At 62.1% G+C, this 56,062-nt stretch carries 55 protein-coding genes, 1 rRNA gene and 1 riboswitch (1 of these 57 cut by a window edge); of the genes, 39 read left to right on the top strand and 17 right to left on the bottom strand.

What is annotated here, in order from left to right; translation table 11 throughout:
• Both E1B25_RS19965 and cobJ read left to right on the top strand, forming a co-directional pair.
• On the top strand, positions 1-493 hold the 3' portion of the coding sequence (locus E1B25_RS19965) for a precorrin-2 C(20)-methyltransferase (protein ID WP_132831347.1). The gene continues 239 nt to the left of window position 1, outside the view; the window shows 493 of its 732 coding nt (coding positions 240-732); its start codon lies off the left edge, out of view; it ends in the stop codon at positions 491-493.
• On the top strand, positions 490-1,242 hold the full coding sequence (gene cobJ, locus E1B25_RS19960) for a precorrin-3B C(17)-methyltransferase (protein WP_132831346.1): 753 nt from the start codon (positions 490-492) through the stop codon (positions 1,240-1,242). Before E1B25_RS19965 ends, cobJ begins: the two co-directional genes overlap by 4 nt.
• Here cobJ and E1B25_RS19955 read toward each other — a convergent pair.
• Positions 1,215-1,970 carry a cobalt-precorrin-6A reductase gene (locus E1B25_RS19955; RefSeq protein WP_132831345.1) on the bottom strand — a complete coding sequence of 252 codons (756 nt, stop codon included), beginning with the start codon at positions 1,968-1,970 and terminating at the stop codon, positions 1,215-1,217. The two genes, cobJ and E1B25_RS19955, sit on opposite strands and share 28 nt — an antisense overlap.
• Here E1B25_RS19955 and cbiE point away from each other — a divergent pair.
• The 7 genes from cbiE (at position 1,969) to cobF (ending at position 8,056) form a co-directional block, all read left to right on the top strand.
• A complete protein-coding gene (gene cbiE, locus E1B25_RS19950) occupies positions 1,969-3,168 on the top strand; it encodes a precorrin-6y C5,15-methyltransferase (decarboxylating) subunit CbiE (protein ID WP_132831344.1) in 1,200 nt (399 codons plus the stop codon). The genes E1B25_RS19955 and cbiE overlap by 2 nt on opposite strands.
• On the top strand, positions 3,165-3,545 hold the full coding sequence (locus tag E1B25_RS19945) for a cobalamin biosynthesis protein (RefSeq protein WP_132831343.1): 381 nt from the start codon (positions 3,165-3,167) through the stop codon (positions 3,543-3,545). Before cbiE ends, E1B25_RS19945 begins: the two co-directional genes overlap by 4 nt.
• Entirely contained in the window at positions 3,542-4,348 is an 807-nt protein-coding gene (gene cobM / locus E1B25_RS19940) for a precorrin-4 C(11)-methyltransferase (RefSeq protein ID WP_132831342.1), read from the top strand. The genes E1B25_RS19945 and cobM overlap by 4 nt, the downstream gene beginning before the upstream one ends.
• Positions 4,345-5,664, top strand: coding sequence for a cobyrinic acid a,c-diamide synthase CobB (locus E1B25_RS19935; protein WP_132831341.1), 1,320 nt, complete (start codon positions 4,345-4,347; stop codon positions 5,662-5,664). Before cobM ends, E1B25_RS19935 begins: the two co-directional genes overlap by 4 nt.
• Entirely contained in the window at positions 5,661-6,380 is a 720-nt protein-coding gene (cobA, locus tag E1B25_RS19930; protein ID WP_132831340.1) for a uroporphyrinogen-III C-methyltransferase, read from the top strand. Before E1B25_RS19935 ends, cobA begins: the two co-directional genes overlap by 4 nt.
• Before the next feature lie 180 nt (positions 6,381-6,560).
• Positions 6,561-7,235, top strand: coding sequence for an energy-coupling factor ABC transporter permease (locus tag E1B25_RS19925; RefSeq protein ID WP_132831339.1), 675 nt, complete (start codon positions 6,561-6,563; stop codon positions 7,233-7,235).
• 68 nt (positions 7,236-7,303) lie between these two features.
• Complete coding sequence (gene cobF / locus E1B25_RS19920) at positions 7,304-8,056, top strand: precorrin-6A synthase (deacetylating) (RefSeq protein ID WP_132831338.1); 753 nt, start codon at positions 7,304-7,306, stop codon at positions 8,054-8,056.
• Positions 8,057-8,122: 66 nt separating this feature from the next.
• On the opposite strand, the gene E1B25_RS19915 is transcribed toward cobF, so the two are convergent.
• Both E1B25_RS19915 and E1B25_RS19910 read right to left on the bottom strand, forming a co-directional pair.
• Positions 8,123-8,557 (bottom strand): 6,7-dimethyl-8-ribityllumazine synthase, encoded by a 435-nt coding sequence (locus tag E1B25_RS19915; protein ID WP_132831337.1) that lies wholly within the window; start codon positions 8,555-8,557, stop codon positions 8,123-8,125.
• A 73-nt stretch (positions 8,558-8,630) separates the two neighbouring features.
• A riboswitch (FMN riboswitch) is annotated at positions 8,631-8,775 on the bottom strand.
• Positions 8,776-8,945: 170 nt separating this feature from the next.
• Positions 8,946-9,866 (bottom strand): LysR family transcriptional regulator, encoded by a 921-nt coding sequence (locus tag E1B25_RS19910; RefSeq protein WP_132831336.1) that lies wholly within the window; start codon positions 9,864-9,866, stop codon positions 8,946-8,948.
• A gap of 100 nt (positions 9,867-9,966) precedes the next feature.
• Here E1B25_RS19910 and ilvD point away from each other — a divergent pair, with 100 nt between their 5' ends.
• From ilvD to E1B25_RS19855, 11 genes are all read left to right on the top strand, one after another.
• Entirely contained in the window at positions 9,967-11,826 is a 1,860-nt protein-coding gene (gene ilvD / locus E1B25_RS19905; protein WP_132831335.1) for a dihydroxy-acid dehydratase, read from the top strand.
• A 290-nt stretch (positions 11,827-12,116) separates the two neighbouring features.
• Positions 12,117-12,875 carry a histidine utilization transcriptional repressor HutC gene (locus E1B25_RS19900; RefSeq protein WP_132831334.1) on the top strand — a complete coding sequence of 253 codons (759 nt, stop codon included), beginning with the start codon at positions 12,117-12,119 and terminating at the stop codon, positions 12,873-12,875.
• Positions 12,876-12,998: 123 nt separating this feature from the next.
• Complete coding sequence (locus E1B25_RS19895) at positions 12,999-13,775, top strand: SDR family NAD(P)-dependent oxidoreductase (RefSeq protein WP_132831333.1); 777 nt, start codon at positions 12,999-13,001, stop codon at positions 13,773-13,775.
• A 110-nt stretch (positions 13,776-13,885) separates the two neighbouring features.
• Positions 13,886-15,019 carry an ABC transporter ATP-binding protein gene (locus tag E1B25_RS19890; protein ID WP_132831332.1) on the top strand — a complete coding sequence of 378 codons (1,134 nt, stop codon included), beginning with the start codon at positions 13,886-13,888 and terminating at the stop codon, positions 15,017-15,019.
• Between the two features lie 164 nt (positions 15,020-15,183).
• The gene (locus tag E1B25_RS19885; RefSeq protein WP_132831331.1) at positions 15,184-16,281 is read left to right on the top strand and encodes an ABC transporter substrate-binding protein; all 1,098 of its coding nucleotides are present in this window, start codon (positions 15,184-15,186) and stop codon (positions 16,279-16,281) included.
• 104 nt (positions 16,282-16,385) lie between these two features.
• Positions 16,386-17,339, top strand: coding sequence for an ABC transporter permease (locus E1B25_RS19880; RefSeq protein WP_132831330.1), 954 nt, complete (start codon positions 16,386-16,388; stop codon positions 17,337-17,339).
• Positions 17,336-18,133, top strand: a complete 798-nt coding sequence (locus E1B25_RS19875) for an ABC transporter permease (RefSeq protein WP_132831329.1) — start codon at positions 17,336-17,338, stop codon at positions 18,131-18,133. The genes E1B25_RS19880 and E1B25_RS19875 overlap by 4 nt, the downstream gene beginning before the upstream one ends.
• A gap of 68 nt (positions 18,134-18,201) precedes the next feature.
• Complete coding sequence (gene hisD, locus E1B25_RS19870; RefSeq protein WP_132831328.1) at positions 18,202-19,527, top strand: histidinol dehydrogenase; 1,326 nt, start codon at positions 18,202-18,204, stop codon at positions 19,525-19,527.
• 3 nt (positions 19,528-19,530) lie between these two features.
• Complete coding sequence (locus tag E1B25_RS19865) at positions 19,531-20,526, top strand: zinc-dependent alcohol dehydrogenase (protein ID WP_132831327.1); 996 nt, start codon at positions 19,531-19,533, stop codon at positions 20,524-20,526.
• A gap of 1 nt (position 20,527) precedes the next feature.
• Entirely contained in the window at positions 20,528-21,820 is a 1,293-nt protein-coding gene (locus E1B25_RS19860) for a hypothetical protein (protein WP_132831326.1), read from the top strand.
• Positions 21,821-21,852: 32 nt separating this feature from the next.
• Positions 21,853-23,019 (top strand): alpha-hydroxy acid oxidase, encoded by a 1,167-nt coding sequence (locus tag E1B25_RS19855; protein WP_132831325.1) that lies wholly within the window; start codon positions 21,853-21,855, stop codon positions 23,017-23,019.
• A gap of 194 nt (positions 23,020-23,213) precedes the next feature.
• On the opposite strand, the gene E1B25_RS19850 is transcribed toward E1B25_RS19855, so the two are convergent.
• From E1B25_RS19850 to E1B25_RS19840, 3 genes are all read right to left on the bottom strand, one after another.
• Positions 23,214-24,524 (bottom strand): TRAP transporter large permease, encoded by a 1,311-nt coding sequence (locus E1B25_RS19850; protein WP_132831324.1) that lies wholly within the window; start codon positions 24,522-24,524, stop codon positions 23,214-23,216.
• Positions 24,517-25,068 carry a TRAP transporter small permease gene (locus E1B25_RS19845; protein WP_245510790.1) on the bottom strand — a complete coding sequence of 184 codons (552 nt, stop codon included), beginning with the start codon at positions 25,066-25,068 and terminating at the stop codon, positions 24,517-24,519. Before E1B25_RS19845 ends, E1B25_RS19850 begins: the two co-directional genes overlap by 8 nt.
• A gap of 73 nt (positions 25,069-25,141) precedes the next feature.
• Positions 25,142-26,302 (bottom strand): C4-dicarboxylate TRAP transporter substrate-binding protein, encoded by a 1,161-nt coding sequence (locus E1B25_RS19840; protein WP_245510789.1) that lies wholly within the window; start codon positions 26,300-26,302, stop codon positions 25,142-25,144.
• Between the two features lie 313 nt (positions 26,303-26,615).
• On the opposite strand from E1B25_RS19840, the gene E1B25_RS19835 reads away from it, so the two are divergent.
• The 9 genes from E1B25_RS19835 (at position 26,616) to E1B25_RS19795 (ending at position 35,489) form a co-directional block, all read left to right on the top strand.
• A complete protein-coding gene (locus E1B25_RS19835) occupies positions 26,616-27,248 on the top strand; it encodes a TetR/AcrR family transcriptional regulator (protein ID WP_132831323.1) in 633 nt (210 codons plus the stop codon).
• A 427-nt stretch (positions 27,249-27,675) separates the two neighbouring features.
• Positions 27,676-29,304, top strand: coding sequence for an ABC transporter substrate-binding protein (locus E1B25_RS19830; protein ID WP_132831322.1), 1,629 nt, complete (start codon positions 27,676-27,678; stop codon positions 29,302-29,304).
• A gap of 65 nt (positions 29,305-29,369) precedes the next feature.
• Positions 29,370-30,362 carry an ABC transporter ATP-binding protein gene (locus E1B25_RS19825; protein WP_132831321.1) on the top strand — a complete coding sequence of 331 codons (993 nt, stop codon included), beginning with the start codon at positions 29,370-29,372 and terminating at the stop codon, positions 30,360-30,362.
• The gene (locus tag E1B25_RS19820; protein ID WP_132831320.1) at positions 30,359-31,339 is read left to right on the top strand and encodes an ABC transporter ATP-binding protein; all 981 of its coding nucleotides are present in this window, start codon (positions 30,359-30,361) and stop codon (positions 31,337-31,339) included. The genes E1B25_RS19825 and E1B25_RS19820 overlap by 4 nt, the downstream gene beginning before the upstream one ends.
• Before the next feature lie 31 nt (positions 31,340-31,370).
• The gene (locus tag E1B25_RS19815) at positions 31,371-32,300 is read left to right on the top strand and encodes an ABC transporter permease (protein ID WP_132831319.1); all 930 of its coding nucleotides are present in this window, start codon (positions 31,371-31,373) and stop codon (positions 32,298-32,300) included.
• 10 nt (positions 32,301-32,310) lie between these two features.
• Entirely contained in the window at positions 32,311-33,177 is an 867-nt protein-coding gene (locus E1B25_RS19810; protein WP_132831318.1) for an ABC transporter permease, read from the top strand.
• A 16-nt stretch (positions 33,178-33,193) separates the two neighbouring features.
• Positions 33,194-33,952, top strand: a complete 759-nt coding sequence (locus E1B25_RS19805) for a glycerophosphodiester phosphodiesterase family protein (protein WP_132831317.1) — start codon at positions 33,194-33,196, stop codon at positions 33,950-33,952.
• Positions 33,949-34,650 (top strand): HAD family hydrolase, encoded by a 702-nt coding sequence (locus E1B25_RS19800; RefSeq protein WP_132831316.1) that lies wholly within the window; start codon positions 33,949-33,951, stop codon positions 34,648-34,650. Before E1B25_RS19805 ends, E1B25_RS19800 begins: the two co-directional genes overlap by 4 nt.
• 14 nt (positions 34,651-34,664) lie before the next feature.
• On the top strand, positions 34,665-35,489 hold the full coding sequence (locus E1B25_RS19795; RefSeq protein WP_132831315.1) for a sugar phosphate isomerase/epimerase family protein: 825 nt from the start codon (positions 34,665-34,667) through the stop codon (positions 35,487-35,489).
• Between the two features lie 146 nt (positions 35,490-35,635).
• Here the strand turns inward: E1B25_RS19795 and E1B25_RS19790 are convergent, their stop codons facing one another.
• From E1B25_RS19790 to E1B25_RS19760, 7 genes are all read right to left on the bottom strand, one after another.
• Complete coding sequence (locus E1B25_RS19790) at positions 35,636-36,436, bottom strand: ABC transporter permease (protein ID WP_132831314.1); 801 nt, start codon at positions 36,434-36,436, stop codon at positions 35,636-35,638.
• Positions 36,433-37,287: an ABC transporter permease gene (locus E1B25_RS19785; RefSeq protein ID WP_165937700.1), complete on the bottom strand. Its 855-nt coding sequence runs from the start codon at positions 37,285-37,287 to the stop codon at positions 36,433-36,435. The genes E1B25_RS19790 and E1B25_RS19785 overlap by 4 nt, the downstream gene beginning before the upstream one ends.
• On the bottom strand, positions 37,284-38,321 hold the full coding sequence (locus E1B25_RS19780) for an ABC transporter ATP-binding protein (RefSeq protein ID WP_132831313.1): 1,038 nt from the start codon (positions 38,319-38,321) through the stop codon (positions 37,284-37,286). The genes E1B25_RS19785 and E1B25_RS19780 overlap by 4 nt, the downstream gene beginning before the upstream one ends.
• 69 nt (positions 38,322-38,390) lie before the next feature.
• Positions 38,391-39,455 carry an ABC transporter substrate-binding protein gene (locus E1B25_RS19775; protein WP_132831312.1) on the bottom strand — a complete coding sequence of 355 codons (1,065 nt, stop codon included), beginning with the start codon at positions 39,453-39,455 and terminating at the stop codon, positions 38,391-38,393.
• Between the two features lie 30 nt (positions 39,456-39,485).
• Complete coding sequence (speB, locus tag E1B25_RS19770) at positions 39,486-40,442, bottom strand: agmatinase (protein WP_132831311.1); 957 nt, start codon at positions 40,440-40,442, stop codon at positions 39,486-39,488.
• 117 nt (positions 40,443-40,559) lie between these two features.
• Positions 40,560-41,462 carry a LysR family transcriptional regulator gene (locus tag E1B25_RS19765; protein ID WP_132831310.1) on the bottom strand — a complete coding sequence of 301 codons (903 nt, stop codon included), beginning with the start codon at positions 41,460-41,462 and terminating at the stop codon, positions 40,560-40,562.
• Positions 41,462-42,262 carry a nitrilase-related carbon-nitrogen hydrolase gene (locus E1B25_RS19760; RefSeq protein WP_132831309.1) on the bottom strand — a complete coding sequence of 267 codons (801 nt, stop codon included), beginning with the start codon at positions 42,260-42,262 and terminating at the stop codon, positions 41,462-41,464. Before E1B25_RS19760 ends, E1B25_RS19765 begins: the two co-directional genes overlap by 1 nt.
• Positions 42,263-42,943: 681 nt before the next feature.
• Here E1B25_RS19760 and E1B25_RS19755 point away from each other — a divergent pair.
• From E1B25_RS19755 to E1B25_RS19710, 10 genes are all read left to right on the top strand, one after another.
• A complete protein-coding gene (locus E1B25_RS19755) occupies positions 42,944-43,777 on the top strand; it encodes a transporter substrate-binding domain-containing protein (protein ID WP_132831308.1) in 834 nt (277 codons plus the stop codon).
• Positions 43,778-43,894: 117 nt separating this feature from the next.
• Positions 43,895-44,635, top strand: coding sequence for an amino acid ABC transporter ATP-binding protein (locus tag E1B25_RS19750; protein ID WP_132831307.1), 741 nt, complete (start codon positions 43,895-43,897; stop codon positions 44,633-44,635).
• Entirely contained in the window at positions 44,632-45,291 is a 660-nt protein-coding gene (locus E1B25_RS19745) for an amino acid ABC transporter permease (protein ID WP_132831306.1), read from the top strand. The genes E1B25_RS19750 and E1B25_RS19745 overlap by 4 nt, the downstream gene beginning before the upstream one ends.
• Before the next feature lie 10 nt (positions 45,292-45,301).
• The gene (locus tag E1B25_RS19740; RefSeq protein ID WP_132831305.1) at positions 45,302-45,970 is read left to right on the top strand and encodes an amino acid ABC transporter permease; all 669 of its coding nucleotides are present in this window, start codon (positions 45,302-45,304) and stop codon (positions 45,968-45,970) included.
• Positions 45,971-45,995: 25 nt separating this feature from the next.
• Positions 45,996-46,922, top strand: a complete 927-nt coding sequence (locus tag E1B25_RS19735; protein ID WP_132831304.1) for an N-carbamoyl-D-amino-acid hydrolase — start codon at positions 45,996-45,998, stop codon at positions 46,920-46,922.
• Positions 46,923-46,992: 70 nt separating this feature from the next.
• Entirely contained in the window at positions 46,993-48,447 is a 1,455-nt protein-coding gene (hydA, locus tag E1B25_RS19730) for a dihydropyrimidinase (protein ID WP_132831303.1), read from the top strand.
• Positions 48,447-49,100: an aspartate/glutamate racemase family protein gene (locus E1B25_RS19725; protein WP_132831302.1), complete on the top strand. Its 654-nt coding sequence runs from the start codon at positions 48,447-48,449 to the stop codon at positions 49,098-49,100. Before hydA ends, E1B25_RS19725 begins: the two co-directional genes overlap by 1 nt.
• A complete protein-coding gene (locus tag E1B25_RS19720) occupies positions 49,097-50,074 on the top strand; it encodes a LysR family transcriptional regulator (protein ID WP_132831301.1) in 978 nt (325 codons plus the stop codon). The genes E1B25_RS19725 and E1B25_RS19720 overlap by 4 nt, the downstream gene beginning before the upstream one ends.
• A gap of 180 nt (positions 50,075-50,254) precedes the next feature.
• On the top strand, positions 50,255-51,181 hold the full coding sequence (locus tag E1B25_RS19715) for a dihydrodipicolinate synthase family protein (RefSeq protein WP_132831300.1): 927 nt from the start codon (positions 50,255-50,257) through the stop codon (positions 51,179-51,181).
• Positions 51,181-51,942: an SDR family oxidoreductase gene (locus tag E1B25_RS19710; protein ID WP_132831299.1), complete on the top strand. Its 762-nt coding sequence runs from the start codon at positions 51,181-51,183 to the stop codon at positions 51,940-51,942. The genes E1B25_RS19715 and E1B25_RS19710 overlap by 1 nt, the downstream gene beginning before the upstream one ends.
• 150 nt (positions 51,943-52,092) lie before the next feature.
• On the opposite strand, the gene E1B25_RS19705 is transcribed toward E1B25_RS19710, so the two are convergent.
• The 4 genes from E1B25_RS19705 to rrf form a co-directional block, all read right to left on the bottom strand.
• Positions 52,093-53,160 (bottom strand): TRAP transporter substrate-binding protein, encoded by a 1,068-nt coding sequence (locus E1B25_RS19705; protein WP_132831298.1) that lies wholly within the window; start codon positions 53,158-53,160, stop codon positions 52,093-52,095.
• Between the two features lie 27 nt (positions 53,161-53,187).
• Positions 53,188-54,744 (bottom strand): TRAP transporter large permease, encoded by a 1,557-nt coding sequence (locus E1B25_RS19700; protein WP_132831297.1) that lies wholly within the window; start codon positions 54,742-54,744, stop codon positions 53,188-53,190.
• Positions 54,741-55,235, bottom strand: a complete 495-nt coding sequence (locus E1B25_RS19695; RefSeq protein ID WP_132831296.1) for a TRAP transporter small permease subunit — start codon at positions 55,233-55,235, stop codon at positions 54,741-54,743. The genes E1B25_RS19700 and E1B25_RS19695 overlap by 4 nt, the downstream gene beginning before the upstream one ends.
• Before the next feature lie 502 nt (positions 55,236-55,737).
• Positions 55,738-55,852: ribosomal RNA gene (gene rrf / locus E1B25_RS19690) — 5S ribosomal RNA — on the bottom strand.
• Positions 55,853-56,062: the final 210 nt, after the last annotated feature.

Below are 56,062 nucleotides of genomic sequence, written 5' to 3'. Positions count from 1 at the left end.
GACCCTGTCCGCCTTTTACGACCAAAGCACAAAGCGCCTGCGCGCGCTGTCGGATGCGGGCGAAGAAGTCGTCGTCGTCTCCGAAGGCGACCCGTTTTTCTATGGCTCCTTTATGCATCTCTATACCCGGCTGCGGGATGTCTGCCCGGTACAGGTGGTGCCCGCGATCACCGGCATGGCTGCGGCCTGGACCGCGACCGGCACCCCGATCACCTGGGGCGACGACGTGTTGTCCACCGTGATGGGCACGCTGCCGGAAGACGATCTGAGCGAGCATATGCGTCGCTCCGATGCGCTGGTCGTCATGAAGATCGGACGCAACATCGACAAGGTGCGGCGCGCCCTGCGCGCCGCCGGGCGCTATGACGCCGCATGGCTGGTGGAATTCGCCTCGATGCCCGGACAGACGGTGCAAAAACTGTCCGAGATCGAGGGCAAACCCACGCCCTATTTCTCGATCATCATCGTCCACGGACAGGGAAGACGGCCATGAGCGGCAGTATCGTCATCGCGGGCCTTGGCCCCGGCTCCGAGACACAGGTGACGCCCGAGGTGACGGCGGCGCTGGCGCAGGCGACCGACGTGGTGGGCTATATCCCCTATGTTGCACGGGTGGCGCCGCGCCGGGGGCTGACCCTGCACCCGTCCGACAACCGGGTCGAGTTGGACCGCTCGCGCCTCGCGCTGGAGATGGCCGCCGAGGGGCGCCGCGTCGTCGTCGTCTCGTCCGGCGATCCGGGCGTCTTTGCCATGGCCTCCGCCGTGTTCGAGGCGGTCGAGGCGGGGCCACTGACCTGGCGCGCGTTTGATATCCGGGTGCTGCCGGGCATCACCGCGATGCTGGCCGCTGCCGCGCGGGCAGGCGCGCCCCTTGGCCATGATTTCTGTGCCATAAACCTGAGCGACAACCTCAAACCCTGGTCCCTGATCGAAAAGCGTCTGCGTCTCGCCGCCGAGGCCGACTTTGCCATGGCCTTTTACAATCCCCGCTCGAAATCGCGGCCCGAAGGCTTTGCCAAGACGCTGGAGATCCTGAAAACGATCTGCGCCGATGCCCGCCCGGTGATCTTTGCCCGCGCGGTCAGCACGCCGGAGGAAGAAATCCGAGTGGTTTGCCTGCCCGATTGTACAGTCGAGATGGCGGACATGCGCACCATGGTGATCGTCGGATCCTCCACCACGCGGATCATCGCCCGAGATGGCACACCGATCGTCTATACTCCAAGGTCGGTCCCCGCATGAGACAGCCAGCGCATCACCTCCTGCACGCAATGGGTCTCACGGCGCGCCGGGAGGACGGGCCGGTCGATCATGAGAACCGGCAGGCCCAGCTGTCGCGCCGCCGCGATCTTGGCCTGCGCGCCGGTGCCGCCCGCGTTCTTGGACACCACAAGTTCGATCCGATGGTCGCGCAAAAGGCCCAGATCGCCCGCAACCGTAAACGGGCCACGATCCACGATGACATGCTGATCCGGAAAGACGGGCGGCCCCTCGGGCACATCGACCAGACGCAGCAGGTAAAAATGCTGCGAGTTCACCGCGAAGTCAGCCAGATGCATACGGCCCACGGCCAGAAAGACACGGGTCGCGAGCCGATCCAGCACCGCCACCGCACCGGCGATGTCCGGCACGTGCTGCCAGCGGTCACCGGGCTGCGCCAACCAAGGCGCACGAGTCAACGCCAACAGCGACACACCGGTCTCGGCACAGGCTTCAACGGCATGGGTGCTCATCTGGGCGGCAAAGGGATGTGTCGCGTCAACCACATGGCTCACGGCGTTGTCGCGCAAATAGGCCACCAGCCCGGCCACGCCGCCAAAGCCACCAACCCGAAGGGGAAGCGCCTGCGCGGCGGGCGTCTTGACGCGCCCCGCCATGGACACGGTGCCGTTTATACCCGCCTCGGCCATGCAGCGGGCCAAAGCGGTGGCCTCGGTCGTGCCGCCAAGGATCAGGGGGGTCGGCGTCATGTCTGAGGCTCCGTGGCTGACGATCATCGGTCTGGGCGAAGATGGCCCTGAAGGGCTGTGCGCCGCAAGCCGATCCGCGCTTGAAGCGGCGGAAATCATCATCGGGCCCGCGCGGCACCTGTCGTTGATTGCGCCAAACTCGGCGCAGCGCATCACCTGGCCGGTGCCATTTGCCGAGGGGATCGAACAAGTGCTGACCCTGCGCGGGCGGCGTGTGGTGGTGCTGACCTCGGGCGATCCGTTCTGGTTCGGCGCGGGCACGCTGCTGGCGCGGGCGTTGCAACCGGGAGAGTGGCGCGCCTTCCCCGGGCGGTCGACCTTTTCGCTGGCGGCAGCGCGCATGGGCTGGCCGCTGGAGACCACCGGCTGTTTCGGGCTACATGCCGCGCCGCTGTCGCGGCTACGCCCGCAGCTTGCACCAAAGGTACGGCTGATCGTGTTACTGCGCGACGGCGGGGCAGTAGCGCAGCTGGCAAGCTATCTGGTGGAACAGGGCTTTGCCCGCTCCGTGATGACGGTGTTGGAGGCGCTTGCCGGCCCGCGTGAACGGATGACCAAGATGCGCGCCGACGCCGTTCCCGACATGGTCTTCGCACATCCTGTCTGTGTGGCGTTGGAGGTGGCGGGGGATGGCGCGGTCCTTACGCGGTCCTCGGGTCGGGACGACGATTGGTTCGAGACGGACGGACAAATCACCAAGCTGCCCGTGCGCGCGTTGACCCTGTCGGCACTGGCGCCGCGACCGTTCGAGCACCTATGGGACATCGGCGGCGGGTCAGGCTCGATCGGGATCGAGTGGTTGCTGTCAGACCCAAGCCTGAGCGCCACCGTGATCGAGCCGCGCGCCGACCGGGTCGGTCGCATCACCGCCAACGCCGCGCGGCTGGGGGTGGACCGACTCAAGGTGGTGCAAGGTAAGGCCCCAACCGCGTTGGAGGAGCTGAGCCCGCCAGATGTCGTCTTTATCGGCGGCGGTCTTTCAGCCGGGATGTTGGACTGGCTCACGGCAAGGTTGCCTGCCGGAACGCGGATCGTCGCAAACGCCGTCACGTTGGAAAGCGAGGCGCTGCTGGTGCAGACCCACGCGCGATTGGGCGGTGCGCTGATGCGGGTCGAGATCGCCTCGGTCGCCCCCATCGGGCCAAAGCGCGGCTGGAAGTCTGCCTACCCAATCACCCAGTGGAGCGGCACACTATGATCGTCGCAGGGTTCGGATTTTCCACGCGGGCAACCGCTGCCAGCCTGCGCGATGCCTTGGCGCAGGCGCAGGGCAACGCCCGTCCCGACGCTTGCCTCGGTGCGCTGGCCACGGCGCAGGACAAGGCCGAGAGCGACACCTTTCGCTCCCTTGCAAAGGCGTTGGACCTGCCCATCCGGGCCGTCCCTGCCGAAGTGTTGCGGGCGCAGACCCCCCTCACCCGGTCTGAACGCGCGCTTGCCGCGCGCGGCACCGGCAGCGTGGCCGAGGCCGCCGCGCTCGCCGCCGCCGGACCCGGCGCGCGGCTATTGGGCGGACGCATTCATTCAACCGATCGCATGGCAAGCTGCGCGCTTGCCCAAGGAGACACCCCATGACCGTTCATTTCATCGGCGCCGGTCCCGGCGCGCCCGACCTGCTGACCCTGCGGGGCCGCGATCTGATCGCGTCCTGTCCCGTATGCCTTTATGCCGGATCGCTGGTCCCCGAGGAGATACTGGCGCATTGCCCGCAAGGGGCGAAAATTGTCAACACCGCGCCGCTGCATATCGAACAGATCATGGATGAGATCCGCGCGGCCGATACCGCTGGCCATGACGTGGCGCGCCTGCACAGCGGCGATCTGTCGGTCTGGTCAGCCATGGGCGAACAGCTGCGCCGCCTCAAATCCGAGGGGATCGCGGTCACTGTCACGCCGGGGGTGCCGGCCTTTGCCGCCGCCGCCGCCGCGCTGGGGGCGGAATTGACGCTGCCCGGATTGGCGCAATCGGTGGTGCTGACACGCACACCGGGTCGGGCCTCGTCCATGCCCGAGGGAGAAACGTTGACAAATTTCGCCGCCACGGGGGCAACGCTGGCGATTCACCTGTCGATCCAGAACATCGCCGGGGTGGTGGGCGACCTGACCCCCGCCTATGGCGCCAACTGCCCGGTGGCCGTGATCTATCGCGCAAGCTGGCCCGACCAGCAAATCATCCGGGGCACGCTGGCCGATATCGAAACCCGCATGGGCGGAGCGGGCATCACCCGCACCGCACTGATCCTTGTCGGGCCAGCGCTGGCGGGAGACGGATTTGACGAAAGCTGTCTGTACTCCGTCGATTACGACCGCCGCTATCGCCCGCAAAGCGCCGACAGCCCGTGGACCGACTGGACACCCGAGAGCGAGGTTCAGCCATGACGTCAGCGCCCGGGTTGCTGATCTCGGCCCCCGCGTCGGGGACCGGCAAGACCACAGTCATGCTGGGCCTATTGCGGGCGCTGGCCGAGGACGGGTTGAACGTGCAGCCGTTCAAATCCGGGCCCGACTATATTGACCCGGCCTTTCACCGGGCCGCCTGCGGGCGCAACAGTTTCAATCTGGATGGGTGGGCGATGGGGCGCGGCCTGTGGCAAGCCATCGCGGCAAAGGCGGCGGGCGCGGATATCTGTCTGGCAGAAGGCTCCATGGGTCTGTTCGACGGGGTCGCAACGCGCGGACAGCAGGGCTTTGGCAGCAGCGCCGAGACGGCGCAGGCGATGGGCTGGCCGGTGGTTCTGGTGCTGGACGTAGGCGGACAGGCGCAATCCGCCGCCGCCACGGCGCTGGGGTTTCGCAGCTATACGCCCGACCTGCCCTTTGCTGGCGTGATCCTGAATCGCGTCGCCTCGCCCCGGCATGAACGGCTGATCCGACTGGGGATGGAGCGTGCCGGTCTGCCGGTGCTGGGGGTGCTGCCCCGGCGCGGAGATCTTGCCCTGCCAGAGCGTCACCTGGGCCTGATCCAGGCGGTCGAGCATCCTGACCTTGACGCCGCCGTTGCGGGCTATGCCACCTTTCTGCGCGACAACGTCGATCTGTCCGCCCTCAAGGCGGCGGCGCGGGGCAACGCGCTGCCCTCACGTCCCCCCGCGCTGCCAAAACCCCCGGCGCACCGGATCGCCCTCGCGCGGGATGCGGCATTTTCCTTTACCTATCCGCACCTGTTGGAGGGCTGGCGGGCGGCGGGTGCCGAGATCCTGCCGTTTTCTCCTTTGGCCGATCAGGCGCCAGACCCCACCGCCGACCTTGTCTGGCTGCCCGGCGGCTATCCCGAGCTTCACGCCGGAGTGTTGGCGGCGGCTGAGACCTTTCGCACCGGCCTGCGCCAGCACGCCAAGGCAAAGCCGGTCCACGGCGAATGCGGCGGCTATATGGCCCTCGGCGAAGCGCTGATCGACAAGGAGGGCATCCGCCACCGGATGGCGGGGCTGCTGGGCCTTGTCACCAGCTATGAAAAGCGCAAGTTCCACCTTGGCTATCGCCGCGCGGTGCTGAAAGCGCCAATGCCGGGGCACGAGAGCGGCAGCGCCCTGCGCGGGCATGAGTTCCACTATTCCAGCATTCTGGAACAACCCGACGCGCCGCTCGCCGCGGTGGCGGATGCCGATGGCAATCCGGTCCCTGAAACCGGGTCGCGGCGCGGCAAGGTGAGCGGCACCTTCTTTCATTTCATCTCTGAGGAGGACCCCGCATGAGCAGTTTCGTCAGCTTTGTCAGTTCCGGTCCGGGCGATCCCGAACTGTTGACGCTCAAGGCGGTTGATCGCCTGAAACGCGCCGATGCGGTGCTTTATGACGACCTGTCTTCGGGTCCGATCCTTGAGTACGCACGGCCCGGCGCGGATCTTGTCAGCGTCGGCAAGCGGGCCGGGCGCGCCTCCCCTCGGCAGGACCACGTAAGCCATCTACTGGTGGACTACGCGCGGCTGGACCAACGGGTCGTGCGGCTGAAATCCGGCGATAGCGGTCTGTTTGGGCGGCTTGAGGAAGAGATCACCGCGCTTAAAGCGGCGGGCATTGGTTACGAGATCATTCCCGGTGTGCCCTCGGCCTGTGCGGCAGCAGCAGCGGCCGGGATCCCGCTGACGCGCCGGCTGGCCGCGCGGCGCGTACAATTCGCGACTGGGCACGATGTCACCGGCGCACTGCCCGAGGACGTGAATCTGACGGCGCTGGCCGATCCCACCGCCGCGACCGCAATCTTCATGGGCAAGCGCACCTTTCCCAAGCTTGCGCAGAGACTGATGGAGCACGGCCTGCCGGCGGACACGCCCGCAATTCTGGCCGAATCTGTCAGCCGACCGGACCAGTCACTCGCGCGCCATACCGTCGCAAGTCTGGCCGACCTTCTGTCGGGCGAAACCGGGGATAAGGCCGGGCTGATCCTGTTCGGGGCGCTGGCCGATGCCTGATGCCCCCAACACACCTCTTGATGAAGAGGTCTGAGAGACCACACCATGCATGGTGTCACGAGGCCGCAGAGAACCGGGCGAGAGCCCCGAGCGCCAAATGACCGCCATGCGACCCCGTTTTACTGCCCGTCCGGGCACAACCGCAGCCAGCAAGGCCGCATCACCAAGAAAGGACATGTCATGCATATCGAACCGGGTGTCGTCGACGGCGCCAAGATGGCGCTTGCCGCCGCCACCGCAGCGGGGGCCGCAGCCTATACCGCCAAAGAAGCCTTTGGAGATATCTCCAGAACCAACGTCGCGACCTTTGCCGCGCGCACAGCTCTGGCCGCTGTCGGTACCTTCGTCTTTTTCGAGCTTCTGCCGCATTTTCCCGTCGGGGTGTCCGAGGTCCACTTCATCCTTGGCTCGACACTGTTCCTTCTGCTCGGGGCCGCGCCCACGGCGATCGGGCTCGCGCTCGGTCTGCTGGTGCAGGGGCTGTTCTTTGCGCCGACCGACCTGCCGATGTATTTCGTCAACGTCACCACGCTGCTGGTTCCGCTGTTTGGCATCGCGGCGCTGGCGCGACGCGTCGTCCCCCAAGCGACAGCCTATGTCGATCTGCGCTATGGCGATGTGCTGAAACTTTCCGGGGCTTTTCAGGCCGGGGTTGTCGGCTGGGTCGCCTTCTGGGTGTTCTATGGTCAGGGCGTCACGGCGGCCTCGGTGCAGTCGGTGCTGACCTTTGGCGGCGCCTACATGCTCGTGGTTCTGATCGAGCCGCTGGCCGATCTTGCCGTGCTCGCCGCCGCAAAATCGCTTCGTGACACCGGGCTTGGCCGTATCTTCACGCCGCGCCTCTACGCGGCCTGATCCGGCCATCGACCGCAGGCCCGGAATTCCGCAAGGGACTCCGGGCCACTTTTCCAAGGAGAGCAAATATGCTCAAGGATCTGTGGCTCGTCGGGATCGGCACCGGCAGCCCCGCTCATATGACGCTTGAGGGAATGCAGGCGCTGCGCGATGCGTCGGTCATCCTGCTTCCTCTCAAGGGCGACGACAAAGAGGCGCTGGCGGCGCTGCGATACGGGATCATCAATGCCACGGGCACCCAAGCCAAAATCGTGACCTTTGACTATCCGCTGCGCGATCCCTCCCTGCCCTATGGGCCGCGCGTTACGACCTGGCACGACGAGATCGCCCGCCGCTGGAGCGCCGCGCTAGCGACGGTCGAAGTGGCCGGGCCAGTGGCGCTTTTGGTCTGGGGAGATCCGTCACTTTATGACAGCACGCTGCGCATCGCAGAGCGGCTTGACCCGCGCCCGACGATCCATGTCGTGCCGGGGATCACCGCGATTCAGGCGCTGACCGCAGCCCACGCGATTCCGCTCAACACGGTGAACGGGCCGGTCAAGATTACCACCGGCCGTCAGCTGCGCGATCATGGCTGGCCCGAAGGCGAAGAGACGCTGGTGGTCCTGCTCGACGGTGCATGCAGCTTTCGCGCGCTCGACCCCGCAGGGCTGAAGATCTGGTGGGGGGCCTATCTTGGCAGTGCCGAGCAGATCCTCTGCGCCGGCAAGCTCGCAGAGGTCGCCGATGAGATCACTGCCCGCCGCGGCGAGGCGCGGGCACAGCACGGCTGGATCATGGATACCTATCTTCTCCGCCGCGACCATCAACTGGGCGATTGACTGTTATGAACCCGTTGTCGTCATAGGATGTTCGTAACGGCGACCCTCAAAGCCGCCGTTACAGGTTTAAGCCGCGATCGTTTCCAACATGGCTTTGACCCGCAAGGCCGCTTCACCGGCTTCCCGCCCTTTCAAAATGAAATGTTCACGATAGATGTTCACATGATGCTCAGTTTCCTGAAAATTGTGCGGCGTCAGCGAGATCGAAAGAATGGGGATATCCGCGTCCAAACCCGCCTGCATCAAACCATTCACAACGGATTGAGCAACAAAATCGTGCCTGTAAATCCCTCCATCCACGACAAGTGCAGCGGCTGCTACCGCATGATACCTTCCGCTCCGGGCCAGCCTGCGTGCAAGCAACGGCATCTCAAAAGCCCCCGGGATATCGAATACGTCTATCTGATCGGGTGGGATTATTTGTTGAAAACCTACCAATGCCTGATCGACAATTTCAGAATGCCAGTTCGCTTTGATAAAGGCGTATCGGGTGGGTGTCATAATGATCTCCTTGCTAGCGACACTTCACCCAAGGCGATCACGCACCTGCAGCACCGCAAGATGCGAGCTACATGCACAATCTCTTTCATCCGGACTTTAACCGTCGGCTCAGGACTCAAACCTGATCTGCTTGACCCTTCCCTAAGAAGGCGCTCGCGGGCTTGCAGCTGAAACTGCTTACCGCCGGTGGGGAATTTCGCCCCGCCCTGAGAATAGTGAGAAAATTACAGACATTTTTGGGACTCACAAGAAGAGATTGAAACGTCATTTTGTCCGCATAGCCGACATCCACGAGACGACGCCCCCGCGCACAACGGCGGTCGGATCAGGGGCCAAGCGCTTTGATCTCGCCGGTGTATGTCTCCGGGATAGCGGACCGGTAAGCCGTTCAGGCCTTGGGGGCGCGTTCGATCACGGTCTCGACCATATCAAGGAAGTTCCCCAGCGTCGGCGTCTTGTCGTCACGACGCCAGATGATGCCAGTTTCCAGTTGCGGAACCTCCCCCGCCAATTCCAGATACCGCACGCCAGAGCGCGCCAGATGGCGCAACGAGGCCGGGACCAGCGCGACCCCCATGCCCGCCGAAACCAAACTGATGATCGTCTGCATCTGGATGGCGGTCTGCACGATATGCGCCGTGCCGCCACAGGCCGCGTAATACCCGATGACCAAATCATAAAACAAAGGTGCGGCCTGTCTTGGGAACACGACAAGCGGAGACGAAAGCACAGCATCTGCGGGCAGCCGGCCCGCGACCGTCCTCAGGCGCCCTTCGGTGATCCAGTTTTCGGGGACGGCAGCTATGAGGGGTTCAGAGACCAACCTGCGATAGGCGAAGATCCCGGGCAACTGTACGTCACCAGACGGAATGACGATCCCGACCTGCCCGTTACCCTCGGTAAGCGCGGCGATCTGCATGTCGCTGGTGGCCTCTGTCAGGGCGAGATCGACATCGGGATAAAGCTGCCGGAAGCCATGCACCAGCCGCGGCAAGATGCTGTAATCGGCCGTGCTGACGAAGGAGAGCTCAAGCCGCCCGGCGCGCCCTTTGCGGATCCGCTCCGCTATATCGGACAGACCCGTAACGCCGTCGAGCGCGCTGCGGACATGTGGCAACCACTCCGCACCGAAGGGCGTCAGGGACACGCTGCGCCTGGTCCGCACAAACAGAGGCGCGCCCAGCTCGCGTTCCAATGCGCGGATGGATTGGCTCAGCGGCGGTTGCGTCATCCCCAGCCGCGCCGCAGCCCGTCCGAAATGCAGCGTCTCGGCCACGGCGACGAAATGCCTGAGGTTTCGCACATCCATCATTCATATCCTGAGCGACCCAATCGGGGCACAATAATATATTTCACTCGCAATCACGAGATGGATATGGTGCGCTGATCAAATTCACAGGGAGGGCTCGATGCCCCATTATCGTTCGCGAACCAGTACCCACGGCCGCAACATGGCGGGGGCCCGCGGTCTCTGGCGTGCCACCGGCATGAAGGATGGCGATTTCGGCAAGCCGATCATTGCAATCGTCAACTCCTTCACCCAGTTCGTGCCAGGGCACGTGCACCTGAAGGACTTGGGCCAGATGGTCGCGCGCGAGGTCGAAAAGGCCGGCGGCGTCGCCAAGGAATTCAACACCATAGCGGTCGACGACGGCATCGCCATGGGCCATGACGGCATGCTGTACTCGCTGCCCTCGCGTGAGATCATCGCCGACAGTGTGGAATACATGGTCAATGCGCATTGCGCCGACGCCATGGTCTGCATCTCCAACTGCGACAAGATCACACCCGGCATGTTGATGGCAGCCATGCGGCTGAACATCCCCTGCGTCTTTGTCTCTGGCGGGCCGATGGAGGCCGGCAAAGTCGTCTGGGACGGCAAGGAAACCTCGCTCGACCTCGTTGACGCCATGGTCGCGGCAGCCGACGACAGCTATTCCGACGCACGGGTCGAGGCGATCGAACAGGCCGCCTGCCCCACTTGCGGCTCTTGCTCGGGCATGTTCACCGCGAACTCGATGAACTGCCTGACCGAGGCGATGGGCCTGTCGCTTCCGGGCAACGGCTCGACGCTGGCCACCCACGCCGACCGCCAGCGCCTGTTCATCGAGGCCGGGCATCTTATCGTCGATCTGGCAAAGCGCTATTACGAGCAGAATGACGCATCGGTGCTGCCGCGCTCCATCGCGACGGTTCCGGCGTTCGAGAATGCCATGACGCTGGATATCGCGATGGGCGGTTCAACCAACACCGTGCTGCACCTGCTGGCCGCCGCGCATGAGGGCGAGGTCGATTTCGACATGTCCCGCATCGACCGGCTGTCACGCAATGTCCCTATCCTGTGCAAGGTCGCGCCAGCCAAGAACGACGTGCATATGGAGGATGTCCACCGCGCCGGCGGTATCATGGCGATCCTGGGCCAGCTTGACCGCGCCGGGTTGCTGGATACCTCGGTTGGATCGGTTCATGCCGAAAGCCTCGGCCATGCGCTCGAGCGCTGGGATGTGTCGCGCACCAACTCGGAAACCGTGCATGAGTTTTTCCGCGCTGCCCCGGGCGGCGTGCGGACCGAGACCGCCTTTTCACAGTCACGCCGCTATGACACGCTGGATCTGGACCGGGCGAATGGTGTGATCCGCGATACCGAGCATGCCTTCTCCAAGGACGGCGGTCTGGCGGTGCTTTATGGCAATCTGGCCGAAGACGGCTGCATCGTGAAGACCGCAGGTGTGGACGAGTCCATCCTCACCTTCTCCGGCCCCGCGCGCATCTTCGAATCCCAGGACAGCGCGGTGAACGCGATCCTGACCGGCAAGGTCCACAAGGGCGATATCGTGCTGATCCGCTATGAGGGTCCACGCGGCGGCCCCGGCATGCAGGAAATGCTCTACCCGACCTCCTACCTGAAGTCGAAAGGCCTTGGCAAAGACTGCGCGCTGGTCACCGACGGCCGCTTCTCTGGCGGCTCTTCGGGGCTGTCGATCGGCCACGTCTCGCCCGAGGCAGCCGAGGGCGGCACCATCGGTCTGGTTGAGGAAGGCGATCTGATCGAGATCGACATTCCGGCCCGCAAGATCCACTTGGCGGTGGAGGATGCAGTGCTGGCCGACCGCCGCGCAGCGCGCGATGCAAAGGGCTGGCAGCCGGACGAGAAACGCAAGCGCAAGGTTTCGAGCGCATTGCAAGCCTATGCCGCGCTGACCACCTCGGCCGCGCGCGGGGCCGTGCGCGATGTGAGCCAACTCCAGTCGCCGAAGTCGAAGGGCTGATCGCCGACCGGCTCTGACACAAGGCATTTTGCCCCCACCCGCGGCAGCACAACCCTGCCGCGGGCCCATCGACAGCCGGACCTGAGGCCCGCAACAGCCCAGTTTACGCCTGCGCGCCACATTCCTGCGCACTCCTGATACCAAACCTATCGCTCTATTGCTCGCCGCTTCGACCCGGATCTGTTCGGCGGTCCGGAGAAGTACGGCCACCGAAAGCCGCTTTCAGCGATTTACATTTTGAGTATACATATTGGCGACAGCAGACTTGTTTCAGCGAGGAAAAAGCCCGAATGGCGCGCACGGCGGGACCAGAAACCCATCATACGAGAATCCTCGAAGAATTCCGGCAGAAAATCGTCGACCGGATCTGGGGTCCGGGGTTCCAGCTGGACAAGGAAACCGATCTTGCGACGCAGTATGGCGTGTCGCGGATGACGATGAACAAGGTGCTGACCCAGCTCGCGCAGGAAGGATTTGTCGTGCGGCGCAAGCGCAGCGGCACTTTCGTATCCAAGGCCCGCACCCAAGCGGCGGTCATGCCAATCAACAATCTGGCGGACGAAGTCGAGGCCCTTGGCAAGACCTATCGCTGGCAGCTTTTCGCCGCCGAGATCCGTGTGCCACAGGCCGCTGAACTGCGCCTTCTCGGGGTGGAGTCCCCGCCCATCCCGGACGAAGTCATCGTGCTGGGCGGGATGCATTACGCCGACGACGAGCCGTTCTGTCTGGAAACCCGCGCCATCAACGTGGACGTGGTCCCCAATGCGCGCGATGTCGATTTCGCCACCCAAGTGCCCGGCCACTGGCTGTTGCAAAGCATGCCGTGGTCAACCGCGCGCAATGCCATCCGCGCGGTCAATGTCGCCGGGAGCGAGGCGCGCAACCTTGATCTGCCGGTCGGGGCCGCCTGCCTTGAGATCCTGCGCAAAACCGTGATGGGCAGCGACTGGGTGACCTATGCGCGGCTGCTCTACCCCGGCGAGGCCTTCCAGCTCACCGCCGAGTTCAAGACAAAAGTCACGCCCAAGGCGCTTGCCCCGCAGTCGTGAACCTGTCGAGGCCCCGCGCTTACCGGCGATAAATTCGGGGCGGTCGCGACAAACTCCATTGACTCAATGCCACCCCAGAGTCACATCCATGTCTATACATGGAACGCAGAAATGAGGTGCCAGATGTCCAACGCAGATCAAAAGCGGGGCAAGGTTACCTTCGACTTTCGCGGATGTCGTGTCCTTGTGACCGGCGCAAGTCGCGGGATCGGGGCGCATCTCGCGCGCGGCTTTGCGCATGCCGGGGCCGATCTGATTTTGACGGCGCGCGATGCAGTCGCGTTGGAGCCGTTGGCGCAGGAAGCGCGCGCACAGGGTGTCACGGTGGACTGCCTGTCGCTGGACCAGCGCGACGTGAACGCCGTGCGCGCCGGGCTCTCAGACATCGGACGGATTGATGTACTGGTGAACAACGCGGGCGTCGAAGACGTCCGCCCCTCACTGGAGGTCGACGAGGCGCTCTGGGACAAGATCCTGGACACCAACCTGAAGGGCGCATTTTTCGTGGCGCAAGCTGCGGCGGCACAGATGCGCACACAGGGCGGCGGCGCGATCATCAATCTGGCCTCGCTCACCTCTTTCGTGGGGGTGCCGACCGCGACGCCCTATGGCGCGTCCAAATCTGGTATCCTCGGGATCACCCGCGCGCTGGCGGCGGAATGGGCCGACCTGGGAGTGCGGGTCAACGCCATCGCACCGGGCTATTTCCGCACCGAGATGACAAATGTGTTTTACGAAGACGAAGCCTGGGTCGAAACGATGCTAGAGCGCATCCCCATGGGCCGACTCGGCAATCTCGACGACCTTGTGGGTGCGGTGCTTTTCCTCGCCTCTGACGCCTCGGCCTATGTGACGGGGCAATGCCTTACGATTGATGGCGGGATTTTGGCTAAAATTTAGGCGCGGCTCCGAACCCGTTCCGATTTTCGCAGAGACCAAAGCATTAAGTATATACAAATTAGACGTCGGTGATCAGACGGTGACGGCACCAGCGTCGAGGCGAGGACAAGATGAACACGGGACACCCCAAGACCCCGACGGACAAGCCGGCAGCCGGCTCCAATGTCGCTGTATGCGCCAGCAACGTCACCATGGATTTTTCCGGGTTCAAGGCCGTCAATAACGCCAGCTTCGAGCTTGAGGCCGGCAAGTTTCTCACGATTCTCGGGCCATCCGGGTCGGGAAAGACCACACTTTTGCAGATGATCGCGGGCTTTCTGACGCCCACCAGCGGCGAAATCACGATCAACGGAAAATCCGTGGATGCCGCACCGCCGCACCGTCGCTCGATCGGGATGGTATTCCAGAAGCTCGCGCTTTTCCCCCATATGACTGCGGCGCAGAACGTGGCCTTTCCGCTCAAGATGCGTCGCTTCAACCCGAAAACGATCCCCAATCGCGTCGCGCAGTTCCTCGATCTGGTCAAGCTTGGCGACTATGGCGCACGGCGCGTCAACGAGCTGTCGGGCGGGCAGCAACAGCGCGTGGCCATCGCCCGGGCGCTGGTGTTCGAGCCAGAGCTGCTGCTCCTCGACGAACCGCTGGCGGCGCTTGATGTCAAATTGCGCGAAGAAATGCAGCTGGAGTTCCGCCGCATCCAGCACGAGCTGGGCGTGACCACGATCAACGTGACGCACGATCAACGTGAAGCGCTCGTGGTTTCGGACGACATCATCGTGATGGACAGCGGCAAGATTCAGCAGCAGGCAAGACCGGTCGAAATGTACCGCGCACCTGACAATCCCTTCGTCGCGGGCTTTCTGGGCATGTCGTCTTTCCTGCGCGGCACGGCCTGCGCCGGCGGGCTGGTCGTCGAAGGCCAACGGGTCGCGGGAACGGCCTCTGCCGCGATTGCGGACGGCGCGCCAGTCTGCGGAGCGATCCGCGCGGAGCAGATTCGCATTGCCGCCTCGGAAGCACAACTGGGCGACTGCGACACGCGGCTGTCGGGCGTGGTGCGTGACGCGATTTTCGAGGGGGAGCGACAACTTTACGTCGTTGCGCTCAACACGGCTGGCGAGGCGGAAATCCGGGTCTACCACCACGATCCGCTGACTTTTGGCCTGTTCGAGATCGGCGCGCCCGTGGTGCTGGGCTGGAACACCTCCGATATGAAGATTTTTGCCGACGGGGGAGCCGAGTAGCGCTTATCCCTTGCGCACATGTATATACCTGACGGCACACGAGAGTTACGATCCAGTTGCGAGGTCCGCAGACCAGCGGCGGCGCAACACCCAGGCAGGAAAGCAATTTTCCTGCCGCATGGCTGGCAGGCGAAGACCTGCGCACAACCACAGGAGAGAAAGACATGAGAAACCGGATGACACGTCGCTCTGTTCTTCGCGGGGGTCTTGCGACCAGCGCGGCGGCACTGCTGAGCGGCCTTCCCGCAGGCAAGCTGCTTGCGCAAGAACCCGAAAAACCAACGGAAATCATCGTGCGCGCCTGGGGCGGCGACTGGGTGCAGGCGCTCAAGGCCGGGGTCTCTGACCGCTTCACCGAAATGACCGGCATTGCCGTGCGTCACGACCTGACCGAGGATAATGAGATCCAGCCCAAGGTCTGGGCCGCGGTCGCGCAGAACCGGATCCCGCCGATCCATGTGAATTGGGACACTACCACCAACGCCACCAAATCGGCGCTGCGCGGCGTTACCGTGGACCTGTCCGATCTGCCGAACCTTGCCAACACCACCGATCTGGCCAAGCCGGTCGGCGTCGACGGCTACCCGATTGTGAACACCTATGGCTATGTCTATGTGCTGGCCTACCGTCCCGAAGCCTTCCCCGATGGCGCACCGAAATCCTGGCGCGATCTGCTCGATCCGCGCCTCAAGGGGCGCATCGCGCTGTATAACGACGGGATCGGCTTCCACTTCCCGGCACAGGTCGCCGGCGGCGGTTCGCTGGACGACATTCCCGACAACATGGATGCCTGCTGGGAATTCGTCAAAGAGATCAAGGCGCAACAACCGCTTCTGGGCGAAGATCCCGATTTCACCACCTGGTTCCAGAATGGTGAGATCGACGCGGCCTGCACCATTTCGACCAACGCGCTGGCGGCCAAGAAGAACGGCATCGATATCGCCTGGACCGTTCCCGAAGAGGGCTGCAAGTTCGACACCGACGGGCTGTGGATTCCCAAGGGTCTGCCCGAGAACGAGCTGTACTGGGCCAAGCAGTATATCAACCTCGCCCTGACGCAGGAAAGCCAGCAGATCTGGCTCGACGGTCTGGGTCTGCCCGGTGTGGTCCCTGGTCTGACGCCCCCCGCAGGACTAGCGGGCGACCCGTCCTACCCGACCAAACCCGCCGATTTCGAGCACCTGATCCGCATCTCGAACGCGGTGCAGGTCCAGAACGAAAGCGACTGGTTCTCCAAGTTCAAGGAAATCATGCAGGGCTGATCCCGGCTCAAGGGGGGCTACACCGGCCCGGTGCGGCCCCCGACATTGCCCTTGTACCCAAGACTGCCACCCCAAGACTGCCCGCGTGACCAGATAGGCCCCAGATGACCCGGACCCCCGATCAAGATTCGTTTCGCTATCCGCTTGTCTGGCGGCTCCTTGACGGGCTCAACACCGCCGCTGACGTGCTTTGGCCGCGCAAGATGGCGCGTTTCACCGGCTGGCTCCTGCTCGCACCCGCGTTGTTGCTGGTGGGCATTCTGGTGATCAGTCTGGTGCAGATCGCCGAAAGCTCGCTGCATGTCCTCGACCGATCAACCTTCATGCCCGGCGAGGACTATACGCTCGCCAATTACGCCACCATTGCCGACAGCGCGACCTACGCGCGGGTGCTTTGGCGCTCGCTTCTGGGCGCGGCTCTCACGGTGGTGTTCACGCTGCTGCTGGCGCTGCCCTATTCCTATGTGATGGTGCGCACGACAAGCGCGCTGACCCGCAAGGCGCTGTTGATCGTGCTGTTCCTGCCGTTCTTCATCGGGCAGGTGGTGCGCGCCTATGGCATCCTGATCGTGATGGGCAGATCGGGAGCGGTGAACGACATTCTTGGGCTGGTGGGCATTGAACCCCTGCGGCTGTTGTTCAATTTTCCCGCCGTGGTCTTTGGCCTCGTGCAATACATGCTGCCCTTTGCCGTGCTGATGCTGGCCCCCGCGCTGACCGCGATCCCGCGTGAGATCGAGGCCGCCGCCAATTCGCTGGGCGCCAACTGGATCAGAACCTTTCGCCACATCGTCATCCCGATGGCCAAACCCGGCCTTGTCGGGGCTGGGCTGGTTGTGGGGACCCTGTCACTGACCGATTTCGCCATGCCTGCCATGCTGGGCGGAGGGTCGCAGGATTTCATCGCCAATGCGATCTATGACCAGTTCTTTCGCACCGCCGATCAGGGCCTCGGCTCGGCGCTCGCCCTCATCCTTGTGGCGCTCGGCAGTGTGATCGTGGGGGTTATCATCGCCTTTTTCGGCGCCGGAACGCTTGGAATGGGAGGCAAGAAATGACCAGCCGCTCGCAACGCATCGTTTTCTGGTCGCTGGTGTGGTTCAGCATCATCGTGCTGTCGCTGCCCACGGTCATCGTGCTGGGGGCCTCGGTCACCGCAGGCAATATCATCACCTTTCCGCCGCAGGGCTTCTCGCTCAAATGGTACGAGCAGATCGCCATGGCGCGTGACCTGCGTCAGGCCTTCGGCCGCTCGATCCATGTCTCGCTGATCTGCCTTGCGGTTTCGGTGCCGGTGGGCACGCTTGCGGGCATCGCGCTGACACGCTTCCGCCTGCGGTTCTCAAGCCTGATCCAGGTCTATCTGCTGCTGCCCTTCACCATTCCGTTGATCGGCTCGGGCATCGGCATGATGCTGCTGTTCGGCAGCTGGGGAATCCTTGGGTCTGTCTGGCCGCTGGGTGTCGCGCTCGCCGTGATCAACCTGCCCTTCATCATCTGGTCAGTTTCCTCCTCGGCGGCGGCGCTCGACGGGGATCTGGAGCTGGCGGCGGCAAGCTGTGGTGCGGGCCGCATCGAGGCCTTCCTGCATGTCACGCTGCCCGGAGTCATGCCCGGTGTGATCACCGGTGGCCTTTTAATGTTCGTTCTGGCCATGAGCGAGTTTCTTGTCAGCCTGTTGCTCACCGACGCGCGTACCGTGACGCTGCCGGTGCAGATCTACAATAATATCCGCTCAATCATCACGCCCGATCTGGCGGCCGTCTCCAGTGTTTTCGTGGTGCTGGCCCTGCTTGCGGTCTGGCTTCTGGACCGGCTCGTCGGACTGGAAATCTTTCTCAAATCCAAATGACTTGGGCGGTCGCAGGGCTTGGCCGCGACCCCAATTCGAAACAGACCCCCGCACGAAAAGGAACCGCTATGTCTGCCCCCAATTTCAAACGCCTCAAATCCCTCTCGCGTGAGGAGCGCAAGGCGCTGACCAATCGCTCCGAGGCCGATCTGTCCTTTTTCCTCGAAAAAGTCGCGCCGATCCTTGAGGCGGTGCGCACCGAGGGTGACGAGGCGCTGGTGCGGTTCGGGCGCACGCTCGACAAGGCAGAGGGGCTGACGAAAGCGGGATTGAAGGTCACTCAAGCCGAATTCGACACGGCCTTTGCGCTGGTTGATGATGCGGTGATCGAGGCGATCCGGTTCGGCATCGCCAACATCCGCAGCTTTCACGAGGAGCAGGCTCCCGAACCGATGTGGATGAAGGAGGTCCGCCCCGGGGCCTTTGCCGGGGATCGCTTTTTGCCGATCAACTCGGTCGCGCTTTATGTGCCGCGCGGCAAGGGGTCGTTTCCTTCCGTGACCATGATGACGTCCGTCCCCGGTGTGGTCGCCAAGGTGCCGAATCTCGCGATCATGACCCCTCCCGGTCCTGACGGGACAGTCGATGCCGCCACGCTGGTGGCCGCGCGCATCGCCGGTGTGGAGACCGTCTATAAGGTCGGCGGCGCGCAGGCTGTGGCCGCGGCCGCCTTTGGCACCGAAACCATCCGCAAAGCGCAGAAAATCGTCGGCCCCGGCAGCCCTTGGGTGGTGGCCGCCAAGCGGCTTCTGGCCGGCGTGATCGATCCCGGCCTGCCCGCCGGTCCTTCTGAGGGCATGATCCTTGCCGATGATACCGTGTCCGGTCGCCTTGCCGCGATGGACTTGCTAATCGAGGCCGAGCACGGCCCTGACAGTTCGGCCTGGCTGGTAACGCCAAGCGAGCGGGTCGCACAGGAAGCGATCGACACCCTGCCCGAGCTGTGGAGCCGGATGACGCCGCAACGCGTGGAATTCTCGCAAGCGGTGCTGTCTGGCGCATCGGGCGGCATTCTGGTGGCCGATTCGATGGAAGACGCCTGCGCCTTCGTCAACGAATACGCCCCCGAACATCTGGAAATCATGTCGACAAAGCCGTTCGACTATCTGGGCGACATCACCGAAGCCGCCGAGATCCTGCTGGGCACGCATACGCCGGTGTCGATCGGCAACTTCGCGCTTGGGCCGAACGCGGTTCTGCCGACCTCTAAAGGGGCGCAGACCTATGGGCCGCTATCGGTGTCGGACTTCGTGCGCCGCAGTTCGATCGGCTATGTGACCGAAAAAGGCTATCCCGAAATGGCGCGCAACGCCAAGATCCTTGCCGATTACGAAGGCTTTTCGTCCCATGCCAATGCGGTCAGCGACCTGCGCCTCGATTTCCTGAAGGATTGAGACATGCGCGCTGTTCGCCTTCATGCCGCCAAGGATCTCCGTGTCGAGACCATCGACCCGCCTGCCGCGCCAGCACCCGGTGAGGTCACGCTGGAGGTCACGGCGGCGGGTATTTGTGGCTCTGACCTGCACAACTATGCCACCGGCGCGTGGATCACCCGCGCGCCCTCGGTCGCCGGTCACGAGTTCACCGGCATCATTACGGCGACCGGGCACAGCGTTTCGCATGTGGCGGTGGGCGATCGTGTCATCGTCGACAGCCGCCATACCTGCGGCACCTGCGCGCCTTGCCGCGCGGGGCGGTCGCAGGTTTGTGACAATCTCGGGTTTCTGGGCGAGGTGATCGACGGCGGTTTTGCCACTGCCGTGACCCTACCCGCGCGCAACGTGATGCGGGCCGCACCGGGGGTGCCGGATCGCCATCTTGCCATGGCCGAACCGATCTCGGTCGCGTTGCATGCACTGCGTCGGCTTGATGCGCCGGCGCACAGTGCAGTGCTTGTCACCGGCTGCGGCCCGATCGGCGGGCTGGTGGCGCTGCTTGCCAGCCGCGCGGGCCATAAGGCGAGTGTCGTGGATCGCAATGCGACCCGTGCATCCCTTGTGGCCAAAACCATCTCCGGCACGGTCGTCACGCTTGAAGAGGCCGCCGCGCGCGGCTTTCGCCATGCCATCGACACCACGGGCAACAGCACCGTGATCGCAGCGCTGGTCGAGGCCATCGAGGGCTGCGGCAGGCTGGCGCTGGTGGGCATCGGACGCGCGATGCCCGTGATTGATCCGGTCAAGCTGGTTGAACGCGAAATCACCCTGCTGGGCTGCCATGCCTTCGGCAACGAACTGGCCGAGGTCAACACGCTTTTGCCCGCTCTTGGTTCCGCGCTCGACGCCTTCATCACCGAAGAAATTCCACTTGAGGCGGTGCCAGATGCCTATACCCGTCACCTGGCGGGTCAGGTCAACGGGCTGAAAACCATCATCCGATGCAAGGAAGACTGACGTGGCCGCTCAATTATCCCGCACCGCGGAAATCCGTGCCGTTGCGACCCAAGACCCGGCCCGCGCCGAAGCCATGTTGGAAAGCTTTATCGCCGGTCTGTTTGACATCCCGGTCACCGGGCTCAAGATCAATTATGATCAATATTCCCTCAATTCGCTCAATGGGTTTTTCCGCTCGGGGGACAACCGCTTCTTCTTCAAGTTCCATCAGGAAGAGGGCGAAGAGCAGATGCGCGGCGAATATTACCGCGCCGACATCCTTGCGCGTGCCGGTCTGCCGGTGGATCAGCCGGTGCATATGTCGACCCTGCCCGGTGAGCAGCTGCTGATTTATACCCGCCGCGCTGATCCGCGATTTTCCGATGTGCTGCTGGAGTTGGACCAAAGCAATGATGCGGAGGCCATCGCGCGCGCCTGCGTGGCCGAAGCGGACCTCGACGCCCATATCCTGTCCTGCGCCAAGGACAGTCTGGTGCCGATCACTCCGGCGCAATCGGCGGCCGAACCGATCCACCGGCTGTTTCACGAGCGGATGATCGACCAACCCGACGGACGCTATCCCGGGGGCCGGTTGGCACGGTTCTATGTGGGGCGTGACTTCCTGTTTCCCGGCGAGTTGCGGCTTGGCTGGGACGAGATCGCCACCGCGCGGCCCGTGATTGGCGGCATTGAACATATGCGCAGCCTTAGCGAAATGTTTGATCTGGCCCATAGCCGCTATGCCCCCGAGGCACTGGCCGATGCGGGCGGGATCGTGGCGCACGGCGACGCGCATAACGCCAATGTCTGGTACGAGCGCGCGCCGAAGCGCGACCATCTGGCGTTCTTCGACCCGGCCTTTGCGGGCGATAAGGTGCCCGCGCTGCTGGCAGAGGTCAAATCGACCTTCCACAACATATTCGCCCATCCCTTCTGGCTTTATAACCCCGAGATCGCGGTGCAGCGCTACCATGCGCAGGTGCGGCTTGAGGCGGGGCGGTTGTTCATCGACACCGATTGGGCCTTGTCCACCGTACGCCGTGCCCTGCTGGAAACCAAGGCTCGGAGGTTCTGGAAACCCTGGCTTGCCCATCTGGCAGACCGCGAGCTGTTGCCGACGGATTGGGAAGAGGTCCTCCGCATTGGCCTGTTTCTGTCGCCGATGCTGGTGATGAACCTCAACGCGGGCGAAGCGGGCAATCGGCACAACCCGACCTCTTCGGCGATCGGTCTGGCGGTGGCGCTCGCGGCAGGATCGGCCCCGGTCCAAGGACAGGACATGTTCACCGAGTTTTTCGACCAGATCCGGCCCTGAGAGACCGCAGCCTGACGCAGCAGGAGATACCCATGACCCCCTTTGTCAACGTCGATGATTTCCAACAGGCCGCGCGGCGCCACCTGCCGCGCATCTTTGCCGACTACATCGACGGCGGCGCGTTTTCCGAGACGACGATGCGCCGCAATCGGGCTGACTTTGAACGCTATGCCATCCGCCAGCTGGTGCTTGCGCCACTTGACCAGACAGCCGATCTGTCCGTGTCCACGCTGGGGCGCAGATCTGCGCTGCCCTTCGGACCCGGGCCGGTCGGATTTCTGGGGCTTTATCGGCGCGATGGCGATATCCGCGTGGCAAGGGCCGCGGCGAAGGCGGATATTCCCTTTGTGCTTTCAACCTTTTCGATCAACGGGCTGGAAACGATCCGCAAAGACTGCGGTCGCACGCCTGACTTCCAACTGTATCTCGACCGTGATCCGCAGGTAAATGAAAGCCATCTGGCAGCCTGTCGTGAACAGGGGGTCGAGCGGATTTTCCTGACCGTGGATACCGCGATCACCTCTGTGCGCGAACGCGATGTCCGCAACGGATTTCGCGCCACCGACCGGATGACGCCGCAACTTCTGTGGCAATTTGCCAAACGCCCCATATGGTCTCTCGACCTGCTGCGCGGCGGGTTTCCCGATGTCGAGCTGGTCAAGGGACGGCCAGAGTTCGGCAAGGGCGCGCTCGCACAGGCCTCGAAACTGTCGGCGCGGCTGGAGAAAAACCTGACGTGGGAGACCGTTGCCGAGTTGCGTCGGCAATGGGAGGGAAAGTTGATCCTGAAGGGCATCTCGGACCCTACCGACGCGGAACGCGCCGCACGCGCAGGCGTGGACGGGATCGTGCTGTCGAACCATGGCGGGCGCCAGCTTGACCATGCTACCTCGACCTTTGCACGGCTGCGCGATGTGCGCGCGGCGCTCGGGCCGGATCTGGCGCTTTATATCGACAGCGGGTTTCGGCGTGGCACGGATGTGGTCAAGGCGCTCGCGCTTGGTGCGGATTTCATCCTGATGGGCCGCCCCTTTGCCTGGGCCGTGGCTGCAGATGGCGAGCGCGGGGTCACACAACTTGTAGACCTCTTGCGCGAGGAGATCGCGATCACGCTCAATCTTGCAGGCCTGTCTTCGGTGGCGGAGCTGAAAAAGGCTGGCGCGTCGACCTTGATCGATCTGTCAGACAAAGACGCGTGAGGAATCAGGCCGGAGCCCGAATGCAGTTTGACCGCGAAACACTGACGGCGTTCGGGCGGGACGCGGTGATGGAGTGGACTGGGAACAACAAGCGCCCGAACATGAGAAATGGGCGGGGTGCCCCCCCGCCCAGAACCTGAAAACACCCGCGTAACTTCGACGACCAAGACCCAGCAAAAATGGGGGGAGTATCGTTACATCCCATAAAGGTTGGGCAGGAACAGCACGATTTCGGGGAAGGCGATCAACAGGGCTATGATCAGAAGGTCGACAACGACAAACCAGAAAACCCCCCTGAATATCGTCGTCAGGGATGCCATATTGCCGACCACACCTTTGATGACGAAGACGTTCATCCCCATCGGCGGCGTGATCATCCCAATCTCCAGCAGCTTGACCAGCACGACGCCAAACCACAGCAGGCTGTAGCCGGTCTCGTCCACAAGCGGCAGAACGATCGGCAAGGTCAGCAACATCGCCCCAACCGGTTCCAGCATCATCCCCAGCAGCAGGTAGACCAGCACAACCCCAACCATTATCAGAACCGGCGACATCCCAAAGGCCAAGATCGAAGACGACAACGCATCTCCGATTCCCGACAGCGCAAGGAAGCGGGTCAACAGGCTGGCGCCAACGGCGATGATCAACAGAGAAGCGGTGGTGGTCAATGTTTCCACAATGGCCATACGCAGCGCCCGGAAACTTAACGTGCCATACAAGGCCGCCACGAGCGCCGACAACATCGCGCCAATCGCGCCGGCTTCGGTCGGTGTGAAAGCCCCCCCGAACAGCCCGGCGAAAACCCCGATCACGATCAACAGCACGGGCCATGTCTGACCCAGCGCGCGGATCTTTTCGCTGCGGGTCGCCTTGATATCAACCGGCGGTGCCAATTCGGGGTTCAGTTTGACCCGAACGAGGATCAGCAGAATATAGGCAATCAGGGTCATCAGCCCGACCACAAGACCGCCCAGAAACAGCTGGCTAACGGATTGGCGCGAAATGATGCCATAGAGGATCATCAAGATCGAAGGAGGAATAAGGGCACCGATGGTCCCTGCCGCAGCAACCGTTCCAGTGGCCAGTTCAGCACTGTAGCGGTGGCGCATCATCTCGGGCACGGCGATTTTTCCCATGGCCGCGGAACAGGCAACCGACGAACCGGTTACTGCAGCAAAGCCCGCGCACCCGAACACCGATGCAATGGCCAATCCACCCGGCAACCCCGACAACCACACCTGCGCCGCGCTAAACAGGCCCTGTGTCAGCCGTGTGTGGTAGCAGATGAATCCCATCAGCAAGAACGCAGGGATCGAGCTAAGCACCCAGCTGTTGGCAAAGTTATAGGGGACGATCCCCAACGACCCCCAGGCAATGTTCCAATTGAACATCGACCACAGGCCCCCGAAAGAGACAGCGATCAAAGACACACCGATGGGGATCCGCATCAAGATAAGGAAAAACAGCGCGCCAATAAACAGCCCGGCGATTTGTAGTTCAGACATTAGGCGTATCTTTCGGCAAATAGGGGTCTTCGATGTTCAGGCTGTTCAATCCGCTGTCTTTACCCGTCGCCAGGGCGACGAACTTCAAAGCCGATACCACAGACATCAGGCCAAACCCGACGGGCAGGACAAAGTAGGTGGGCCAGGTGATGACCTTGCCGCCCGCTTCGATCGAATAGGCACCGGTTGCGTATTTTGCCAACGCCTCCTGTCCGGTTCGAACGGCGACCGCCGCTGTGACGACAGCTGTGATCAAAGTCGCGCAGATCAACAGCAGCTTTTGCACACGGCCTGGAAACCGCTCGACCAAAAGCTCGACCGCGATATGGCTGTTCTTTTCTTCCACCAGCCCCAGCGGGAGAAAGGCAATTGCGACCATATAGAATGCCGAGACATAGAGAATTGTGGCGTTCAGCGGTTGTTCAAACAGAAACCGCATCACCACATCCAATGAGACATGGGCGACCAGAAACAGCACTAGGACTCCGGCAACGCCTGAAGCACCGGCATTGACCCATGAGATCGTCTTGCCAATATGTTTCAAAGGAAACCCTCCCTTTCCATCATCCAGAAGGAAAGGGGCGCCCAGACAGGCTGGCGCGCCCCCTCGTGGAGATTTACTGCGCGTAAGTGGCAGGGTCGATTTTTGAGATGACCTGATCCCAGTACAGAGCTTGCAATTGCTCTTTGGAGTCAACACCTTCGACCAGCCCGTACCATTTTTCAAGCAGGGGCGGGAAATCGGCCGCAATCTCTTCGGCGCGCGCGACGCCATAGGTATCCCTGAACAAGGCGGCAACGGTTTTGAGATCCTGTTTCACGAACGCCTGCACCGCTGCGGTCAGCTCTGGTTCGGGGTCGTGGATCTTGATCCCTTTGTCCTTTGAATTCTGGATGGCGACGGCATCATCAGTGTAGAAGTTCCAAGTGGTGCTGGCTGTCATTTGGCTACCGCCCCACAACAAAGCCTCGCGAGAGTCAACGCTCATGGCCTTCCACCGGTCTGCATTGACATTGGCCGCGGCCACGCCGGCAAAGGCCCCGCCCGGCACGCCCAGCGTGATATCGGTGACCACTTCGTGCAGGTTGTAATTGGTCAACTCAGGCGCGCTGAGCATGGCGCAATCCAAAATCCCCTGATCCAGGGCCTCGTACACTTCGTTCGTCGGTAAGCGCACACCTTGCGCCCCGAAATGTTCTGCAAACCGGACGAAACCTGCCCCGCCAGCCCGCAGACGTTTGCCTTTCAGATCTTCTACCGTGGTTGCCTTCACGTCCTTGCACAACAGGTTGTAAAGCGGCGTTACGCCACCGCCGGTATACACCTGGTTCTGCGCTTTGAATTCAGCCAGACATTCAGGACATTTGTTGAATGTGTATTCCAGCATGGCGCCGGTAAACGCCAAGGGTTCTTTGCCTGTGGGGGTCTGCGCCAGGCTGATCAGCAGGTTCATCTCGTGCAGGTACAGGTTGGTGCTGTACTCCGCCGCGTAGTAAGGGGTCAGGACAAAGCCGACATCCGCCAAACCGTCGCGCACACCCGGGCTTGTTTCGGGCAGGCTTAGCAGCGACATCGCAAAACCTTTAACCGAGATCTCTCCATTTGAGCGGTCTTTGACTGCAGCCGCATAATCGTCGACCGCAAGGCCAATGGCCGAGGTGCTCGGATAACCGTAAGCAAAATTGAGGTTCTCAGCAGCAGCCACTGGCAGCGCGACCAGTGCGGTCAACCCCGCGATGGCGGCAACCATTGTTGTCGTGGCTTTGAAATTTGTCATGTGTGCTCCTCCCGAGCGCGTGAAGTGTAGCGGTGATCTGGCGGCGGTACTGTCTTTCTTATCCCTGAAAGTCAGCCGCGGGGTTCCTCCAACCGCGCACCGATTTCATGTTGCACCGTGTAATGTTGGCAGAACAACATACTCAGTAGTATGTTCGCATACTCAACGCTGGCGTGACAGTGTCAAGTTGCTTCAAATAGGATTTCAAGAACTGACGCTACGGCAAGGCCTGCGAGGTTTAGAACCGAGATGTCCGTGGATAGAGCAAGTCTTGCGATATGAAGATCTGAACTGAGAGGGGGGGAAAGACGCGATGGCCTCAAGCGAGCGAAAACCATACAAGCGCAAAGCGGACAGTCGACAGGAGATCATACAGGCGGCGGCCATCTGCTTCATGCGACATGGGCTGGAAAAGGCAACTATGGAGGATGTGGCGCGTGAGCTGAACGCAACCAAAGGCCGCGTCTACCACCATTTCCGATCCAAGAACGAAATCTATTTCGCCGTCTACCGCCAGGCCATGCAGTTCTGTTTCGATGCCGTGCAGCCCATTTTGGCACAAGCCCTGCCCGCAGACGAATCATTGCTGCGCATGGCGACAGCCCATGGTCATGTGATGATGGACACGCTGCCGTATCAGCGCAGTATCCGTCTTGGCGTGGATGTCTACTTGCGCGGATCCACCACCGAAGCCGAACGCGAGGTGCTCACGGAACTGATTGCCCGGCGCAATGAATACGAGGGGCTCTATCGCGCGGTGATGCGACAAGGAAACGCTGACGGTACGCTGTCAGTGCCCGACGAGGCCCTTGCTGGGCGTGCCTTAATGGGAGCGTTGAACAGTTTGGTTGACTGGTACCGGGTCCGCCCGGACCAAGACCAGGTCGAGCGGTCCAGAATAGCCCAAGTGCTCGCACGGACCGTCATAAATGGGCTGCGCGCCTAAATCAGCACACACGAAATGAATAGCCCCAAGATTTTGTAACCGCTTTGCTGGGCATTTCGGAACTTGGCTCCAGACTTATTGAATTAGAGCCAGAACAAGACGGGTGCAGCGCGTGCAATCGCAGATAGGAAAACCTTGGGGCAACGACCCTGTCGCGATGCGAGCTCCGATGCCCTCAAACTTTGGGCACGCCATGCCACGGGGCTGACAGCCTGATGGCTGGAGGTCACCCAAAGGTTTGGCTGCGCGTCAAAACTCAGACGCGTAGCCAGTTGCCCTCCGCTCTGCCTTGGTAACAAAACCGTTTGAAAACGGCCACAAATGGTTCAACCAACCGTCGCCCAGCCGTCATACTCCGAGCAGATACCCCAGCTGAAACCGGCGTTGTCGATCTCCAGACGCCGACATGTTCAAAGGGAATTTGCCAATGCTCATCCAACGTCGCCATGCTCTTGGCCTGATCGGGGCCGCTGCCGGTTCGATGGCCTTGCCGGGGCGCGGGTTTGCCGCGACACAACGCCGTTCGATCACGGTGGCCGTGCAGAAAATCACCAACAACAACACGCTCGACGTCTGGAATGAACAGTCCAACGTCGGCGAGCGCGTGTTCTTCCCGAACCTGTGGGAGGGTCTGATCAACCGCGATTGGATGGGCGATCAGGGTGGGGTGCCGGGCCTGGCGACCGAATGGACCCGTCTGGATGACAAGACCATCGAGTTGAAGCTGCGCCAGGGCGTCAAATTCCACAACGGCGACGAGATGACAGCGGATGACGTTGTCTTCTCCTTCTCTGACGAACGCGTGTTTGCCGGCACCCAGCCCGATGGCGGCAAGACGCTCTATCCGGAGAACTTCAAGCCCAAGACCGACAAGGAATTGCCCGCCGGTGTGCCCGGCGTCGGGCGTCGCCTGTGGCCCGCGCTGCGCGGTGTCGAAGCGGTGGACAAGTACACTGTACGGTTCCACAACGCCTCACCCGATGTGACGCTGGAAGGCCGGATGATCGCCTTTGGCTCACAAATCGCCAGCCGCCGCGCCTGGGACGAAGCCACGAACTATGCCGAATGGGCCAACGCGCCGGTGACGACGGGGGCCTACAAGGTTCTGGAGTATCGCCCCGACGTCTCGCTGACGCTGGTGGCACATGATGACTATTGGGGCGGACGCCCGCCGCTGGCCGAAATCCGCTTCCTTGAAGTGCCCGAAGTCGCCAGCCGCGTGAACGGGTTGTTGTCGGGCGAGTACGATTTCGCCTGTGACCTGCCGCCCGATCAGCTGGATGCCGTGCGCAAGGTCGCCGGGCTGGAGGTTCAGGGCTCCACCATTCTCAACCACCGAATTCAGGTGTTCGACAAGACGCATCCGGTGCTTGCCGATCCGCTGATCCGCCGCGCGATGACCCATTCGATTGACCGCCAGTTGATCGTTGATGCGCTGTGGGATGGTCAGACCCGCGTGCCCGCCGGGCTGCAATGGGAATTCTATGATGACATGTTCATCAAGGGGTGGACCGCCCCGCAATTCGATCTGACCCTGGCACGCGATCTGGTGAAACAGTCGGGCTACAAGGGCGATGCGATCCCCTTCCGGGTGCTGAACAACTACTACATCAACCAAGTCTCCAACGCGCAGATCATGGTCGAGATGTGGAAACAGGCCGGGTTGAACGTTGAACTTCAGATGGTCGAAAACTGGGGTCAGGTCCTGTCCGACGAAACCCAACGCGGCGTACGGGACTGGTCGAATTCGGCCACCTTCAACGATCCGGTCTCCTCGATCGTCGCCCAGCATGGCCCCAACGGTTTGCAGCAGCAGCGCGGCGAATGGACCAATGCGGAAATGAACGACCTGTCGAACTTCATGCAGAAGTCGGTGGACCGCCCCGCCCGCAAAAAGGCCTTTGCCCGGATGCTGGAAATCACCGAACGCGAGGATCCCGCCTTTCAGGTTTTGCACCAGAACTGTGTGTTCACCGGCATGAAATCCGAGCTGAACTGGAAAGCCGCCCCGGCCTTTGCGATGGATTTCCGCGCCCAGAACTGGCGCGCCTCCTGAGCATGGTCCGCCCCCGGTTGCGCGGCGGTGATCCGCTGCGCAACCCGACTGGCTGAGAGGCTGATATGACCTTTGTTTCCATCCGAGATCTGAAAGTTGCCTTTGACGGGGTCCATGTCCTGCACGGCATTGATCTGACTGTGGCCCGCGGCGAGGCCGTTGGGCTGGTCGGCGAATCCGGCTGCGGCAAATCCGTCACCTGGCTGGCCGCCCTTGGTCTGTTGCCGGGAAAGGCGACCGTGTCGGGCTCCGTCACGGTTGAGGGCCAGCAATTGATCGGGGCGGCCCGCGCCTCGGTCGAAGCCGTGCGAGGCGGCCGGATTGCGATGATCTTTCAGGACCCGTCGTCGTCCCTGAACCCGGTGCGCACGGTCGGGCGCCAGATCTGCGAAAGCCTCGCGCTGCATCGCGGTCTTGATGGGCGCGCGAGACGGGCCGAGGCCGTTCGTCTTTTGGATATGGTTGGCATCCCCGATGCGGCCCGACGGGTCGATCTGTATCCCCACGAATTTTCCGGCGGCCAATGCCAGCGCGTGATGATCGCCATGGCCCTTGCGGGAGAGCCCGATCTGCTGATCGCGGATGAACCGACCACCGCGCTGGACGCGACGATTCAGGCGCAAATCCTTGACCTTTTATCGACCCTGCGCCGCGAAACCGGCATGGCCATGGTGTTCATCAGCCATGATCTGGGCGCGGTTGGCGCCATCTGCGAGCGCGTCAATGTGATGTATGCCGGACGGATCGTCGAAAGTGGGGATATCGCGCCCATGTTCGAGCGCCCGCGTCACCCCTATACACAGGGTCTGTTCGACGCGATCCCCCGGTTGGATGGAACACGCAATCGCCTGATCCCGATCACCGGGACGGTGCCGGACCCGCGCCGGATGCCTGACGGCTGTGCCTTTGCGCCGCGCTGCACCAAGGCCTCCGCGTTTTGCACCGACACCCGGCCCGATCTGAAACCGCAAACGGACGGCCGCGATCTGGCCTGCTTCCATCCGGTGGCACATCAGCAAACGGTCGCCGGCGAAGAACGCCGGAGGATCCCGGCATGAGCGCGCTTTTACAGGCCCGCGATCTGGTCCGCTGCTATGAGGGCCCAAAAAGCCTGTTCGGCAAATCGCCGGCGGTGCGGGCCGTCGATGGAGTCAATCTGACCCTGCGCCCCGGCGAAACACTCGGAATCGTGGGGGAAAGCGGATCGGGCAAATCCACGCTCGGTCGGATGCTATTGGGGATAGATCCGCCAACCTCCGGCACGGTGGCCTTTGATGGCGAGGCGATGCCGCCCTTGCAAAGCCCGCGTTGGCGTGCGCTGCGGGCCCAGATGCAACTGGTCTATCAGGATCCGCTGGCGGCGCTGGACCGGCGGCTGACCATTGCCGATCAAATCGGCGAACCACTGGAAATTCATCGCCTTGCCAAAGGGGCCGAACGCAGCGAGCGCGTGCGCGATCTGATGGCGCAGGTCGGGTTGCGGCAGGATCAGGGCGATCGCTATCCGCATGAGCTTTCGGGCGGACAGCGGCAGCGGGTGGTGATCGCCCGCGCCTTGGCCACCTCGCCCCGATTGCTGGTCTGCGACGAGCCAGTCTCGGCGCTGGATGTCTCGATTCAGGCGCAGGTGGTGAACCTGCTGCGCGATCTTCAGGAAAGCCACGGGATCGCCATGGTGTTCATCAGCCACGATCTGAAAGTGGTGCGCAACATCTGCGACCACGTCGCGGTGATGTATCTGGGACGGATTGTCGAGGAAGCCAGCTCGGATGAGATCTTCGCGCACCCCTTGCACCCCTATACCCGCGCACTGGTGTCATCGGTACCGATCCCGGGCAAACCGCTGACAGGCCGCATCCTGTTGAAGGGAGAACCGCCCAACCCAGCGCAGCGCCCTGCGGGATGTGCGTTTCATCCCCGCTGCGGTTCCGCCAAGCCCGCTTGCCACGTAGCGGCGCCGCCGCTTGAACCCGTCGCGTTGGCGCGCAGAGCCGCCTGCCACCTGCTGGTATCGCCTCAGGACCACGCAGCATGACGCGTCCCTGCTTCGCTGAAAAGGCCACGACATGCTGACTTATATGCTGACGCGGGTGTTTCGCGCCGCGCTGACGATCCTTCTGGTGATGACCTTTGCCTTTGTCGTGCTGCGCCTTTCGGGGGACCCGGCGGCGATCATGCTGGGCCCGGATGCGCCAACCGACAGTGTCGATGCGTTCCGTGCCGAATGGGGGCTGGATGACCCGATCTGGAAACAGTATTTCGCCTATCTTAAATCCATCGCACAGCTTGATTTCGGCATCTCGATGCGCGACCGCTCCTCGGCGATCATGCTGGTTCTCGAACGGCTGCCTGCGACACTGGCGCTGACTGTTCCGACGCTGTTGATCCAGCTTGGCATCGGCATTCCCGCCGGGGTCTATGCCGCGTTGCACCGTCAATCGGTGGCGGATCGCGGGGTGATCATGCTGTCGATCTTCGGCTTTACGATTCCTTCGTTTGTGATGGGCCTGCTGCTGGTGCTGGTCTTTGCGGTGACGCTGGGATGGCTGCCATCGGGTGGGCAGGATAGCTGGCGCCACGCGATCCTGCCGATCCTGACCATGTCGGTCGGCGGCATCGGCATTCTGGCACGGTTTTCCCGCTCCGCCATGATCGAGGTGATGGGCCAACCCTATATCCGCACCGCCATGGCCAAAGGTCTGAGCTGGCGCGACGTGGTGTGGAAACACGCGCTGCCCAACGCGTCAGTGCCGATTGTCACCATCGTCGGCTTCATGGTCGGATCGCTGATCGCCGGTGCCGTGGTCGTGGAAAGCATCTTTTCGTGGCCCGGCATCGGACGGTTGCTGATCGTTTCGGTTTCAAACCGGGATCTGGCGGTGGTGCAATGCCTGCTGCTGGTCATCGCCTCGTCCATGGTAATCGCGAACCTCTGTGTCGATTTCGCCTATGGCCTGCTGGACCCGCGCCTTCGCGCCAAAACCACCGCGCATTGAGGACCCCACAATGACCTATCAAGCAATCAATACCGCCCCGGCGCCGTCGCTGATCCGCCGCTTCAGGTTCAAGGCACCCTTGCTGGTCACCCTCGGGCTGGCATGGCTTGCCCTGATGGCGCTGACGGCGATCTGTGCCGATCTTGTTCGCCCGTATGAGGTCACGCAGATGGACCTCTCGGCGCGGCTGGCGGCCCCGCTGACCCCGGGGCATCTGCTGGGCACCGACGATTTGGGGCGCGATGTTTTGTCCCGCCTGATCCAATCCATTCGGGTGTCGCTGGTGATCGCCTTTGGCGCGACGATCCTGTCGGCTGTCTTTGGAACCCTGCTGGGGTTTCTGGCGGCGCAGTTTCGCGGCACGCTCGAACATCTGATCCTCGTTCTGGCCGATTTTCAGGCGGCTTTGCCCTTCCTGATCCTGTCGCTGGCCGTGCTGGCCTTTTTCGGATCCTCCATGATGTTGCTGATCGGTCTGATGGGGTTCTACGGCTGGGAACGTTATGCCCGCATTTCCCGTGGCCTTGCCATTTCGGCGGGGGCACAGGGCTATGCCGCCGCCGTCGTGCAACTGGGGGCCACGCCCGTGCGCGTCTATCTGCGCCACATCCTGCCCAATGTCGCCTCGACCCTGATCGTGTCGATGACGCTGACATTCCCGGAAATCATCCTGATGGAAAGCGGGCTGTCGTTCCTTGGGCTGGGGGTTCAGCCGCCGCAAAGTTCGCTGGGCAACATGGTGGGATTTGGCCGGGAATACCTGACCCGTGCGCCGTGGATCATGCTGGCCCCGTCTTTCATCATCATGATGACAACGCTGTCCATCTCGCTGGTCGGGGACTGGCTGCGCGACAAACTTGACCCGACCATCCGCTAGGCAAGGATCCTTTGCAATGACCACCATCATGGCCCATCGCGGCGCCCGCAACCTCTGGGCCGAGAATTCGCTTCAAGGGTTCCGCAACGTACTCGACCTTGGCGTCGAGGCTGTCGAATTCGACATGCACCTTGGCGCGGGGGGCGAGGTTCTGGTCATCCATGACGCCACGCTTGAGCGGACCACGACCGGCAACGGGCCGGTGCGGCTGCTGAGCGAAACCACGCGCCATGATCTGCGTCTAATCGGCCCAGAGGGAGAGATCGACGAGGGCGTGCCACTGTTGTCCGAAGTTCTTGAGATCCTCGCCCCCGTAACCGGTTTGCGGCTGTTGCCCGAGTTCAAGGGCGACGAGAATAACCACTATGATCCGGCCCTGATCCCGGCGGCAATCGACATCTTTCGCGCCTACGGGCTTGAATCACGCACCACCCTGCACAGCTTCGAGGCCGATGTGCTTTCTGCCATCGCGCAGACAGCCCCGGAGTTCGACCGTATGATATCGGTCAATCAGGACTGGGCCGATAGGCAGGGCGGGATCGAGGCGTTCTTGACCCGGCACCGTGATCTGGTCAGCTGTTTCGGCGTTCATCACGATCTGTTCGCGGCTGAATTCGAGCAGATCACGGCAATGGTACCGTTGGACCGGCTTGGGGTCTGGACCCTGAACGATCCCGATCTGATCGCCCATTGGCTGGATCGGGGCCCCGGCTATCTGACGACAGACGACCCCCAGCTGGCGCAATCGATTCAAACGCAGCGGGCCGTGGTATGACGCGGTTCGATCTGGTCATTTTTGATTGCGACGGTGTGCTGATCGACAGCGAACCGCTCGGCGCGCGCGCGCTGGCCGAGGCGGTGTCGGCCACGGGCCATCCGATGACAGCGAAACAGGCGGAACAGCATTTTTCCGGCTCCGGCCAAGATCAGATCCGAGCGATTTTGACCGGGATGGGGCTGAATGCGGACCGGGTTCTGACAGACGCTGGCCGCCGCCTTTCTGACCTGTTCACGGAGGAGGTGCCGCTGATTCCGGGCATTGAACAGCTGTTGAGCGATCTCGACGCCCGCATCTGCGTGGCCTCGAACAGCGGCGTAAACAGGCTGGCCGAAAGTCTGGGCCGCACCCCGTTATCCGCACTATTCGGCGGCCATATCTATAGCGCCGAACACGTCTCCAACAGCAAACCCGCGCCCGATCTGGCGCTGCATTGTCTCGCCCGGATGGGGACCACGGCGGATCGCGCGATCTTTGTGGATGACAACATCCATGGCATCGGATGCGCCCGCGCCGCTGGGGTCCTTCCCATCGGATTTGTCGGCCCATCGGAAGCCCGCCCCGAGCACGGCGCGACCCTGCGCGCCGCCGGGGCAGCACACGTTGTCACCGGCACCGATGATCTGCGCGCGCTGCTTTGCGCGTTGATGAGGCCAGCCCCTGCCCCCGTCGCACAATCTCTTCAAACCTCCTAACCAAGGACCATATAATGAGCTCCCTTCCCCTTCTAGGCGTCGCCATTCCCACGGCGACGCTTGAAACCCTTCAAGACTTTGTCCTCGCTGAAAACCGTGATCTGGAAATTCAGGATTTTGTCGATGGCGACCTGCTGAACGGCGACTGGAAATCCGTAGCCGACCGTACCCGCAACCTGTTGACCGGCTATACCGGTCGTCTGGGGATCCACGGGCCATTCTGGGGGCTGAGCATTGCCAACCCGGATGCCGACATGCGGGCGCTGAACCGGCAAAAGCATCTGCAAGGGATCGAGGTCTGCGACTATCTCGGCGCAACCCAGATGGTGATCCACAGCCCCTATACGACCTGGAGCTACAACAACCTTGATAACGCGCCCGAGCGCAAGGAATACACCCGTCTGCTGGAAAACTGCCACGATACGATGGATGCGGTGGTGAAGCGGGCCGAAGACTGTGGCGTCACCATGGTGATCGAGAACATCGAGGACATTGACCCCGATATCCGATGCGCCTTGGCCGACAGCTTCAACTCTCCGGCGATGGCGGTATCAATCGACACGGGGCATGCCCATTACGCCCATGGCACCAACGGTGCCGCGCCGGTCGATTACTATGTGCGGCGCGCTGGCGACCGCTTGCAACATGTCCACCTGCAGGACGCCGAAGGCTTTGCCGACCGCCATTGGGCAATCGGCGAAGGCACCATCCGCTGGGCCGCCGTTTTCCGCGCTTTGGCCGAGATCGAGAGCAATCCGCGCTTGATCCTTGAGCTGCGCGACAAGGCCGGCATCTTGCCTTCCGTCGCCTATCTTGAGGCACTGGGGCTGGCGCGCTGAACAGCGGCGTGAACTGTGGTTCGGCACATGGTGCTGAAATGGTGAAAGAATAATCTATCTGGGGGCACCGTCGGCAGCGATGGTGCCCCCATTGATCCGCCACATCGTCGACTGCGCAAAGCGCGGCTTTCATATGGGCTGGCACATCAGTCGCGGGTGATCCTTTCCGCGCCCAGTAGGCGCGGCAGATTGCCAAACCGGCCGATCAGCCCAAAGATCAACGCCGACAAACCAGCAAAGATCACGGAAACCACCGCCAGGATCGGCGTATAGCCATAGCGCAGCGCATTGAAGATCTTGATCGGCAAGGTTTCGACCGTGAAGCCCGCCACCATATAAGCGATGATGTATTCATTGAGGCTCAGCACAAAGGCAAAGGCATAGCCCGAGACCATGTAGGGGATCAGAAGCGGCAGGATCACAGTGCGAAACACCACCCACCGCCCACCGCCCATGACCCGCGCCGCCTCGATCAGCAATGGATCGATGCCCTTGAGGCCAAGAGAAATCGTGACCAGCGGCAAGGTGACCAGAAACACCCCGTGCGAAATGATGGTGGCATAGATCTGGCCATAACCGCCGAGCGTCATCCAGAAGATCATGAACCCAAGCGCAGAAATCACCGGCGGCAAGGCAAAAGGCGCAAGCCCCATGCCGGTCAACGCCTTGGCCGCAACCCCGCGCCGTTGCCAGACATAGAGCGCCAACGGCAGCGCGATGACCACGGACAGCGCCGCAGCACAGGCCGCGATCACCAAGGAATTGCGCAGCGGCACAAGCCACTCGCTTTGTCGAAACAACTCGCCATACCAGCGCGACGACGGCTCCACCGGTGGAAAGCGCAGCGTTTGCGGCCCGTTGAGAGACACGGCCGCCACCACCACGAGCGGTGCCAGCAAGAGCGCAAGAATGATCAGAACATAGGTGGTTTTAAGGGTCCGGGTCATGCCGCCCCCCTTTCACGACCAGCCAGCGAGGCCAGCCCCACAAGCGCCAGAGCCACGAGCATGAGAAACACCGACATGGCCGCCGCAAATGGCAAGTTGGATTGATAGATCGCCTGATCGGTAATGTGCACCGACAGCGTCCAATGCTCGGACCGGCCCAGAAGCTGGGGCAAAAGATACGACCCCAGCGTGAAGACAAACACGAGGATAAAGGCCCCCACGATGGCCCCGCGCAGGTTCGGGATGATCACCCCGAAAAAGGCGCGCGGCCCGGATGCGCCCATGACACGGGCGGCTTCAATAAGCTCGGGATCAAGCCGCGAGACCGGCGGATAAAGCACCAGAACCGCAAAGGGAAACCCGATGTAGCAAAGCCCGGCTATCAGCGCGAAAAGCGAGGGCGTATAGGCGCGCGGCTCTGGAATCAGCCCGAGCCAGTGGAACAGATTGCCGATGCCCGCCGTTTGCGACAACAGCGTCGAGAGCGAAAAGCCGATGATCACCTCGGACAGGGCCAGAACAGACAGCAGCACGACCAGAATGCGGGTCTGGGCGGTATGGCCCATGGCGGACAGAAAGACGGTAAAGGGAAACCCCAACAGGACACAGATCGCGGCTGCAGCCAGTGACACAGACAGGGACACCGCCATGACCTTGGCGAAAAAGACCGAGAGAAAGCGCGCGTAGCTGTCCCATTCAAAGCCCCATTCATAAAAGCCGCTGACATCGCGATGCGCCACCGACACTGCGAGCATGATGCCGAAGGGGGCGAGGAAAAACAGCGTCAGCATGGCGGCGGGCCAAAGCCCGAGCCAACGTGGCGCAGCGGTCTGTGACGGCATATCGGTCATTGTACCACCACCCGTTCGCCCGGCCGAAAGCTCACCCCAACGGTATCGCCCGGCGCGACTCGCAGCGCCCCCCCCGGCGGCAGATGGGCGGTGATGTCCTGATCGCCCGCACGCATCAGCACATGCCGGCTTTCGCCCAGATCCCGCACAAAGGTGACCTCGGCGCGCAGACCCTCTTCCGGCGCACCGAGCAGCACATGTTCAGGGCGCACCGACAGGCTGGCAGGCCCGCGCGAAACCGCAATGCGGTCGCCGTCGGCCGCCGCAAGGCTGTGCCCCAGAACCGAGATCGCGCCCGCATTGATCTCGCAGGGCAGCAGATTGGTCGTACCGATAAAGCCTGCGACAAAGGCATTCGCGGGGTTGTGGTAAATCTCCATCGGCGCACCCGCCTGCTGGATCACCCCGTCTTTCATCACGATCACCAGATCGGCCATGGTCAGCGCCTCTTTCTGATCGTGGGTCACGACAACGGTGGTCACGCCAAGGCTTTGTTGTATTTGGCGCAGCTCGATCTGCATATGCTCGCGCAGGCTCGCATCCAGCGCAGAGAGCGGTTCGTCCAGAAGAAACACCTGCGGATTGATGGAGAGGCCGCGCGCGATGGCCACGCGCTGGCGCTGACCGCCAGACAGTTGATGCACCCGCCGCGCACCCAAGCCGGGCAAGCGCACGAGATCAAGCAGCTCTTCGGCCCGTGCCCGCCGCGTCGCCTTGTCGACGCCGCGAATCGCCAAAGGATAGGTGATATTGTCGGCCACATCGAGATGCGGGAACAGCGCGAGCGATTGAAACACCATGCCCATGCCGCGTTTGTGGGTGGGCACCAGCGTTTGATCCGCTCCGCCGACAAAGACGCGGCCCGCACTGGGCGTCTCGAGCCCGGCAATCACCCGCAAAAGCGTGGTCTTACCACAGCCGGACGGCCCCAGCAGGCAGACAAATTTTCCATCCGGAATTTCGAGCGACACATCATCAAGCGCTTTGAAGGTGCCGAAGAGCTTGCTCAGCCCCTCAATTCGCAATGTGGTCATTGGTTCGATTCCCGTTGTTAAAAATGCACGCCGCGACACAGAAAGCCGCAGCGCGCAGGGGAGAAAGCCTTAGCCCGTGATTTTTTCCGACCACATCTGATTGATCCAGTCGCCACGATCGACATAGATATCATACAGCGGCAGGATCGGTGTCTTGTCAGAGGACACGGCGGCGAATTCTTCGTCGGTGAGGTCGGTCAGTTCGCGCGAGACGGTTGGCGCGGTGCCAACAAAACGCGACAGTTTCGCCTGTACATCTGGCTGCGCCATATAGTCGATGAAAACCTGCGCGGGTTCGATCACCTTGGAGGCTTTCGACACCACCCAAGACCCGCTGTCGAGCACCGCGCCTTCATCGGGGAAGGTCGAGCGCACCGGTTTGCCTTGCGACGCCGCTAGGCCGGTCACATCGTGGTAATATTGCCCCATCGGGATCTCGCCGGTTTCGAGCGCTTGCTGGAATTGCCCCTCGTCACGATACCACAGGCGGACATTGGGTTTCACTTCGGCGAGTTTGCCCATAACCTGCAACACGCCATCATCGGTCTTCAGAATATCGGTGCCACCAAAATAGGTCGTCGCGGTGACTTCCAACAGGAAAGAGTTTGTGGCCAGCGACATCAGCCCCAGCTTGTCGGCATTGGCCGGATCCCAAAGCGCGGTCCAAGAACTTGGGGCCTCGGCATAGGTATCGGTGTTGGTTACCAGCGTTATGTACCAGCTTACCGCGCCGGTGCCGTAGACTTTGCCATCCTCATAGCGGTGTACGAAGTGGTCGGGCAAATTGCCCAGATTGCTGACCTTGCTCTCGTCGAGCGGCGCCCAAAGACCGGCACGCTCGCCTTTGAGCCGCGGCAGTTGCGCCATCATCGACACATCCGCCGGCGCCCGACCCGCACGGGCGGCCTGCGACAGTTGCACCAGCCACGCCTCGCCCGTGGGCTCTGCGATGCTTTCGACCTCAATGCCCGTAGCGGCGGTAAAATCGGGGTGAATATATTTGTCGAAGCTTTCCTGAAAATAGCCGCCATAGGTGCCGATTTTCAACTTTTGCGTTGCCGCAGACAGGACAGAAGGCGCGGCGAGGGTCGCAACTGTGGCGGCGCTGGCCTTGAGAAAAGAACGTCTTTGCATGGTGGATAACTCCCTGAGTTCCGGCAGTGATTAGCGACCCTGCGGCACGCCGGGCAGCGCGCAGAGCATTTCGAAAAGGAAATTGGCGGCGATGACGGCGGTGTTGCCAGCCGGATCATAGGGCGGAGAGACCTCGACCAGATCGCAGCCCACAAGGTTAAGCCCCGCCGTGCCACGGATGATTTCAAGCCCTTGCATCGTGGTCAGACCGCCCACTTCGACGGTGCCCGTGCCCGGCGCGAAGGCAGGATCGAGGCTGTCGATGTCATAGGACAGGTACACGGGTGCATCGCCGATCTTTTCACGGATTTCCGCCATCAGCGGCGTCAGCGATTTATGCCAACATTCTTCGGCCTGAATACAGGTCCACCCTTGGTCGCGGCCCCATTCAAAATCCGCCTTGCTATAGCCGGTGCCCCGCAGACCGATTTGAAACACCTTGTCGTTTTGCAGACAGCCCTCTTCCCAAGCGCGGCGGAACGGGCAGCCATGCGCCTCGCTTTCGCCGAACATCTCTTCGTTGGTGTCGGAATGCGCATCCACGTGGATCAGCGCGACAGGCCCGTGCTTTTCCGCCACGGCGCGCAGGATCGGCCACGTTAGCGTGTGATCACCGCCCAGCGTGAGCGGGACAACCCCGTGGCTCAACACCTCGCGGTAATGCGCGGCGATGATCCCCACGGATTTCTTGAGATCATAAAGGTTGATCGGCACGTCACCGATATCCGCCACTTGCAAATGATCAAAAGGCGCAGCCCCCGTCGCCATGTTATAGGGGCGGATCATCCGGCTTTCGTCGCGAATCTGGCGCGGGCCAAACCGAGTGCCGGGGCGGTTCGAGGTGCCAATATCCATCGGAATCCCCAGAAAACACGCATCCAACCCCTTGGCCGTCTCTGCGATCGGCAGCCGCATCATGGAGGCAATACCCCCCGAGCGCGGCATCGCATTGCCACTAAGGGGTTGATTGAATTCTGACTGGCTCATCGGGAACTCTCCTGTGTTTCAACAGGGATTATGGGGCAGAACGTTCGTCCGATAAATATCGCGATTAAGAAATTCACTTGGGTAAATTTCAAACCAACGCTTGCTGCCGCCCGTTTTTTAAGCAGGGCTTGCGTAGACAGCCAGCAATTCCTTGAGCATGGCCTGCGCGAGCGGCGAGGCTTCGACATCCGGCCGGGTGATCGCCTCAAAGTCGCACTGATAGATAAAGCGGGTCGGCAAAAGCGGTTTCAGACGCCCGCTTTGGACCCACGAGCGAACCGAATGATCGGGCAGATACCCGATAAAGGCCCCGGACAGGATCATGATCAGCTGTTGTTCCATCCCCTGCGCCATCGCCGGAGAGTTCGGAAAATCGCGATTGTTCCAGTGATCGTCACGCCAATAGCTGCGCCCCACGGTCCGCATCGACGTGACAAATTCCGGCGTCAGCTCCTCGTCGCGCACGCTCCAAAGCAGATGGTTCGACGCGCAGTAAAGATAGTTGGTCTCGCGATAAAGCGGCTGCGACGCCAGCCCTTTCAGCTTGCGCGAAAATGACCCGATACCCAGTTGCAAAGACCCATCGCGCACACGCTCCTGAAGTTCCTGCGGGTCGTTTTGCACCAATTCGAAACGCACCGCCGTGGCGCGCTTTTCCAGCGCGCTGATCGCCTCGGAAAGCCGAAAATTGGGATCGGTGACCACGTGATCGACAACCCCGATGCGCAATGTGCCCGACAAGGTCCCGCGCAGCACCTCCGTCTCCGAAACGAAGGTGTTGGACGCGGCCAGAAACCGCACCACGGCGGCATGGACCGCCTCGCCCTTCTGAGTCAGTTGAAAACCAGCCCGCCCGCGCCGACACAAAGTCATGCTCAACCGGTCTTCAAGGGCCGAGATCTGGGTCGAAATGGTCGATTGGCTGACGTTCAACTCGGCCTGCGCCGCAGCAAAACCATGATGGCGCACCACCGCGTCGAACACCCGCAATAGCCGAATGTCTGCTCCTGAAAGCTGCATCACATCCCGTCGCTGATTGGCCGGAAATCCCGGTCCTGTGTCGACAGAACCGCGTGATCATACTCCAGCGGAAGCTGGCTAAGAAGCAGGCAAGGCCCCCTGCCCGCCTGGGCCAGAATCTGGCCATCCGCCCCGGCGATCACCGAGCCGCCGAAATAGGTCAGATGCGCCTCTTGGCCGCAAAGGTTGGCATAGAGGATCGTAAGCCCATGGTTGGCCGCCATCGCGGGCACAACATGCGCCCCGACATGGCCAAAGGGATCCATCGCCGCCGTGGGGACCAAAACAAGATCGACCCCCTGTTGTTTCAGCGCCGCGATATGGGGGGCGAATTCCACATCATAGCAGATGAGAATGGCCAGCTTACGGCCCGCGAACTCAAACACCGTGTAGCGATCACCGGCAATGAACCGTTGCGCCTCGACCTCGCCAAAAAGCTGGATTTTGTGGTGATTACCAAGGATCTTACCCCCAGCGGACACATAAAGCGCCGCATTGGCAATCTGCTCTCCAACCCGCTCCGGGTAGCCAACACAGATCGCACATCCCGCCGCACGGGCGATGGGTGCAAGACGGGCACAAAGAGCCTCTTGGCTCAGCGCCAGTTCGGTAAAGTCGTCGCGTTCATAACCGGTGACGAAAAGCTCGGGAAAAACCACAATATCCGCTCCCGCACGTCCCGCCGCCGCAGTGGCCTTGCCGATCTCGTCAAACGCCAGTTCGCTGTTTCCCGCGACCGATGGCGCTTGCCACAGCGCCAAGGTCAATCCCGTGTCCGTCTCACTCCCCGTCTCGCTCATAGCCCATGCTCCGCCTAGATCTTTGTGAAGCTCTCAAGCCTCGGATGCCCGCCTTCTCGCCCGGCTCCAAGCAGACCCGCGCCCCAAAAGGGGCTGGTGGGGTCAACCGGTTCGCGCAACGGCTCCCCCGAAAGTATCAGTTGAGGTTCCGTAGCCAAGGGCTTTCCGCAGTCTTGTTTTGAGGTGCAAAGCGGCCTGATCGAGACCATCCCGTTGCGAGTCGGCCTTCCAGGTGTCGAATTGCGCACAGGCCATGGGACGGAATCGTACTGCCGCCCCATGTGGTTTCATCCCACTTTGGGCTTTTCGCCCCCGGCAAACCCGGGGCGGTCCACATCTCACGCCACTGGGTGCCCATTCAATAGGCATCGCAAAGAGGCGCGTTTGAGGGATACGACCGCCGCGAACCCGTCTTTGCGGCTCCCAAAATGTGGAGGAGCACCAAGCCCGAGCATCCATGAAATTACAATTTTTTCAACTTGTTAACCACAGTTGCAGCGCCAAACCTGGACCTGAATTCGCCCATTGCGAGGCGGGCAATATAGAAGCCTGACTTATACTTATATTATCAGAAAATCGTATATTTCAGTTGCCCCCGGCCTGACCCGCCGTCTTTTTGAGAGGCATTCGATGCACCCCCAAGTGCCACCAATAATACGTCTCACCAACACGGAGCCCCCCATGAAACGTACTGGTTTTCTTCTGTCCGCCGCCTTTGCCGCGCTGGCAATCCCAGCCCACGCCGAGGGCTACAAGGTTGCGCTCGACGGAACGTTCGCGCCCCACGCCATGCCCAGCCTCTCGGGCGGTGTCGAAGGGTTCAACGTCGATCTGGCCGCCGCGATCGGCGAAAAGCTCGGCACCGACGTCGAAGTGATCGCGGCTCAGTTCTCGGGGCTGATCCCGGCGCTGCAAGCAGGCACCTACGACTTCCTCGTCGCGCCCACCACCGTCACCGAGGAACGCGCCACCAACCTGCTCTTCTCGGAAGGCTTCATGGACACCAACTTTTCCTTCGTCGTCCCCGCCGGGACCGAGCCGATGGAAGGGCTCGAGGCGTTCAAGGGCAAGACCATTTCCGTCAACAAGGGGTCTGCTTATGAATCGTTCCTGAATGACAAAGCCGAGGACTACGGCTGGGAAGTTGTCGCCTATGGCACCAACACCGACGCTGTCGAGGCCGTCGCAACCGGGCGCGCTGATGCCAACCTCGCCGGAGCAACCGTCTCGGCATGGGCTGCCAAACAGAACCCGCGCATTGATCTCAGCTACGAATACTCCACCGGCCTCGTCTGGGCTTTCCCGTTCCGCAAGGACGACACCGAAACCCGCGACAAGATTGACGCCGTTCTGGAATGCCTGAAGACCGACGGCACCATGGCCGCGCTGTCCGAGAAATGGTTCGGCGTGATCCCGGTCCAAGGGGCCACCATCGTCACCCCGACCCCCGGCTACGGCACCCCCGGTTTCGACGGCTACGACGAAACCCCGCATGAGGTCTCCTGCGACTTCTGATCTCAAGACCTGCCAGGCGGGGCGCCCGTCGTCCCGCCGACCATCGAAAGTAAACGCATGCCCGGAACTTCTCCCATCGCCCCGGCGTCCTCCGCCGCCAAGGTCCACCACAGACCGATGCTTGAAATCAACCAGCTCGAGAAATGTTTCGGCACCACGCAGGTGCTGAAGTCGATCGACCTGAGCGTAAAACCCGGCGAGCTCGTCTTTGTCATCGGCCCCTCGGGTTCGGGGAAGTCCACCATGCTGCGCTGCTGCAACCGGCTCGAAGAGCCGACCTCAGGCAGCATTCTGCTCGACAGCGAACATGTCACTGAATGCCACGGCCGCGCGCTCGACAAGATGCGGCTAAAAATCGGCATGGTGTTCCAAGGTTTCCACCTCTACCCCCACAAATCGGTGCTGGCGAACGTGATGCTGGCGCAGGTCAAGGCGCTGAAACGATCCAAGCCCGAGGCGAAAGCCCGCGCCATGGAAATGCTTGAACATGTGGGGCTGGCACACAAGGCCGACGCCATGCCGAGCGAGCTATCTGGCGGACAACAGCAGCGCGTGGCCATTGCCCGTGCGCTGGCACTTGACCCCAAGGTCATGCTGTTCGACGAACCCACGTCGGCGCTCGACCCGGAATTGGTCGGCTCCGTTCTGAAGGTGATGAAACAGTTGCGCCAGGAAGGCATGACCATGCTGGTGGTCAGCCACGAGATGGAGTTCGCCCGCGAGGCCGCTGATCGCGTGGTGTTCATGGATGGCGGCGTGGTGGTCGAAGCCGGCCCGCCCGAAGACATCTTCGGCAATCCTAAGTCGGAACGCCTGCGCGCCTTCCTCTCCCGCCTGCAGCCGACGACCGCCGCATGAGCTTCCTCGACACGTTCTTTGACGGTGCGGTGATGGCGAAATACCTGCCGGACCTGCTCGCGGCGCTCGTCACCACGCTCTGGCTCAGCGCCGCGATCGTGATCGCTGGGCTGGCGCTGGGGTTGGTTCTCGCTTGCCTGCGCACACTTGGCCGCTGGTATCTCACGCTGCCCATCGTCGCCTTCGCCGATATTAGCCGCGCCCTACCGCCACTGGTGGTGATTCTGGTGTTTTATTTTGGCCTCCCCGGCCTCGGCATTCGCCTGTCGGGCCCAATGGTGCTGTTCATCGTACTGGGCGGCGTTCTGGCAGCCTTCGCCGAAGAGATCTTCTGGGCGGGCCTCACCTCGGTTCCGAAGGGACAGTGGGAAGCCGGCCGCGCCACCGGCCTCAGTTTCATGCAGACCCTGTTCGACATTGCCCTGCCGCAGGCAATCCGGCTGGGCATCCCGTCTCTGGTCAACCGTGCGCTGGCGATCACCAAGATGACCGCGCTGGGGTCGGTGATCGGTGTAAAGGAAATCCTTTCCGTCTCGTCCTCGGCGCAGAGCTTCTCAGGCTCGGCGACGCCACTCACCATGGCCGCGCTCGCCTATCTCGCGATCTTCCTGCCGGTCGTCATCTTCGCGCGCCTCCTTGAGAAGCGCTACACATGAGCGGTGCGACATGAGCAACTTCATCGATCTGTTCTTCAACCTCGACATCATGGCACAGGCTTGGCCGCTGCTGCTCAAGGGGCTCATCATCACGCTGAAGCTCTGCGCGGTGGTCATCTTGCTGGGCCTCGCCGGAGGGCTGCTGCTGGCGCTCGGCGCGCTGTCGCCGCGCAAATGGCTGAAATGGCCGACGATCGGCTTTATCGACCTCTTTCGCGCCCTGCCGCCACTCGTAGTGCTGATCTTCGTCTACTCGGGCCTGCCCTTCGCGGGGCTGGAACTGACCCCCTTCATGGCTGTGGTGCTCGCCTTCTTCCTCAACAACTCGGCCTACTTCGCCGAAGTGTTCCGCGCTGGCATCCAGTCGGTCCCCAAGGGCCAGCCCGAGGCGGCTCAGGCCACCGGGCTCAGCCAAGTGCAGAGCCTCGTTCACGTGATCCTGCCGCAGGCCATTCGCAACGTACTGCCCGACCTGCTGTCTAACACCGTCGAGGTCGTCAAGCTCACCTCCCTCGCCTCTGTCGTCTCTCTCTCCGAGCTGCTCTACTCGGCCAACATGGCCCGCTCGATCACCTACAACTCCTCACCGCTTGTCCTCGCCGCACTCATCTACCTCGCGATCCTCTGGCCATTGGTCCGACTGATATCGCGCTACCAGCGCGGCCTCGCGGAGCACTGAACTTACGATCCCGAAAGGAAACCCCATGACGAAACTTATCATCGGCGGCGCCCAGATCGGCGGCATCCAAAAGAACGAGACCCGAGAAAGCGTGGTCTCCCGGATGATCGCCCTGATGGAACAAGCGCATGCAAAAGGCGTCAACTTCCTCGTGTATCCCGAGATGACGTTGACCACGTTTTTTCCGCGCTTCTATGTCGAGGACCGCGCCGAATTCGACCATTGGTTCGAAACCGCCATGCCGAATCCCGCCGTCCAGCCGCTTTTTGACAAGGCACGCGCGTTTGGCATGGGCTTCACGTTCGGCTATTGTGAGCTGACCCCGGAAGGCGAACATTTCAACACCTCGATCATCGTCTCGCCAGAGGGCGAGGTCGTCTTGAAATACCGCAAGACCCACCTCCCGGGCCACGCCGAGTTTGAGCCAGAGCGCACGCACCAGCACCTTGAAAAGCGTTACTTCCTGCCCGGCAACACCGGCTTTGGCGTGGTCAGGAACCAAGACGTGATCATGGGCATGGCGATCTGCAACGACCGCCGTTGGCCGGAAGCTTGGCGCATGCTGGGCCTGCGGGGCGTACAACTGGTCACCATCGGCTATAATACCCCGTCGCAGAACAACCTTTCCGCCGAAGAGGGCATCGAGCGCCGCATATACCATCACGAGCTGTCGGTCTGCGCCGGTGCCTACCAGAACTCGACCTACGCGGTGGCCGTCGCCAAATGTGGTATGGAAGACGGCAACCACATGTTCGCGGGGTCGATCATCGTCGATCCCGACGGATTTGTCGTCGCAAGGGCCGAGGGGGAAGGCGACGAGTTGATCACGCATGACGCAGATTTCGCCAAATGCGATTTTGGTAAGTCGACCGTGTTCAACTTCGCCGCCCACCGCCGGATCGAGCATTACGGCCTGATCGCCGAACAGACCGGGGTCGTCATCCCCGATTGAGCGGAACAGAACAGGCACCAACTGCGCCCCTCCCAAGCGGGCGAACTGACGACAGACAAGGAGAAAGCAGATGCACTTCGATACGGTGATCCATGACGGGCTGGTCGCCACGGCCTCGGAGACCTGGAAGGGCGATATCGGCATCAAGGACGGCCGCATCGCGGCTGTGGCCGAGCACCTGTCAGGCGGCGATCGACGCATCGACGCGGGCGGGCGCATCGTCATCCCCGGTGGCATCGAGGCCCATGCCCATATCGCACAGGAAAGCTCATCGGGGGTGATGTCCGCCGATGACTACCTCTCGGGCTCGATCTCGGCAGCCTATGGCGGCAACTCCTCGTTCATCCCCTTCGCGGCGCAGCACCGCGGCCAATCGGTTGACGAAGTGATCGCCACCTATGACGCGCGCGGCGCGCGGTCAGTCATCGACTATTCCTATCACCTGATCATATCCGACCCGACCCAAGAGGTGCTTGAAGACCAGCTTCCCCGCGCCTTTGCCCGCGGCATCACCTCGTTCAAGGTCTTCATGACCTACGACCTGATGAACCTCGGCGACGGTGGCATGCTCGACATCCTCACCGTGGCGCGACAGCACGGCGCGATCACCATGGTCCATGCCGAGAACAACGACATGGTCAAATGGATGAACAAACGGTTGGCCGACAAAGGCCTGACCGCACCAAAATACCACGCGATCTCGCGCCCTGAGCTGGCCGAGCAAGAGGCGATCAACCGCGCGATCCAGCTTGCCAAGCTGGTCGATGCCCCGCTCTTCATCGTGCATGTCTCGACCGAAGGCGGTGCCGAAATCGTGCGGCGCGAGAAATTCAACGGCGCCAAACTCTATGCCGAAACCTGCCCGCAATACCTTGCGCTGACCCGCGCCGATCTCGACCGGCCGGGCATGGAGGGGGCCAAATACATCTGCTCTCCGCCGCTGCGCGATGGCGCCACGCAAAACGCGCTATGGCACCACGTGGCGCAGGGCACCTTCGAGAGCGTCAGCTCGGACCATGCCCCCTACCGATACGATGCGACCGGAAAGTTCCTGAACGGCGAGAATGTCCCTTATCCCAAAATTGCCAACGGCATGCCCGGAATCGCCACCCGCCTGCCCTATCTCTTTTCGGAAGGGGTGGTGACGGGACGCATCACGCTCGAGCAGTTCGTAGCGCTGTCATCGACCAACGCCGCCAAGGTCTTCGGCTGCGCAAACAAGGGCCGGATCGCGCCGGGTATGGATGCCGACATCGCGATCTGGAATCCCGAGGCGCGCATCACCGTCACTGCGGCGGACCAGCATGACAACATGGATTACACCCCCTACGAGGGGATGGAGTTGACCGGTACGCCCGAGGTTGTGATGACCCGCGGCGCGACAGTCGTCGAGCATGGCGCGCTCAAGGCGAAAGAGGGCCAGGGCCGCTTCTTTGCCCGCCAGCCCGCCGACCTGCGCGGCAAGCCCGGCTACATCGCCAAGGAACTGGATCCAGCGCAAAACTTTGGCGCGGAGTTGCGCTGATGGGTCCGATCCTGATCATCAACCCGAACTCGTCGGCCAATGTCACGCAAGGCATCGCCGAGGCCATCGCCCATCTGGCCCCACTCAAAGGTCCGGCGTTCGAGGTCACCGACCTCCCCGCCAGCCCGGCAACGATCATGACAAACGAGGACGTGGCCCGCGCCGGTCTGGGATTTGCCGAGCTGGCGCAATCACGGCCCGACGCAGCCGCCTTTGTCGCGGCCTGCTTTTCCGACCCCGGGGTCGAACTGACCCGGACGCTGGTCAAGCAACCGGTGATCGGCGTGCAGGAGGCCGGTATCCTCACCGCCATGGCCCGCGCTGATCTCTTCGGCATCATTGCGCTGTCGCCGGGATCGGTGGCGCGACACCGTGTTAAAATCCGCGCCATGGGCGTCGAAAGCCGCTTCGCCGCAGAACTGGCCCTTCCGAGCGTCTCTGCCGAGGACTCCGGGCGCGATCCCAAGGTGTATGACCTCTGCGTCGCGCTTGGCCGCGATCTGGCCGAGCGCGGCGCCGGGGCCGTGGTTCTGGGGTGTGCCGGCATGGCGCCGATCCGCGCGCAGCTTGAGCGCGACATCGGCATCGCGGTGATCGATCCGGTGCAGGCCGCCACCGCCATGGCGCTGGGGCTGGTAGGGGCGCCGGAATGACCACCGAGGCCGGGCTGCCCGAAGTCTCGCTGCGCCAGCTCGAGATCTTTGCCGCAATGATGCGCGGTGCCACCACGGTCGAGGCGGCCGATCGGCTGCACATCTCGCAGCCGGCGGTGTCGGCCGCGTTGCGGCAGCTCGAAACGCAGCTTGGCCTCACTCTGTTTGAACGCACCGGACGACGGCTGCAGCCCACCGCCGAGGCAAAATCGCTGTTTGACGAGATCCGCCCGATCTTCGGCCTGATGCAAGGCTTCTCGCAGCACGCGCGCGACATGAAGCTGGGCATGGCAGGTCGGCTGAAGGTTATCTCCACGCCGCCCCTCGGCTATTCCGTGGCCCCGGTCGCTTTGCGCCGCTTCCTCGACAACCGACCCAACGTATCGGTCGCCTTCGACGTACGCCGTCTCGAACAGGTGAGGGAAGCGGTGCAGAGCGGGCAGGCGGATATCGGCCTTGCCATAGACCATGACCGCCAAGATGCCGTGAATGTCGACGTGCTGCAGCGCGCGCATATGGTGGCACTGGTGCCGCGCGAAAGCCCGTTGGCCAAAAAGCCACATCTGACCGCCCTCGATTTGCAAGACGAACCGCTCGTCGGGCTCGAGCTGGCCTCAAATCTCGGCCAGCTTGTGCGCAAGGCCTACGAGCAGGCAGGCGCCATCTATTCGCCCCGGATCGAGGTGCGCTACTGCGCCACCGCCACGGCGCTCGCGGCGCAACATCTGGGGGTGACAGTCGTCGATCCCTATTCTGCCACCACCCAAGTCTCCGACGCGCTGGTGTGCAAGCCGTTCCTCCCCGCCTGCGAGGTGAACGCGGTGATGTATACCCGCCGGGGCGTGCCCTATTCGGGGCTGCTGCACAGCTTCATGTCGGATCTGCGCGCCGCCTTTGCCGAAAGTGAAGTGCTCCGGCAAAGCTGGGTCATCGACAAGGGCCTGTCCGCTGTCGCAGGACCCAGACCCGAATGACGCCTTAGAAACAGCAACCGCCCCAGATGCCAACGTCAACCCGAGCCTTCATCAACCTACCTGCTCTCGGTTTTCTGTACACTTTTCCCTGCGGTTTTGTACGGGGCCCTCACGCAGGAGCACCACCTCTCTCATCCCTCCCGGGCCGGGCCCGCGAGAACTAAAACAAGGATACAGGATATGACCCTGCTCACCCCGGACGCCAAAGGCGTCTTTGTCATCTCGGTCACACCATTCACCGACAGCGGCGCGATCGATTTCGACAGCCTTGATCGGGTGGTGGATTTCTACTTTGAGAAGGGCGCTGACGGGCTGACCATCCTTGGCATGATGGGCGAGGCGCAAAAGCTGACCCAAGCCGAAAGCCGTGCCGTGGCGCAACGCGTGATTAAGCGGGCCGGAGGAAGACCCATCGTCGTCGGGGTCTCGGCACCGGGCCTCGCCGCAATCGGCGAGTTGGGCAAAGCCGTGATGGACATGGGTGCGGCGGGCTGCATGGTCACAACGCCAGGGTCGCTCAAGACCGACCCGCAAATCCACGCCTATTTCGCGCAGGTCGCCGCCACGTTGGGCCAAGATGTGCCCATCGTGCTGCAAGATTTCCCGCTTTCGACTGGCGTGCATATCTCTGACGAGGTGCTCGGCCGGATCATTGACGATGTGGCGCAGGTGGTGATGCTCAAGCATGAGGACTGGCCGGGCCTTGCCAAGATTACCAAGCTGCGCGCGGCCGAAGCAGCCGGGCGACGGCGCATCTCGATCCTGTGCGGAAATGGCGGGATATTCCTGCCCGAAGAAATCGCGCGTGGTGCGAATGGCGCGATGACCGGCTTTGGCTTCCCCGAGATGCTGTCAGATGTCGTACGGCTGGCTAGCGCTGGCGACATGGACCGCGCGCAGGACATCTTTGACGCCTATCTGCCGCTGGTGCGCTACGAGCAGCAGCCGGGCGCAGGCCTCGCAGTACGTAAATACGTGCTGGCCAAGCGCGGCGCGATTGCCTCTGCGGCGCTGCGCTCTCCGGGTGCGGGGCTTGCCCCAGCCGCCATCGCCGAGGTCGAGCGCCTGCTCACCCGACAAGACAACAGATTGAAGGAACTGAACTGATGGATTTTGGACTCACAGGAAAGACAGCGCTGGTTCTGGGCGCAAGCCGTGGCCTTGGCGCCGCAAGTGCAACGATATTGGCCGTTGAGGGGGCGCATGTGATCGCCGCGTCACGCAGCGGCAGCATCCCCGCCGGTGGCTCGGTGGACAATATCGAAGGGCTGGTGCTGGATCTTTCCGACCCCGCCAGCGTCGCGGCGCTGATTGAACGCCTTGCAGAGCAGCCAGTCGACATTCTTGTCAACAATTGCGGCGGACCCGCTGCGGGGCCAGCCAAGGGGCAAAGCGTCGCCGCATGGCGCGCCGCCTTTGAGACCATGGCAACACCGATCTTCAGCATCACCGATGCTGCCCTGCCCGGCATGATCGCCAAAGGCTGGGGCCGGGTTGTCACCATCGGTTCGTCCGGCATTGTGCAGCCGATCCCTAACCTCGCCCTATCGAACGGCGTACGCGGCGCCATCGCCGGTTGGTCCAAGACGCTGGCAGAAGAAATCGCACCACATGGGATCACCGTCAACATGGTGCTGCCGGGGCGCATCGGGACCGACCGGCTTGCACAGCTTGACGGGCTCAAGGCCGAAAAGACCGGGGCCGCACTTGATGCCGTGCAGAAGGCTAGCCGCAAGACCATCCCCGCAGGCCGCTACGGTAAGCCGGAAGAGTTCGGCGCGGTGGTCAGCTTTCTGTGTTCGCAGCAGGCTTCTTATGTCACCGGATCGATGCTGCGGGTCGATGGCGGTCTGATCAAGGGGCTCTGAGCGAGAGAATTATCCCGAAAACCCTTGGTGTTCCAACGTCTGCGGGTCCGTTTTGATCGGATCCCAGCACACGCGGCTTTCCCAGCGATACTCACCGCCGGGCCGAGGCTCATGGATGCGGCGACCTGCCGCCGCATCCTGTCTCAGCCGTCAGCCCCGACCGGCCAGCATCGGCAGCGTCATGGCGCTGGCGTAGTCCTGGGCCTGGGCCAGATAGGGATCGTAGCTTTCGCGCACGCGGGCGACGTCGGGGTTCGCTTGCGTCAGCTCCTCCTGCACCTGTACCCAGGCATCGCGCATTCCGGTGATGATCTCATCGCTGAAGGCACGGAAATCGACGCCGTCCGCACGCAGCGCGGCCATCGCCTGCGCGTTGAAGAAATCGAACTCCGCATGGCTCTCCAGCGCAGCGGCATGGGCGGCGTTTTCACAGATGCTCTGCAGGGCGGCGGGCAATTCATTCCATGCGTCCTGATTGAACACGATGGCCAGCCCGGCGCCGGGCTCGGTCAGGGCAGGCAGATAGCACAGCTTGGTGACTTTCTGCAGGCCAAACGCCTGATCCAGCATCGGGCCGACCCACTCGGCGGCGTCGATTGCACCAGATTGCAGCGACTGGAAGATTTCCGGCGGCGGCATCAGCACAGAGTTGACGCCCAGTTTGCGGAACACCTCACCGCCCAGCCCGGCGATGCGCATGTTCAACCCCTTGAGATCGTCAAGCGTGTTGACCTCTCGCTTGAACCAGCCGGCAGACTGGGTATTGGAATTGCCGCTATAGAACGGTTTGAGCCCGCGCTGCGCGTAAATGTCGTCCCAGATCTCCTGCCCGCCGCCATATTTCAGCCAGGCAAAATGTTCTGACGAGGTCATCCCGAAGGGCACCGCAGTGAACCAATGCAACGCCGAATTCTTGCCTGCGGCGTAATAGGTCGGCCCGTGCCCCACGGGCGCATTGCCCTGCTGCACCGCATCTTCGACTGCGAAAGGCGGTACCAGTTCGCCGCCGCCGAAGACCTTGAAGGTCAACTGCCCATCGGACATGGCGGCGACCTTCGCGGCAAAGTTGCGCACGTTGGAGCCAACCCCCGGGGCGTTCTTGGGAAACGCTGTCGGAAGGTTCCATTCAATCTTGCCCTGCGCGATTGCAGGGCTGCTCAGGGTCGTCGCGGCGGCGGCGATCCCCGCCCCGGACGCGAGAAAGGTTCTGCGTTTCATGTGATATTTTCCTCCTACAAGTGAATCTTATCTTCCGAAGACCTGGTCCGGTAGCCACGTCGCCAAGGCCGGGAACGCAATTAACAAACCCAGTCCGACAAGTTGAAGCACCACAAAGGGCGCGACACCAATATAAATATCTGTCGTCGTGATGTGGCGCGGTGCGGTCGAGCGGAAATAGAACAACGCAAACCCGAAAGGGGGCGTCAGGAAACTGGTCTGCAGGTTCATCGCCAGCAGCACGCCAAACCAGACCGGAGAGATGTCGCCGCCCAGAAGTGGCGGGCCCAGCAGCGGCACGACAATATAAATGATCTCGACCGCTTCCAGCACAAAGCCCAGTAGAAATACCACCAACATGACTGCGGCGAGGGCCCCCCATTCACCGCCCGGCAGCGCCTCCATAGCGGCCATCACGATTTCATCACCGCCAAAGCCGCGAAACACCAGCGCCAGAAGCGAGGCTGCGACGACAATCCCGAAGACCATGCCGGATATCCGCAGCGTGTCGCGAACGGCGCCCTGCAACAACCGGGCGAACCACAGACGCCATCCCGCGACAGCGACCCCGAGAACCAGCAAAACAGCCAGTACCGCCGCAAGAACACCCAGCCCCGCACTCTCGCTGCGGGCATCACTGAACAGCCTCAGCATCATCAGCGCGAAAGCCGCCAGAACGCCCGACAACACCAGATTGCGTTGCAGGCCTGGTAGCCCACCTCGATAGGCCGCCAGCATCAATGCGCCGATCGCACCCAGTCCTGCGGCTTCGGTCGTGGTCGCGATCCCCACAAGGATCGAGCCAAGCACCGCCAGAATGAGCAATAGGGGAGGTGCAAAGCTGGACAGGATCTCGCGCAGCCCAACGGGAGCAGCCGCGACAGCCGCGCGCGCGGGTCCGGACGGCTTGGCCACTGGGCGCAACCCAACGAAGATATACAGCGCGTAAAGGCCCACCAGAACCAGCCCGGGCAGCAGCGCTCCGGCAAAGAGATCCCCCACGGAAACCGGATCGGGGGCGAAATTGCCCGACTTTTGCTGCGCCTCCAGATAGGTGTTTCCGATCTGATCCCCCAGCAGCACAAGCAAGATAGAGGGAGGAATGATCTGGCCCAAGGTCCCGCTGGCGCAGATGATGCCCGTCGCCATCCGCTTCGGCACACCGGCATCCAGCATCGCGGGCAGGCTGATCAGCACCAGCATCACAACCGTCGCCCCCACGATCCCCGTCGACGCGGCGATGATCGCCGAAAAGACCAGAACCGACAGCGCCATGCCCCGCGTTGATCCGCCCAGCATACGGCCAAGAACCTCCAGCATGGATTCGGCCAGACGTGACTTCTCCAACAGAACCCCCATCAGCACGAACAACGGCACCGCCATGAGCAAGGGATTGGACATCGCGCCGTACACCCGCGCGGGAAAGAAGTTGAGAAAGCCCAGATCAAAGGCGCCGACCGTAGCCCCGATCACCGCTGTCAGCAGGGGCACGCCCGCAATCGCCAGCATCGCCGGAATGCCGCTGAGAATACCTGCAAACAGGCCAAGGATCATGCCCGCCAGGAAAATTTCATGGATGATCATGCGCCGACCCCCTCCGGGTCGAGCAGCACGGCGATTCCCTGCAGGATCATCAACACCCCACTGAGCGGAAGGGTCGTCTTGACCAGGAATACGCCACCAAGCCCGCCGGTTTCGATCGAGCCCTCCCAGATCGACCAACTGTAGATAAGATCGGGCATCCAGGCCCAAGCCAACAGACCAAATACCGGCACGAGGAACACCACGAGCGCAACACTGTCCGCGATCCGCAAATACCCATCAGGCAGCCGTTCCGACAAAACCTCCACCCGCACATGGCCAGCCCGGCGCAAGCAATAGGGAAGTGACAAAATCATCAGGATAGCAAAGGCGTATGCCGCAAGATTCTGCAACTGGATGAATCCGCTATCGAACCCGAAGCGCAGGATTACGGTGCCCAGGACCGCGCCAGCCAGCACGACGCAGGCCACGGCGCACAGAGCGACGGTGACCCGATCAAGTACCTGACAAGTCGACAGGAAAATTGCGCGCAATGCGGCCTCCCTCACTGGCTATTCGCCAGTGCCCTAGCACCAAGCGCCCCGCTTGACTATACTCAGACACTTGAAATTTACCCGCGCGCGAACCGGCCTGGTTTCGAGCCGACTCTCGATCGGTTTCGATTTTAGGTTTGATAGATGGATCGGCGATGATCCCCACAAAAGAGGGCGTCGAATTCCCGGCCTGTAAGAGCTCAACACCCGAAAGCGTGAGAAACTCAGTCGTAGTCTCCATAGAGAAACTTACGTCCTGCTTTCCCACGCCCTTGAGACTCAAATTACGCCAAACTCGGGAAGATGGGCTTTAGACACCGCATACGGCATTTCAGGTCGAGCGGGACTTTGTGCGGGCTCTGGATGCTTTCACGAAAGCCATCGGTCGGCAGGCGAAACCAATGTCGAACACTGTTCGAGACGCTCTGAAACTTTGTGAGTGCTGACTTGGGGAATCTTTGATATTGTCATCGAAGAGAGAAATCATGGGAGTCCTTATTAGGTTTGGCGGTGACCTACTCTCCCACGTCTTAAGACGCAGTACCATTGGCGCGACAGCGCTTAACTTCCGGGTTCGGGATGGGACCGGGTGTTTCGCTTGTGCTATGACCACCAAACCGAATAAGGACTCTCCTCTGCCCTTGCAAGCAAGGGCAGGAGCAGGGTTCCGTTCATGGAACGGGTTTTCCTGCTCGATAATCAACTGTGTTGTTCAAGTCGTACACTTTATGGTGTGTATGCTTTTGATTTAGCAGAAGTCTGTCTTCTACTGGATCAAATCAAGCCTATCGGACAATTAGTACCGGTCAACTGAACGCATTGCTGCG

The sequence above is a fragment of the Antarcticimicrobium sediminis genome (assembly GCF_004348975.1).
Classification (GTDB): domain Bacteria; phylum Pseudomonadota; class Alphaproteobacteria; order Rhodobacterales; family Rhodobacteraceae; genus Antarcticimicrobium; species Antarcticimicrobium sediminis.
The sequence above is the reverse complement of the archived record's forward strand: the minus strand, read 5'-3'. Positions and strand labels throughout refer to the sequence as shown.

Excerpts from the sequence above, each read along its gene's own strand:
- E1B25_RS19825 (WP_132831321.1), top strand. The coding sequence starts at position 29,370 with ATGACCTTTGTTTCCATCCGAGATCTGAAAGTTGCCTTTGACGGGGTC.
- E1B25_RS19900 (WP_132831334.1), top strand. The coding sequence starts at position 12,117 with ATGGCGCGCACGGCGGGACCAGAAACCCATCATACGAGAATCCTCGAA.
- E1B25_RS19880 (WP_132831330.1), top strand. The coding sequence starts at position 16,386 with ATGACCCGGACCCCCGATCAAGATTCGTTTCGCTATCCGCTTGTCTGG.
- E1B25_RS19945 (WP_132831343.1), top strand. The coding sequence starts at position 3,165 with ATGATCGTCGCAGGGTTCGGATTTTCCACGCGGGCAACCGCTGCCAGC.
- ilvD (WP_132831335.1), top strand. The coding sequence starts at position 9,967 with ATGCCCCATTATCGTTCGCGAACCAGTACCCACGGCCGCAACATGGCG.
- E1B25_RS19955 (WP_132831345.1), bottom strand. The coding sequence starts at position 1,970 with ATGACGCCGACCCCCCTGATCCTTGGCGGCACGACCGAGGCCACCGCT.
- cobM (WP_132831342.1), top strand. The coding sequence starts at position 3,542 with ATGACCGTTCATTTCATCGGCGCCGGTCCCGGCGCGCCCGACCTGCTG.
- E1B25_RS19705 (WP_132831298.1), bottom strand. The coding sequence starts at position 53,160 with ATGAAACGCAGAACCTTTCTCGCGTCCGGGGCGGGGATCGCCGCCGCC.
- cobJ (WP_132831346.1), top strand. The coding sequence starts at position 490 with ATGAGCGGCAGTATCGTCATCGCGGGCCTTGGCCCCGGCTCCGAGACA.
- hisD (WP_132831328.1), top strand. The coding sequence starts at position 18,202 with ATGTCTGCCCCCAATTTCAAACGCCTCAAATCCCTCTCGCGTGAGGAG.
- E1B25_RS19775 (WP_132831312.1), bottom strand. The coding sequence starts at position 39,455 with ATGCAAAGACGTTCTTTTCTCAAGGCCAGCGCCGCCACAGTTGCGACC.
- E1B25_RS19780 (WP_132831313.1), bottom strand. The coding sequence starts at position 38,321 with ATGACCACATTGCGAATTGAGGGGCTGAGCAAGCTCTTCGGCACCTTC.
- E1B25_RS19855 (WP_132831325.1), top strand. The coding sequence starts at position 21,853 with ATGACCCCCTTTGTCAACGTCGATGATTTCCAACAGGCCGCGCGGCGC.
- E1B25_RS19820 (WP_132831320.1), top strand. The coding sequence starts at position 30,359 with ATGAGCGCGCTTTTACAGGCCCGCGATCTGGTCCGCTGCTATGAGGGC.
- E1B25_RS19815 (WP_132831319.1), top strand. The coding sequence starts at position 31,371 with ATGCTGACTTATATGCTGACGCGGGTGTTTCGCGCCGCGCTGACGATC.
- E1B25_RS19890 (WP_132831332.1), top strand. The coding sequence starts at position 13,886 with ATGAACACGGGACACCCCAAGACCCCGACGGACAAGCCGGCAGCCGGC.
- cobA (WP_132831340.1), top strand. The coding sequence starts at position 5,661 with ATGAGCAGTTTCGTCAGCTTTGTCAGTTCCGGTCCGGGCGATCCCGAA.
- E1B25_RS19830 (WP_132831322.1), top strand. The coding sequence starts at position 27,676 with ATGCTCATCCAACGTCGCCATGCTCTTGGCCTGATCGGGGCCGCTGCC.
- E1B25_RS19915 (WP_132831337.1), bottom strand. The coding sequence starts at position 8,557 with ATGACACCCACCCGATACGCCTTTATCAAAGCGAACTGGCATTCTGAA.
- E1B25_RS19710 (WP_132831299.1), top strand. The coding sequence starts at position 51,181 with ATGGATTTTGGACTCACAGGAAAGACAGCGCTGGTTCTGGGCGCAAGC.
- E1B25_RS19885 (WP_132831331.1), top strand. The coding sequence starts at position 15,184 with ATGAGAAACCGGATGACACGTCGCTCTGTTCTTCGCGGGGGTCTTGCG.
- E1B25_RS19895 (WP_132831333.1), top strand. The coding sequence starts at position 12,999 with ATGTCCAACGCAGATCAAAAGCGGGGCAAGGTTACCTTCGACTTTCGC.
- cbiE (WP_132831344.1), top strand. The coding sequence starts at position 1,969 with ATGTCTGAGGCTCCGTGGCTGACGATCATCGGTCTGGGCGAAGATGGC.
- E1B25_RS19755 (WP_132831308.1), top strand. The coding sequence starts at position 42,944 with ATGAAACGTACTGGTTTTCTTCTGTCCGCCGCCTTTGCCGCGCTGGCA.
- E1B25_RS19835 (WP_132831323.1), top strand. The coding sequence starts at position 26,616 with ATGGCCTCAAGCGAGCGAAAACCATACAAGCGCAAAGCGGACAGTCGA.
- E1B25_RS19715 (WP_132831300.1), top strand. The coding sequence starts at position 50,255 with ATGACCCTGCTCACCCCGGACGCCAAAGGCGTCTTTGTCATCTCGGTC.
- E1B25_RS19785 (WP_165937700.1), bottom strand. The coding sequence starts at position 37,287 with ATGACCGATATGCCGTCACAGACCGCTGCGCCACGTTGGCTCGGGCTT.
- speB (WP_132831311.1), bottom strand. The coding sequence starts at position 40,442 with ATGAGCCAGTCAGAATTCAATCAACCCCTTAGTGGCAATGCGATGCCG.
- E1B25_RS19735 (WP_132831304.1), top strand. The coding sequence starts at position 45,996 with ATGACGAAACTTATCATCGGCGGCGCCCAGATCGGCGGCATCCAAAAG.
- E1B25_RS19725 (WP_132831302.1), top strand. The coding sequence starts at position 48,447 with ATGGGTCCGATCCTGATCATCAACCCGAACTCGTCGGCCAATGTCACG.
- cobF (WP_132831338.1), top strand. The coding sequence starts at position 7,304 with ATGCTCAAGGATCTGTGGCTCGTCGGGATCGGCACCGGCAGCCCCGCT.
- E1B25_RS19935 (WP_132831341.1), top strand. The coding sequence starts at position 4,345 with ATGACGTCAGCGCCCGGGTTGCTGATCTCGGCCCCCGCGTCGGGGACC.
- E1B25_RS19910 (WP_132831336.1), bottom strand. The coding sequence starts at position 9,866 with ATGGATGTGCGAAACCTCAGGCATTTCGTCGCCGTGGCCGAGACGCTG.
- E1B25_RS19740 (WP_132831305.1), top strand. The coding sequence starts at position 45,302 with ATGAGCAACTTCATCGATCTGTTCTTCAACCTCGACATCATGGCACAG.
- E1B25_RS19875 (WP_132831329.1), top strand. The coding sequence starts at position 17,336 with ATGACCAGCCGCTCGCAACGCATCGTTTTCTGGTCGCTGGTGTGGTTC.
- hydA (WP_132831303.1), top strand. The coding sequence starts at position 46,993 with ATGCACTTCGATACGGTGATCCATGACGGGCTGGTCGCCACGGCCTCG.
- E1B25_RS19720 (WP_132831301.1), top strand. The coding sequence starts at position 49,097 with ATGACCACCGAGGCCGGGCTGCCCGAAGTCTCGCTGCGCCAGCTCGAG.
- E1B25_RS19810 (WP_132831318.1), top strand. The coding sequence starts at position 32,311 with ATGACCTATCAAGCAATCAATACCGCCCCGGCGCCGTCGCTGATCCGC.
- E1B25_RS19790 (WP_132831314.1), bottom strand. The coding sequence starts at position 36,436 with ATGACCCGGACCCTTAAAACCACCTATGTTCTGATCATTCTTGCGCTC.
- E1B25_RS19850 (WP_132831324.1), bottom strand. The coding sequence starts at position 24,524 with ATGTCTGAACTACAAATCGCCGGGCTGTTTATTGGCGCGCTGTTTTTC.
- E1B25_RS19750 (WP_132831307.1), top strand. The coding sequence starts at position 43,895 with ATGCTTGAAATCAACCAGCTCGAGAAATGTTTCGGCACCACGCAGGTG.
- E1B25_RS19805 (WP_132831317.1), top strand. The coding sequence starts at position 33,194 with ATGACCACCATCATGGCCCATCGCGGCGCCCGCAACCTCTGGGCCGAG.
- E1B25_RS19840 (WP_245510789.1), bottom strand. The coding sequence starts at position 26,302 with ATGACAAATTTCAAAGCCACGACAACAATGGTTGCCGCCATCGCGGGG.
- E1B25_RS19760 (WP_132831309.1), bottom strand. The coding sequence starts at position 42,262 with ATGAGCGAGACGGGGAGTGAGACGGACACGGGATTGACCTTGGCGCTG.
- E1B25_RS19700 (WP_132831297.1), bottom strand. The coding sequence starts at position 54,744 with ATGATCATCCATGAAATTTTCCTGGCGGGCATGATCCTTGGCCTGTTT.
- E1B25_RS19745 (WP_132831306.1), top strand. The coding sequence starts at position 44,632 with ATGAGCTTCCTCGACACGTTCTTTGACGGTGCGGTGATGGCGAAATAC.
- E1B25_RS19865 (WP_132831327.1), top strand. The coding sequence starts at position 19,531 with ATGCGCGCTGTTCGCCTTCATGCCGCCAAGGATCTCCGTGTCGAGACC.
- E1B25_RS19795 (WP_132831315.1), top strand. The coding sequence starts at position 34,665 with ATGAGCTCCCTTCCCCTTCTAGGCGTCGCCATTCCCACGGCGACGCTT.
- E1B25_RS19765 (WP_132831310.1), bottom strand. The coding sequence starts at position 41,462 with ATGCAGCTTTCAGGAGCAGACATTCGGCTATTGCGGGTGTTCGACGCG.
- E1B25_RS19800 (WP_132831316.1), top strand. The coding sequence starts at position 33,949 with ATGACGCGGTTCGATCTGGTCATTTTTGATTGCGACGGTGTGCTGATC.
- E1B25_RS19925 (WP_132831339.1), top strand. The coding sequence starts at position 6,561 with ATGCATATCGAACCGGGTGTCGTCGACGGCGCCAAGATGGCGCTTGCC.